This is a genomic window from Streptomyces sp. NPDC098789 (assembly GCF_044759975.1).
Taxonomy (GTDB): Bacteria; Actinomycetota; Actinomycetes; order Streptomycetales; family Streptomycetaceae; genus Streptomyces.
This window is the reverse complement of sequence record NZ_JBIWAJ010000003.1, coordinates 520,537-576,477: the sequence shown is the minus strand read 5'-3', so window position 1 is coordinate 576,477 and position 55,941 is coordinate 520,537. Positions and strand designations below refer to the sequence as shown.

The 55,941-nt window shown below is 74.4% G+C and carries 46 protein-coding genes and 2 pseudogenes; 25 read left to right on the top strand and 23 right to left on the bottom strand.

Annotated elements, in window-relative coordinates:
* Positions 1-138: 138 nt before the first annotated feature.
* From ACIQWR_RS09835 to ACIQWR_RS09815, 5 genes are all read left to right on the top strand, one after another.
* Entirely contained in the window at positions 139-501 is a 363-nt protein-coding gene (locus tag ACIQWR_RS09835) for a TlpA family protein disulfide reductase (protein WP_404006436.1), read from the top strand.
* Between the two features lie 418 nt (positions 502-919).
* Positions 920-1,381, top strand: coding sequence for a flavin reductase family protein (locus ACIQWR_RS09830; protein WP_404006434.1), 462 nt, complete (start codon positions 920-922; stop codon positions 1,379-1,381).
* Positions 1,382-1,583: 202 nt separating this feature from the next.
* Positions 1,584-2,369, top strand: a complete 786-nt coding sequence (locus tag ACIQWR_RS09825) for an electron transfer flavoprotein subunit beta/FixA family protein (RefSeq protein ID WP_404006292.1) — start codon at positions 1,584-1,586, stop codon at positions 2,367-2,369.
* Between the two features lie 68 nt (positions 2,370-2,437).
* Positions 2,438-3,400, top strand: coding sequence for an electron transfer flavoprotein subunit alpha/FixB family protein (locus tag ACIQWR_RS09820; protein ID WP_354379411.1), 963 nt, complete (start codon positions 2,438-2,440; stop codon positions 3,398-3,400).
* Positions 3,401-3,582: 182 nt separating this feature from the next.
* Positions 3,583-4,875, top strand: a complete 1,293-nt coding sequence (locus ACIQWR_RS09815; protein WP_404006290.1) for a DUF6986 family protein — start codon at positions 3,583-3,585, stop codon at positions 4,873-4,875.
* A gap of 52 nt (positions 4,876-4,927) precedes the next feature.
* On the opposite strand, the gene ACIQWR_RS09810 is transcribed toward ACIQWR_RS09815, so the two are convergent.
* Positions 4,928-7,387: a WD40 repeat domain-containing protein gene (locus tag ACIQWR_RS09810; protein ID WP_404006288.1), complete on the bottom strand. Its 2,460-nt coding sequence runs from the start codon at positions 7,385-7,387 to the stop codon at positions 4,928-4,930.
* Positions 7,388-7,546: 159 nt separating this feature from the next.
* Between ACIQWR_RS09810 and ACIQWR_RS09805 the strand changes: the two genes are divergently transcribed.
* Entirely contained in the window at positions 7,547-7,738 is a 192-nt protein-coding gene (locus tag ACIQWR_RS09805; protein ID WP_404006286.1) for a hypothetical protein, read from the top strand.
* A gap of 6 nt (positions 7,739-7,744) precedes the next feature.
* On the opposite strand, the gene ACIQWR_RS09800 is transcribed toward ACIQWR_RS09805, so the two are convergent.
* Positions 7,745-8,737 (bottom strand): LacI family DNA-binding transcriptional regulator, encoded by a 993-nt coding sequence (locus tag ACIQWR_RS09800; RefSeq protein ID WP_404006432.1) that lies wholly within the window; start codon positions 8,735-8,737, stop codon positions 7,745-7,747.
* A 220-nt stretch (positions 8,738-8,957) separates the two neighbouring features.
* On the opposite strand from ACIQWR_RS09800, the gene ACIQWR_RS09795 reads away from it, so the two are divergent.
* On the top strand, positions 8,958-10,058 hold the full coding sequence (locus ACIQWR_RS09795; protein ID WP_404006284.1) for an NUDIX domain-containing protein: 1,101 nt from the start codon (positions 8,958-8,960) through the stop codon (positions 10,056-10,058).
* A gap of 73 nt (positions 10,059-10,131) precedes the next feature.
* Here the strand turns inward: ACIQWR_RS09795 and ACIQWR_RS09790 are convergent, their stop codons facing one another.
* Together ACIQWR_RS09790 and ACIQWR_RS09785 are read right to left on the bottom strand one after the other, a co-directional pair.
* Positions 10,132-10,827, bottom strand: coding sequence for an MBL fold metallo-hydrolase (locus ACIQWR_RS09790; RefSeq protein WP_404006282.1), 696 nt, complete (start codon positions 10,825-10,827; stop codon positions 10,132-10,134).
* 89 nt (positions 10,828-10,916) lie between these two features.
* Complete coding sequence (locus tag ACIQWR_RS09785) at positions 10,917-12,281, bottom strand: dipeptidase (protein WP_404006281.1); 1,365 nt, start codon at positions 12,279-12,281, stop codon at positions 10,917-10,919.
* A 447-nt stretch (positions 12,282-12,728) separates the two neighbouring features.
* On the opposite strand from ACIQWR_RS09785, the gene ACIQWR_RS09780 reads away from it, so the two are divergent.
* Positions 12,729-13,973 (top strand): geranylgeranyl reductase family protein, encoded by a 1,245-nt coding sequence (locus ACIQWR_RS09780; RefSeq protein WP_404006430.1) that lies wholly within the window; start codon positions 12,729-12,731, stop codon positions 13,971-13,973.
* Between the two features lie 449 nt (positions 13,974-14,422).
* Positions 14,423-15,406, top strand: a complete 984-nt coding sequence (locus tag ACIQWR_RS09775) for a spherulation-specific family 4 protein (RefSeq protein WP_404006279.1) — start codon at positions 14,423-14,425, stop codon at positions 15,404-15,406.
* 17 nt (positions 15,407-15,423) lie between these two features.
* On the opposite strand, the gene ACIQWR_RS09770 is transcribed toward ACIQWR_RS09775, so the two are convergent.
* Positions 15,424-16,071 (bottom strand): MerR family transcriptional regulator, encoded by a 648-nt coding sequence (locus ACIQWR_RS09770; RefSeq protein WP_404006278.1) that lies wholly within the window; start codon positions 16,069-16,071, stop codon positions 15,424-15,426.
* Positions 16,072-16,212: 141 nt separating this feature from the next.
* Here ACIQWR_RS09770 and ACIQWR_RS09765 point away from each other — a divergent pair, with 141 nt between their 5' ends.
* Positions 16,213-16,707, top strand: coding sequence for a DUF4188 domain-containing protein (locus ACIQWR_RS09765; RefSeq protein ID WP_404006276.1), 495 nt, complete (start codon positions 16,213-16,215; stop codon positions 16,705-16,707).
* A 143-nt stretch (positions 16,708-16,850) separates the two neighbouring features.
* On the opposite strand, the gene ACIQWR_RS09760 is transcribed toward ACIQWR_RS09765, so the two are convergent.
* On the bottom strand, positions 16,851-17,591 hold the full coding sequence (locus tag ACIQWR_RS09760) for a maleylpyruvate isomerase family mycothiol-dependent enzyme (RefSeq protein ID WP_404006275.1): 741 nt from the start codon (positions 17,589-17,591) through the stop codon (positions 16,851-16,853).
* A gap of 36 nt (positions 17,592-17,627) precedes the next feature.
* Between ACIQWR_RS09760 and ACIQWR_RS09755 the strand changes: the two genes are divergently transcribed.
* Both ACIQWR_RS09755 and ACIQWR_RS09750 read left to right on the top strand, forming a co-directional pair.
* Entirely contained in the window at positions 17,628-18,413 is a 786-nt protein-coding gene (locus tag ACIQWR_RS09755; RefSeq protein WP_404006273.1) for an alpha-ketoglutarate-dependent dioxygenase AlkB family protein, read from the top strand.
* A gap of 43 nt (positions 18,414-18,456) precedes the next feature.
* Positions 18,457-19,740: an ROK family protein gene (locus ACIQWR_RS09750; protein ID WP_404006272.1), complete on the top strand. Its 1,284-nt coding sequence runs from the start codon at positions 18,457-18,459 to the stop codon at positions 19,738-19,740.
* Between the two features lie 339 nt (positions 19,741-20,079).
* Here ACIQWR_RS09750 and ACIQWR_RS09745 read toward each other — a convergent pair.
* Positions 20,080-20,595, bottom strand: a pseudogene (locus ACIQWR_RS09745) (ATP-binding protein); the annotation flags it as partial.
* A gap of 206 nt (positions 20,596-20,801) precedes the next feature.
* Here ACIQWR_RS09745 and ACIQWR_RS09740 point away from each other — a divergent pair.
* Positions 20,802-21,929: a PLP-dependent cysteine synthase family protein gene (locus tag ACIQWR_RS09740; RefSeq protein WP_404006270.1), complete on the top strand. Its 1,128-nt coding sequence runs from the start codon at positions 20,802-20,804 to the stop codon at positions 21,927-21,929.
* A gap of 296 nt (positions 21,930-22,225) precedes the next feature.
* Complete coding sequence (locus tag ACIQWR_RS09735; RefSeq protein WP_404006269.1) at positions 22,226-22,813, top strand: hypothetical protein; 588 nt, start codon at positions 22,226-22,228, stop codon at positions 22,811-22,813.
* Between the two features lie 52 nt (positions 22,814-22,865).
* Here the strand turns inward: ACIQWR_RS09735 and ACIQWR_RS09730 are convergent, their stop codons facing one another.
* The gene (locus tag ACIQWR_RS09730) at positions 22,866-23,357 is read right to left on the bottom strand and encodes an SRPBCC family protein (RefSeq protein WP_404006267.1); all 492 of its coding nucleotides are present in this window, start codon (positions 23,355-23,357) and stop codon (positions 22,866-22,868) included.
* 156 nt (positions 23,358-23,513) lie between these two features.
* On the opposite strand from ACIQWR_RS09730, the gene ACIQWR_RS09725 reads away from it, so the two are divergent.
* A complete protein-coding gene (locus ACIQWR_RS09725) occupies positions 23,514-26,084 on the top strand; it encodes a hypothetical protein (protein WP_404006265.1) in 2,571 nt (856 codons plus the stop codon).
* Here the strand turns inward: ACIQWR_RS09725 and ACIQWR_RS09720 are convergent.
* From ACIQWR_RS09720 to ACIQWR_RS09700, 5 genes are all read right to left on the bottom strand, one after another.
* Positions 26,035-28,527 carry a right-handed parallel beta-helix repeat-containing protein gene (locus ACIQWR_RS09720; protein ID WP_404006264.1) on the bottom strand — a complete coding sequence of 831 codons (2,493 nt, stop codon included), beginning with the start codon at positions 28,525-28,527 and terminating at the stop codon, positions 26,035-26,037. The genes ACIQWR_RS09725 and ACIQWR_RS09720 overlap by 50 nt on opposite strands.
* Before the next feature lie 129 nt (positions 28,528-28,656).
* On the bottom strand, positions 28,657-29,256 hold the full coding sequence (locus ACIQWR_RS09715) for a hypothetical protein (protein ID WP_404006263.1): 600 nt from the start codon (positions 29,254-29,256) through the stop codon (positions 28,657-28,659).
* Between the two features lie 376 nt (positions 29,257-29,632).
* The gene (locus ACIQWR_RS09710) at positions 29,633-30,457 is read right to left on the bottom strand and encodes an MOSC domain-containing protein (protein ID WP_404006261.1); all 825 of its coding nucleotides are present in this window, start codon (positions 30,455-30,457) and stop codon (positions 29,633-29,635) included.
* Between the two features lie 59 nt (positions 30,458-30,516).
* Positions 30,517-31,059 (bottom strand): DUF6643 family protein, encoded by a 543-nt coding sequence (locus ACIQWR_RS09705; RefSeq protein WP_404006260.1) that lies wholly within the window; start codon positions 31,057-31,059, stop codon positions 30,517-30,519.
* Between the two features lie 237 nt (positions 31,060-31,296).
* On the bottom strand, positions 31,297-32,469 hold the full coding sequence (locus ACIQWR_RS09700) for a glycosyltransferase (protein WP_404006258.1): 1,173 nt from the start codon (positions 32,467-32,469) through the stop codon (positions 31,297-31,299).
* A 142-nt stretch (positions 32,470-32,611) separates the two neighbouring features.
* Between ACIQWR_RS09700 and ACIQWR_RS09695 the strand changes: the two genes are divergently transcribed.
* On the top strand, positions 32,612-33,409 hold the full coding sequence (locus tag ACIQWR_RS09695) for a glutamate racemase (protein ID WP_404006256.1): 798 nt from the start codon (positions 32,612-32,614) through the stop codon (positions 33,407-33,409).
* Positions 33,410-33,421: 12 nt separating this feature from the next.
* Here ACIQWR_RS09695 and ACIQWR_RS09690 read toward each other — a convergent pair whose 3' ends face one another.
* Together ACIQWR_RS09690 and ACIQWR_RS09685 are read right to left on the bottom strand one after the other, a co-directional pair.
* Positions 33,422-34,378, bottom strand: a complete 957-nt coding sequence (locus ACIQWR_RS09690; RefSeq protein ID WP_404006254.1) for an ADP-ribosylglycohydrolase family protein — start codon at positions 34,376-34,378, stop codon at positions 33,422-33,424.
* Positions 34,375-34,971 carry a TetR/AcrR family transcriptional regulator gene (locus ACIQWR_RS09685; RefSeq protein ID WP_404006252.1) on the bottom strand — a complete coding sequence of 199 codons (597 nt, stop codon included), beginning with the start codon at positions 34,969-34,971 and terminating at the stop codon, positions 34,375-34,377. The genes ACIQWR_RS09690 and ACIQWR_RS09685 overlap by 4 nt, the downstream gene beginning before the upstream one ends.
* 207 nt (positions 34,972-35,178) lie before the next feature.
* Between ACIQWR_RS09685 and ACIQWR_RS09680 the strand changes: the two genes are divergently transcribed.
* The 3 genes from ACIQWR_RS09680 (at position 35,179) to ACIQWR_RS09670 (ending at position 37,996) form a co-directional block, all read left to right on the top strand.
* On the top strand, positions 35,179-35,694 hold the full coding sequence (locus tag ACIQWR_RS09680) for a hypothetical protein (protein WP_404006251.1): 516 nt from the start codon (positions 35,179-35,181) through the stop codon (positions 35,692-35,694).
* Positions 35,695-35,758: 64 nt separating this feature from the next.
* Complete coding sequence (gene lnt / locus ACIQWR_RS09675; protein ID WP_404006250.1) at positions 35,759-37,486, top strand: apolipoprotein N-acyltransferase; 1,728 nt, start codon at positions 35,759-35,761, stop codon at positions 37,484-37,486.
* Positions 37,487-37,495: 9 nt separating this feature from the next.
* Complete coding sequence (locus tag ACIQWR_RS09670) at positions 37,496-37,996, top strand: NUDIX hydrolase (RefSeq protein WP_404006248.1); 501 nt, start codon at positions 37,496-37,498, stop codon at positions 37,994-37,996.
* Between the two features lie 36 nt (positions 37,997-38,032).
* On the opposite strand, the gene ACIQWR_RS09665 is transcribed toward ACIQWR_RS09670, so the two are convergent.
* Together ACIQWR_RS09665 and ACIQWR_RS09660 are read right to left on the bottom strand one after the other, a co-directional pair.
* On the bottom strand, positions 38,033-38,839 hold the full coding sequence (locus ACIQWR_RS09665; RefSeq protein ID WP_404006246.1) for a trypsin-like serine peptidase: 807 nt from the start codon (positions 38,837-38,839) through the stop codon (positions 38,033-38,035).
* A gap of 93 nt (positions 38,840-38,932) precedes the next feature.
* Positions 38,933-40,507 (bottom strand): hypothetical protein, encoded by a 1,575-nt coding sequence (locus ACIQWR_RS09660; RefSeq protein WP_404006244.1) that lies wholly within the window; start codon positions 40,505-40,507, stop codon positions 38,933-38,935.
* Positions 40,508-40,682: 175 nt separating this feature from the next.
* Between ACIQWR_RS09660 and ACIQWR_RS09655 the strand changes: the two genes are divergently transcribed.
* Positions 40,683-41,972 (top strand): ATP-binding protein, encoded by a 1,290-nt coding sequence (locus ACIQWR_RS09655; protein ID WP_404006242.1) that lies wholly within the window; start codon positions 40,683-40,685, stop codon positions 41,970-41,972.
* A gap of 429 nt (positions 41,973-42,401) precedes the next feature.
* Complete coding sequence (locus ACIQWR_RS09650; protein ID WP_404006241.1) at positions 42,402-42,758, top strand: DUF6191 domain-containing protein; 357 nt, start codon at positions 42,402-42,404, stop codon at positions 42,756-42,758.
* Here the strand turns inward: ACIQWR_RS09650 and ACIQWR_RS09645 are convergent.
* From ACIQWR_RS09645 to ACIQWR_RS09625, 5 genes are all read right to left on the bottom strand, one after another.
* Positions 42,736-43,377, bottom strand: coding sequence for a hypothetical protein (locus ACIQWR_RS09645; RefSeq protein WP_404006239.1), 642 nt, complete (start codon positions 43,375-43,377; stop codon positions 42,736-42,738). The genes ACIQWR_RS09650 and ACIQWR_RS09645 overlap by 23 nt on opposite strands.
* A complete protein-coding gene (locus ACIQWR_RS09640; RefSeq protein WP_404006237.1) occupies positions 43,374-44,972 on the bottom strand; it encodes a serine/threonine-protein kinase in 1,599 nt (532 codons plus the stop codon). The genes ACIQWR_RS09645 and ACIQWR_RS09640 overlap by 4 nt, the downstream gene beginning before the upstream one ends.
* Positions 44,973-45,176: 204 nt before the next feature.
* Entirely contained in the window at positions 45,177-46,430 is a 1,254-nt protein-coding gene (locus tag ACIQWR_RS09635) for a Tm-1-like ATP-binding domain-containing protein (RefSeq protein WP_404006235.1), read from the bottom strand.
* Positions 46,431-46,478: 48 nt separating this feature from the next.
* Complete coding sequence (locus tag ACIQWR_RS09630; RefSeq protein WP_404006233.1) at positions 46,479-46,964, bottom strand: NUDIX domain-containing protein; 486 nt, start codon at positions 46,962-46,964, stop codon at positions 46,479-46,481.
* A 102-nt stretch (positions 46,965-47,066) separates the two neighbouring features.
* The gene (locus tag ACIQWR_RS09625) at positions 47,067-48,125 is read right to left on the bottom strand and encodes a cation diffusion facilitator family transporter (protein WP_404006232.1); all 1,059 of its coding nucleotides are present in this window, start codon (positions 48,123-48,125) and stop codon (positions 47,067-47,069) included.
* Positions 48,126-48,379: 254 nt separating this feature from the next.
* Between ACIQWR_RS09625 and ACIQWR_RS09620 the strand changes: the two genes are divergently transcribed.
* From ACIQWR_RS09620 to ACIQWR_RS09610, 3 genes are read left to right on the top strand one after another with little or no spacing between them, the layout of a single operon-like run.
* Positions 48,380-50,788, top strand: a complete 2,409-nt coding sequence (locus tag ACIQWR_RS09620) for an FHA domain-containing protein (protein ID WP_404006230.1) — start codon at positions 48,380-48,382, stop codon at positions 50,786-50,788.
* 14 nt (positions 50,789-50,802) lie between these two features.
* A complete protein-coding gene (locus tag ACIQWR_RS09615) occupies positions 50,803-51,501 on the top strand; it encodes a hypothetical protein (protein ID WP_404006227.1) in 699 nt (232 codons plus the stop codon).
* Complete coding sequence (locus tag ACIQWR_RS09610) at positions 51,498-52,571, top strand: serine/threonine-protein kinase (RefSeq protein WP_404006225.1); 1,074 nt, start codon at positions 51,498-51,500, stop codon at positions 52,569-52,571. Before ACIQWR_RS09615 ends, ACIQWR_RS09610 begins: the two co-directional genes overlap by 4 nt.
* Positions 52,572-52,606: 35 nt before the next feature.
* Here ACIQWR_RS09610 and ACIQWR_RS09605 read toward each other — a convergent pair whose 3' ends face one another.
* Positions 52,607-53,869, bottom strand: a complete 1,263-nt coding sequence (locus tag ACIQWR_RS09605) for a streptophobe family protein (protein ID WP_404006223.1) — start codon at positions 53,867-53,869, stop codon at positions 52,607-52,609.
* Between the two features lie 196 nt (positions 53,870-54,065).
* Here ACIQWR_RS09605 and ACIQWR_RS09600 point away from each other — a divergent pair.
* Positions 54,066-55,364 (top strand): annotated as a pseudogene (locus tag ACIQWR_RS09600) (DUF6777 domain-containing protein); the annotation flags it as partial.
* Positions 55,365-55,941 lie beyond the last annotated feature (577 nt).

Sequence of the window (55,941 nt, the reverse complement as noted above, 5' to 3'; positions counted from 1 at the left end):
ATCGTGCCCCATACCTGCCCCGGTGGCCAGTCCAGATGCCCCGACCAGGAGAGATTCTTGTCACGCCGGGAATGCGGCGCGTCGGACGGGCGCTCGGATGACCGTACGGACGGACGGGCCGCGACGACGGGAGAGCACGTGCGGGACCAGGGCGGGGAGTCGGCGGGGGAGCCGGCGCGGGAGCACCGAGGTGCGCGGCGGCTGGGGCGGGCGGAGCTGGGCGCCGAACCGGGGGAGCGGGCCACCCTGGTCCAGTTCTCCAGCGCGTTCTGCCAGCCCTGCCGGGCCACCCGCCGGATCCTGGCCGAGGTGGCGGCCATGGTCGAGGGCGTCGCGCACATCGAGATCGACGCCGAGGAGCACCTCGCGCTGGTCCGCGAGCTGGGGGTGCAGAAGACCCCGACGGTGCTGGTCCTGGACGCGACGGGCCGGATCGTGCGCCGGGCGGCCGGGATGCCCCGCACGGCGGACGTGATCGCAGCCCTCGGCGCGGCCGTCTGAACCGGTGCTCGCTCCACGGAGCGTGACGCACCTGACAATGTGCAGGCTGCCGCTTGACTGTGCGCGCCGGTGATCGCCAGTCTTTCGGCATGCGGTACGAACTCCTGCTTTACGGACGGGTCCACCTCGACCTGGTCCGGTACGCGAGCGCGCGCTGTCGGGGTCACTGATCGCCCCCACCTCCTCCGGCGACCCGGCCGGGACAGACGACGCTGCAGAAGGAAGAGACATTTCGATGACGGCGCTGACCGCCACCACCGCCCCGGCCACCACCGCCCCGGCCGCCACCCGCGCGGACGCCGGCTCCCCGGAGCCCCGCTCCACGGGCGCCGCCCCTGCCGATGCCCGCCCCGCCGACGCCGGCTCCGCGGACGCCCGCCCCACGAGCCCCGAGCCCGTCCTCCCCGGTTCGCCCGACCTGCTGCGTTCCGTCTTCCGGCAGCACGCCGCCGGGGTCGCGGTGATCACCTCCGCGAGCGGCGGCCGACCGGTGGGCTTCACGGCCACCTCGCTCAACTCCGTCTCCGCCGACCCTCCGTTGCTCTCCTTCACCATCGGCACCGGGTCCTCCAGCTGGCCCGCGATACGCGACTCCGAACACCTCGGGGTCCACATACTCGGCGAGCACCAGCGGGAGCTGGCCGGACTGTTCGCCCGGAGCGGGGCCGACCGCTTCGGTCCGGCCACCGACTGGACCGCGGGCCCGCACGGGGTCCCGCTGCTGGACGGCGTGCTGGCCTGGCTGGTCTGCCGGATCGTGGCCCGCGTTCCGGCGGGTGCGCACCGGGTGGTGATCGCGGAGGCGGTTGCCGGGGACCCCGTCGGGGAAGGTCGTCCCCTGCTGTACCACCAGGGGCGCTTCAACGCGTTGCGCGACTGAATCGTCCCTGCTGGGGCGGGTCCGTCCGGCGTTGGCAAGGTCACAGTTCGCCGGCCTTGCAACCGGAGGGGACCCGGGGTGTACTGGCGAGTAACATTCCCTTAGGAGCGCGGGCCGCCCCGATCGGGATCGGCCCCACATGGCGCCTATGCTGCCTGCATCAAGGCAGCACCAGTAAAGACGATGCAGTAGGAGAGCCGGCGTGAGCTTGAGGATCGTTGTCTGTGTGAAGTACGTGCCCGACGCCACCGGCGACCGGCACTTCGCCGATGACCTGACCGTCGACCGCGACGACGTCGACGGCCTGCTGTCGGAGCTCGACGAGTACGCCGTCGAGCAGGCGCTGCAGATCGCCGACGAGGCCGACGACGCGGAGATCACCGTCCTGACGGTGGGCCCCGAGGACGCCAAGGACGCGCTGCGCAAGGCGCTGTCCATGGGCGCCGACAAGGCGATCCACGTCGAGGACGACGACCTGCACGGCACCGACGTCATGGGCACCTCGCTGGTGCTCGCCAAGGCCATCGAGAAGGCCGGTTACGACCTGGTCATCACCGGCATGGCCTCGACCGACGGCACCATGGCCGTCCTCCCGGCGATCCTGGCCGAGCGCCTGGGCGTCCCGCAGGTCACCCTGCTCTCGGAGGTCAAGGTCGAGGACGGCACCGTCAAGGGCCGCCGTGACGGCGACACCGCCAGCGAGCAGCTGGAGGCCTCCCTGCCGGCCCTCGTGTCCGTGACGGACCAGTCGGGCGAAGCCCGCTACCCGTCCTTCAAGGGCATCATGGCCGCGAAGAAGAAGCCGGTCGAGGCGTGGGACCTGTCCGACCTGGAGATCGACGCGGACGAGGTCGGCCTCGAAGGCTCCTGGACCGCGGTCGACTCCGCGACGCAGCGCCCGGCCCGCACCGCCGGCACGATCGTCAAGGACGAGGGCGAGGGCGGCAAGCAGCTGGCCGAGTTCCTGGCCGGCCAGAAGTTCATCTAAGAGCTTCGGCCGCACATGCGGTCACGCCCCACCTCCCCTGACTACTTCGCTTTCGCAGGAGCATTCCCATGGCTGAAGTCCTCGTCTACGTCGACCACGTGGACGGCGCCGTCCGCAAGCCCACCCTTGAGCTGCTGACCCTCGCCCGCCGCATCGGCGAGCCCGTCGCCGTCGCCCTGGGCGCCGGCGCGGCCGACACCGCCGCCGTGCTCGCCGAGCACGGCGCGGTCAAGGTGCTCACCGCCGACGCCCCCGAGTTCACCGAGTACCTCGTCGTGCCGAAGGTGGACGCCCTCCAGGCCGCCTACGACGCCGTGTCCCCGGCAGCGGTCCTCGTCCCCTCCTCCGCCGAGGGCAAGGAGATCGCGGCCCGTCTGGCCGTCCGCATCGGCTCCGGCATCATCACGGACGCCGTCGACCTGGAGGCGGGTGACGAGGGTCCGGTCGCGACGCAGGCCGCCTTCGCCGCTTCGTTCACCACCAAGTCCCGCGTCTCCAAGGGCACTCCGGTCATCACCGTCAAGCCGAACTCGGCTCCGGTCGAGGCCGCCCCGGCCGCGGGCGCCGTCGAGGCGCTCGCCGTCACCTTCGGCGCGCTGGCCACCGGCACCAAGGTCGTCTCCCGCACCCCGCGCGAGTCGACCGGTCGCCCGGAGCTGACCGAGGCCGCGATCGTGGTCTCCGGCGGCCGCGGCGTCAACGGCGCCGAGAACTTCCACATCATCGAGTCGCTCGCCGACTCGCTCGGTGCGGCCGTCGGCGCTTCCCGCGCCGCCGTGGACGCCGGCTGGTACCCGCACTCCAACCAGGTCGGCCAGACCGGCAAGTCGGTCTCCCCGCAGCTCTACATCGCCTCGGGCATCTCCGGTGCGATCCAGCACCGCGCGGGCATGCAGACCTCGAAGACCATCGTGGCCATCAACAAGGACTCCGAGGCCCCGATCTTCGACCTGGTCGACTACGGCGTGGTCGGCGACCTCTTCGCGGTCGTCCCGCAGCTGACCGAAGAGATCCAGGCCCGCAAGGGCTGAACTCGGGTTCCGGTCGTCGACCGGACCTGACCTGCGTAGACGCTGTGCCCCGGGGCCGCGTGGTGACTCTCGCCACGCGGCCCCGTGCTGTTTCCGGCAACCATTGACGGAGCGGAATGCGCTGACTAAATTCTGCTATGCGGATCAATGCTTCCGTGTAGCGGAAAAGAGGAGAGTGCACGATGGGTCAGCAGGAGAAGGTGGCGACAAGCCTCGCAGGCGCGGTCAGCGAGGGCATCAGCGCCTCCCTCGCACCGGTGGACGCGGAACTCGCGCGCCACTACCCCGGCGACCCCGGCACCCGCCAGCCCATCCACACGGTCTACGTCCCCGGTGACGTCTTCGCCGCGGACACCATCCGCTCCTGGGGCGACCAGGCGCTGGCCGCCCTCGACGAGCACGCCCCGGACGCGGCCACCTTCGCCAAGGTACTCGGCATCAGCGACGAACTGGCGGTACCGGTCTACGACCGCGTGCGCGCCAAGCTCATCAGCGAGCCCGTCGAGGACCTCCGCGTCGACTTCGAGGACGGCTTCGGCGTCCGCTCCGACGAGGAGGAGGACCAGGCCGCGGCCCGCGCCGCCCGCCTCGTCTCGGAGGCCTTCTCCAACGGCACCAACGCCCCGTACATGGGCATCCGGATGAAGTGCATGGAGTCCAACGTCCGCGACCGCGGCATCCGCACCACGGACGTCTTCCTCTCCGGCCTGCTGGAGCACGGCGGCCTGCCCGAGGGCCTCGTCCTGACCCTGCCCAAGGTGACCTACGCCGAGCAGGTCAGCGCCTTCGTCGAGCTGCTGGAGGCCTTCGAGACCCGCCGCGGCCTGCGCCCGGGCCGGATCGGCTTCGAGATCCAGATCGAGACCAGCCAGTCCATCGTGGCCTCCGACGGCACCGCCACCGTGGCCCGGATGATCGAGGCCGCCAAGGGCCGCGCCACCGGTCTGCACTACGGCACCTTCGACTACAGCGCCTGCGTCGGCGTCTCGGCCGCCTACCAGTCCAGCGACCACCCGGCCGCCGACCACGCCAAGGCGATCATGCAGGTCGCGGCCGCGGGCACCGGAGTACGCGTCTCCGACGGCTCGACCAACGTCAAGCCCGTCGGCACCACCGAGCAGGTCCACGAGGCGTGGAAGCTGCACTACGGCCTCACCCGCCGCGCCCTGGCCCGCGCCTACTACCAGGGCTGGGACATGCACCCGGCGCACCTGCCGACCCGTTACGCGGCCGTCTTCGTCTTCTACCGCGAGGGCCTGGAAGCCGCCGCCGCGCGCCTGAAGGCCTACGTCGCCAAGATCGAGGGCGACGTCATGGACGAGCCCGCCACCGCCAAGGCACTGGCCGGGTACCTGGTCCGCGGCCTGGACTGCGGCGCGGTCGGCGCCGACGAGGTCACCGCGCTCACCGGGCTGACCCGCGCCGAGCTGGACTCCTTCGCGATCCCGCGCCGCTCGGCCACCCTGCACGCCTGAGCCGGCCCGGCGGGGCCCGGCCGGAGAGGACTCCGGCCGGGCCCCGCCGCGTTCACCCGGATCCGACGATCCAGCGGCGCAGGGTGCCGTCCCGGCCCGCCGTGGCCAGCAGGGTGCCGTCGGGGGAGAAGGCGAGGCCGTTGACGGCGCCGGTGTGCCCGGTGAGGGGGTGGCCGACCCGCTCGCCCGACGTGACGTCCCAGAGCAGCACCCTGCCGTCCTCGCCGGCGCTGGCCAGCAGCTCCCCGTCCGGCGAGAAGGCCAGGTCGTAGACGGCGCCGGTGTGCCCGGCCCCGAAGCCGGCGGAGCCGACCGGTAGGCCGGTCAGCGGCTCCCAGAACCGCACGCCGCCGTCCGCCAGGGCCGCGGCGAGCCGGCCGCCGTCGGGGGAGAAGCCGACCGCCCAGGCCGTGCCCCCGCCGAGCCGGCCGAAGCGGCCCACGAGGGCCCGCAGGTGTTTGTCCCACAGCAGGACCTGTCCGTCCGCGCCCGAGCTGGCCAGGTGCAGGCCGTAGGGCGAGTAGGCCAGCCCGACCACCTCGTTGGTGTGCTCGGTCAAGGACGCGGTGAGCTGCCCGGTGGCCCGGTCCCAGAGCCGGACGGTGGCGTCCGCACCGCCCGTCGCCATCTGCCGTCCGTCCGGCGAGAAGGCGATCTTCTTCACGGCGCCGGTGTGTCCGGTCTCGACGGCGCGCCCCGACCACGGCTCGTCCGGATCGCGCAGGCACACGGACCGTCCTACGGAGGCGGTCGCCAGCAGGCCGCCGTCCGAGGTGAAGGCGAGGGCCCAGGGCAGGGTCGGCGGGTCGACGAGCGCTTCGCCGAGGGCCCGTCCGGTGACGGGATCGTGCAGCAGCACCGACCGCTCGCCGGTGGTCGTGGCCAGCACCTGGCCGGAGGGCGCGAAGGCGACCCGGACGAGGGCGCTGCCGACCTTCACGGGCGGCAGCTGCACGGGCCGGCGGGCCCGCACCGCCGTGGCCAGCGCGCGGGTCGCGACCGTGGGCGCCGGGGCGGGGGCCGCCCGTTCGTACAGGACCACCGTCCCGTCGGCGCCGGCGGTGGCCAGCAGCCGCCCGTCGGGGGAGAAGGCCACTCCGTTGATGGCTGGGTCGGCTGGGTCGGCTGGGTCGGCTCGGTCGGCTCGGTCGGCTCCGTCGGCTCCTTCGGCTCCGTCGTGCGGGGTGAGGGGCGGGGCCGCCGGGAGCCCGGTGCGGGGGTCCCAGAGCCGGACCGTCCCGTCGGCGGAGGTGCTGGCGAGCAGCCGGCCGTCGGCGCGGAAGGCCAGGGCGTGGATCGCGCCCCGATGGCCGGCGAGCGGGACGAGCGGGAGGCCGGGCCGGGTGCCGAGCACGCCCGCGGTGCCGTCGGCACGGCCGAAGGCGACCAACCGGCCGTCCGGGGAGAGGGCCAGCACCCCCGGGGCGTCCACCCGCGGGCCGATCGGCTCCCCCGTCCCCGGGTGCGGGTGCAGCAGGTCCCACACCCGGGCGCCGTACCCGGCGCCGAGCAGGCGCCCGTCGGGGACCTGGACGAGCGTGCGCAGCTCCTGCGGGTCCTGCACCTCGGAGTCGATCAGGGCCGCGCCGTCGCCGGAGGCCGGGTTCCACAGCCGTACGTCCCCCTCGAAGTCGAGCACGGCCAGCAGGGCCGGTTCGGGGGCGGCGGCCATCATGCGGATCGGCGCGCCGGTGCCGACCAGTGGGGGTCCCGCCGGGGAGAGGGTCCCGGTCGAGAACTGGTGCACGGTGGTGCGGTTCCCGGCGTCCGTCACCAGGATCCGTCCCTCGGGGGTGAACAGCACGGGAAAGGTGCCGGGGAGCGAGGCGGCGAATTGCTTCCCCGTCGCGGTGTGCCAGATCCGAACCCGATCGTCCTCGCAGGTGGTGGCGAGCAGCCGGCCGTCCGTGGAGAAGGCCACGCTCCAGACCGCACCGGCATGGCGCGACAGGCGGTGGCGGGGGGTGAACAGGACCGGGGGCGGGGGAGGAGCCGCGGAGGCTCCCGATTCCTCGGCGTTCCCACGGCCCGCCGGGGCGCGGGCCGGCTGGGGCTCGGGGCAGGGCAGCGGCTCGGACGCGGGCACCGGCGGGGGTGCGGGTGCGGCTCCGCGCGCGGGCGCACGCCCGGCCGCCGGTACGGGCTCGGGCGCGGGTCCGGGCGCCGCCGCCCGTCGGCCCGTCGGCGCGGGTCGCAGCGCGGCGAGGGCGCGCCAGTCGCGGCGCCACCGCTCCAACTCGGGTGCGGAGTGCGGGGGCACCGCGATCTCCTGGCCGAAGGCGTCGTAGGCGTAGAGGATCCGTACGAGCCCCATCAGCGTGTCGAAGCCGAGCAGCCGCTTGCCGCTGAAGGCGTCGCTCTGGGTCGCGACCGGCAGCCGGATGCCGCTGTCGGACCGGCCCGCGCGACCCGCGAGTTCCCGGTACGAGCGGTGCCCGCGCTCGTCCCGTAGGGCGCGCAACTCCGCCGCGAAGGCCCGTAGTTCCTCGTCGAAGCTGTTCGGTGGCTCCATCGCCCACCAGGTTAGAACGGCTGCGGCCGGTCGGTCCCGGACTTCGTCGAACGGAACGGAACACCCCCGCCGTTCACGGGGGTTCGGGGTCGATCGGAAAGCGTCCGGCTTCGTTCGGTACCGGTGCTCGGGGGCCGTCCGGGCTGCTGACATCGGGGCATGACGAACCAGCCGCTCCCCGAGCCCTTCCTGACCCTGCACACCGCCTTCGTCCTTGTGACGGCCGTGCTCATCGGCTGCGCGGTGGGCGCGCTCAGCCACCTGGGAGGCGCCCATCCCGCCCTGTCCGTCCTCGCCGGGCTGACCGCGGGGGGCGGCGCGGTGCCCGTCCTGCGCAGCCTCGTCCGGTGACACCCCCTACGGGCGGACCTCGCCCGAGCCGCGGGCGATCAGGCGGGTCGGCAGCTCGATCCGCGCCGGCGGCAGGTCCGCCCCGGCCAGCCGCTGGAAGAGGCGCTCGGTCGCGACCCGGCCCAGGGCCGCCGCGTCCTGGGCGACCACGGAGACCGCGGGACGGATCAGGTCCGCCAGCTCGAAGTCGTCGAAGCCCACCAGCGCCACGGGCCGCGCCCCGGAGGCGGCCGCCGCGGCCAGGACCCGCACCGCCGTCACCGTCACCCGGTTGTTGCCCGCGAAGACGGCGGTGACCGGGTCCGGGCCCGCGAGCATGGCGGTGACCGCCGAGGTGACCCGCTCCGGGGAGGTCGGGCCGAGGGCCTCCCACGCCCCGTCCACCGCGAGCCCGGCGGCGGCCATGGCCGTGCGGTAGCCGCGCAGCCGCTCCGTGGCCGTGTGGATGTGGGGATGGTCGCCGATGAATCCGATCCGGCGGTGGCCGTGGGCGATCAGGTGGGCCACCCCGTCGCGGGCGCCGCCGAAGCTGTCCGAGAGCACCACGTCCGCGTCGATCAGGCCGGCCGGGCGGTCCACGAACACCGTGGCCACCCCGGCCCGGATCTCCGGCTCCAGGTAGCGGTGGTCGGCACCGGCCGGGATGACGATCAGGCCGTCCACCCGGCGCGCGCACAGCGCGAGCGCCAACTCCTTCTCCCGGTCCGGGTCCTCCGCACTGGAGCCGTTGATCAGCAGGGCGCCGTTGGCCCGCGCGACCTCCTCCACGGCCCGGTTGAGCGGCCCGTAGAACGGGTCGGCGAGGTCCTCCAGGACCAGTCCGATCGTCGCGGTGCGGCCCTTGCGCAGGACCCGGGCGCTGTCGTTGCGCCGGAAGCCCAGCTCGTCGATGGCGTCGTGGACCCGCTTCTCGGTGTCGGGGGTGACGCCGGGCTCGTCGTTGACGACCCGGGACACGGTCTTCAGGCCGACCCCCGCCCGGGCCGCCACGTCCTTCATCGTCGGCCGCCGGCCGTAGCGGGGCTCGGGCGAACGGCGGGAGTGCGGCACGGTGGGGAACCTCCGGTGAGGGTGGGCGCGGCGGTCGCGCGTCCGGTCGCAACGCGCTGACCTTGAGGATAAGCACCTCGGCCGATTACCGGGTTTCCGCGACGGGCTGGTGCGGGCAAGCCACTGGGGGTTCGGACGGGCCGCGGGAGTATCGGGAAGAGGGGTAATCGTGATTGTCTGGATCAACGGTGCTTTCGGGGCCGGGAAGACCAGCACGGCCCGTGAACTGACCGGGCTCCTGCCGGACGCCACTCTGTACGACCCCGAAACCGTCGGTGACGCCCTCCGGCTCCTGCTGCCGCGCGAACGGCTCGACGGGGTGGCCGACTACCAGGACCTGCCGAGCTGGCGGCGCCTGGTCGTGGACGCCGCCGCCGCGCTGCTCGCCGAGGTGGGCGGGGTGCTCGTGGTGCCGATGACCCTGCTGCGCCAGGAGTACCGGGACGAGATCTTCGGGGCCCTCGCAGCGCGCCGGATCCCGGTGCGGCACGTGCTGCTCGCTCCTGAGGAAACGATCCTGCGGGCCCGGACCGCGACCGTCGGGGGTGACGACGGCGAGGCGGGTGACGGGAGCGGTGGGCGTGACGGGAGCGACGGGGGCACCAAGGGCGACGGGGCCGGCAGAGCCGACAGGGGCCGGTCGTGGTCGCAGGCGCACTTCGCCTCCTACCGGGAGGCGCTCGGCTGGCTCACCTCGGACGCGCACGTCATCGACAACGGCGCCCTGACGGCCCGGGAGACCGCACGGTGCATCGCCGAAGCGCTGCGCTCCGACAAGGTCGCCCTCTGCGACATCGTGCAGACCCCGGAACCCACCGCGGAGACCGTCGCCGCCGGGGTGCTGCTCTTCGACGACCACGACCGGGTGCTCCTGGTGGATCCGACGTACAAGCCCGGCTGGGAGTTCCCCGGTGGCGTGGTCGAGGCGGGAGAGGCGCCCGCGCGTGCGGGGGTGCGCGAGGTCGCCGAGGAGCTGGGCGTCGTACTCGACCAGCCGCCCGGGCTGCTGGTCATCGACTGGGAACCGCCCTGCTCCCCGGCCTACGGCGGGCTGCGGCTGATCTTCGACGGAGGGCGGCTCTCCCCGGAGGCGGCGGCCCGGGTCCGGCTGCCGGGGCCCGAGCTGCGGGCCTGGCGGTTCGTCACCGAGGCCGAGGCCGCCGGGCTGCTCCCGCGACATCGGTTCGAACGTTTGCGCTGGGCCCTGCGCGCGCGGGAGCGGGCGACCGTGCTCAACCTGGAGGCCGGCGTCCCGGTCGGGGCGGGCTGAGGGCGCGCCGGCCGGGCGCCGCGATCCGGCCGCCCGCCGCCCGTCACTCGATCGGGGACCGGTCGTGCGCCGCTCAGCCGGAGGCCTCGTCCGCGGCCGCCTTCAGGGTGGCCGCGGTGTCCTCGGTGACCGGATCGCCGTGCCCGAAGCAGGCCACCGACGGGGCGAGGGAGGCGAACCGGCGCATGGACCCCAGGGCGCGACCGCGGTCCACGTTGAACACCCCGAGCATCACCTGCCCCACCGAGGCCACCGCGTCACCGGTGAACAGCACGCCGTGGTCCGGCAGATGGACTCCGATGCTGCCGTCGGTGTGCCCGGGCGCGTGCACGACGTACGCCCCGTCCCCGAAGCCCAGCGCGTCGCCGTCCCCGAACTCGCGGTCCACCGGGGTCGGCGGCGCGTCGGGCAGGGTGAGCCCGCGCTCGTAGTACGGGACCTCCCAGTCGAGGAGCACCGGCTCCGGTACCGGCAGCTCGCCGCGGATCACCGGAGCGTCGAGGCGGTGCGCCACCACCGTCGCGCCCCAGCGGGCCGCGAGCTCGCCCGCGGAGCCGATGTGGTCCCGGTGGCAGTGGGTCAGGACGATCCGCTCCAGCCCCTCGGGGCTCAGCCCGAGCGAGCGGATCGCCTCCTCGATCCCGGCGGCGGAGCCGACCGGGCCGGAGTCGATCAGGGTCAGCGCCCCACCGTCGCGCCACAGGTAGGCCTGACCGATCGGATAACGGAGCATGTGCAGCCGCTGCGGTATGACGTCCACGAGGTCCATGGGGTGAACGTACTTCTCGATGCCCCTGGTCGCGGGCCTACTTCACCCGCAGCGGAGTCCGCTCAGAGCGGACCCCGCCGCGTACGGCGTCAGCCGCGCTTGGAATCCGCGTAGTTGACCAGGAACAGCGCCTCGGCGACCGAGAGCCGCTCCAGCTCCTCGGGCGACACGCTCTCGTTGACCGCGTGGATCTGCGCTTCCGGCTCGCTCAGCCCGATCAGCAGCATCTCGGCCTCGGGGTACAGCGAGGTCAGCGTGTTGCACAGCGGAATCGATCCGCCCATGCCGCTGATCTGCATCTCCTCGCCGGGGTACGCCACTTCCATGGCCGCACGCATCGACGCGTACGCCGGGCTGTCGGTGTTCGCCTGGAACGGCTGGCCCTGGCCGACGACTTCGAGTTCGAGGCGCGCCTTCCACGGGGTGTGCGCCACCAGGTGCGCCTCCAGCAGCTTGATCGCCTCGGCGACGTCCACGCCCGGCGGCACGCGCAGGCTGATGAGCGCGCCCGCACCGGCGTGCACCGACGGGGTCGCGCCGACCACCGGCGGGCAGTCGATGCCCAGCACGGTCACGGCCGGACGGGCCCACAGCCGGTCCGCGACCGTGCCGTTGCCGATGAGCTCGACGCCGTCGAGCACCCGGGCGTCGCCGCGGAAGTCCGCCTCCGGGTACTGCAGGCCCTCCCACACGGCGTCCGAGGCGAGCCCGTCCACGGTGGTCGAACCGTCGGCCGCGCGCAGCGAGTCCAGCACCCGGATCAGCGCGGCGAGCGCGTCCGGCGCGGCCCCGCCGAACATCCCGGAGTGCAGGTTCCCGCCCAGGGTGTCCACCTTGACCTTGAGCAGGGTCATCCCGCGCAGGGTCGCGGTCACCGTCGGCAGCCCGAGCCGGAAGTTGCCCGCGTCACCGATGACGATGGTGTCGGCGGTCAGCAGCTCCGGGTTGGCCTCGGCGTACTGCTGGAGGCCGCCGGTGCCCTGCTCCTCGGACCCCTCGACGATCACCTTGACGTTGACCGGCACACCGCCATTGGCCTTGAGCGCGCGCAGGGCGAGCAGGTGCATGATGAACCCGCCCTTGCAGTCGGCCGCGCCGCGCCCGTACCAACGGCCGTCGCGCTCGGTCAGCTCGAAGGCGGGGGAGATCCACGCGGCGTCGTCGAGCGGCGGCTGGACGTCGTAGTGCGCGTAGAGCAGCACGGTCGGGGCGTCCGTCGGGCCCGGCAGGAAGCCGTACACCGACTGCGTGCCGTCCGGGGTGTCGAGCAGTGCCACGTCCTGGAAGCCCTCGGCCCGCAGCGCGTCGGCGACCCAGTTCGCGGCGCCCTCGCTCTCGCTCTTGGGGAACTGGGCCCAGTCCGCAACCGACTGGAAGGCCACCAGCTCGGCCAGCTCCTGCTTGGCGCGGGGCATCAGCGAGGCGACGGTCTCGACGATCGGATCGGTCGGCATGGGCACGCTCCTTTTGGGTGCGACGTTGGTCTGCGTAAGAGTGTGGACAGGGGCGGGGTGCGTACACCGGGTTACGGCGTATGACGGTCCGATCCTCCCACAGCGGGGTGAGCCGGACTCGCGCCGTAGGATTTCCCCGGCATCGGGACCCCGGGACCGTCGGGGCCGTCGGGACCATCGGGACCAACGCGTGATCAGGAGCAGCAGCACATCGTGAGCAGCGACGACGTACACGGCGCGGGCAATGCGGGCGACGCAGGCCAGGCGGGCGGGGCGGGGCAGGACGCGCAGGGGGCGGGCGAAGTGGCGGAGGTGACCGGTACGGCGGCCGGGCGGCCGGAAGGGGCCCGGGAGCAGCAGGAGTCGGGAGGGGAGCAGCGGCCGAACGTTCCGCAGGAGTCGGGCGGGCAGGAGCCGTCGGGCGAGCAGGAGGGGGCGGAGGAGCCCCTGATCGCGGAGGCGCTCCGGAGCACGCAGGAGGATTCCGGCGAGGTCTGGGACGTGATCGTGGTCGGCGCCGGGCCGGCCGGAGCATCGGCCGCGCACGCCGCGGCCGCCGCGGGCCGGCGGGTGCTGCTGCTGGAGAAGGCCGAACTGCCGCGCTACAAGACCTGCGGCGGCGGCATCATCGGGCCTTCGCGGGACGCGCTGCCGCCGGGCTTCGTGCTGCCGTTCAAGGACCGCATCCACGCGGTGACCTTCTCGCTCAACGGCAAGCTGACCCGTACCCGGCGCTCCAAGAGCATGCTGTTCGGGCTCATCGACCGGGCCGAGTTCGACGCCGCTCTGGTCGCCGAGGCCGAGAAGGCGGGCGCGACCGTGCGCACCGGTACGGCCGTGACCCGCGTCGAGCAGCACGGTCCGGCGGTGCCCGACCGGCGCACCGTCGCGGTGGTGCTGGGCAGCGGGGAGACCGTGCTGGGGCGTGCCGTGATCGGCGCGGACGGCAGCGCGAGCCGGATCGGCGCCCACGTCGGGGTCGAGATGGACCAGGTCGACCTGGGTCTCGAAGCGGAGATCCCGGTCCCGCCGACCGTGGCCGAGGACTGGAAGGGGCGGGTCCTCATCGACTGGGGCCCCCTGCCCGGCAGTTACGGCTGGGTCTTCCCCAAGGGCGATGTCCTCACCGTCGGCGTGATCTCGGCGAAGGGTGACGGCGCCGCGACCAAACGCTACCTGGAGGACTTCATCGCCCGACTCGGGCTGGCCGGTTTCGAGCCCGCCGTCTCCTCGGGGCACCTGACCCGCTGCCGCACGCCGCAGTCGCCGCTCTCGCGCGGCCGGGTGCTCGTCGCGGGCGACGCGGCCGGGCTGCTGGAGCCGTGGACCCGGGAGGGCATCTCCTTCGCGCTGCGCTCCGGGCGGCTCGCGGGGGAGTGGGCCGTGAAGATCTCCGAGGCGCCGGACGCGGTGGACGCCCGCCGCCAGGCCCTCAACTACGCCTTCGCGGTCAAGGCCGGGCTCGGCGTCGAGATGGGCGTGGGCAAGCGCATGATGGGCGTCTTCGTGTCCCGGCCGGGTGTGCTGCACGCCGCGCTCATCGGCTTCGGGCCGGCCTGGCGGGCCTTCGCCCGGATCACCCGGGGCTCGACGAACCTGGCCGACCTGGTGCGTACGTACCCGCTGGCCCGCAAGGCGCTGCACGCGCTCGACCGCCGGCAGGAGCAGGGGCAGGGGCAGGGGCGGGCGTAGGCCTAGGGGGTGCGGGTGCGAGCGCGCGCGTGGGTGCTCGCCCGTACCTCCTGCGCGCGGGTGCCCGTACGCCTACGGGCACACCTACGGGTGGGGCCGGCGGGGTCGGTCGGCTCGACCACCGTGAAGCCGCGGACCGTGCGGCCCACCCGGAGCCCGCCGCCCTGCCCCGCTCGCTCCGGCGCCGCGTCCCGGGGCGGAGCGGAGGGTCGCGGACTTCGTCAGGTGACGGACGATCACATGACCCGCTCACCCGCTCACCCGGTCACCCGCAGACCCGCTGACGCACCGAGACGCCCGGTGCACTGACAAGCCGACAAGGTGACAAGTCGCTTGTCTGTTCCTCGCATCGAGAGAACCGGTTCTCCAGCCCCCGGTCCCCGGCCCCCTCTAGTCTTCCTCGCGGCGGCGACCCGTCGCCCAGACGCCTGCCGGAGGAAGGGATCACCATGGCCACGACCCGCGCATCGAGGGTCCTCTACGCGGTCCTGACGGTTGCCGTCCTCGCGGCGCCGGCGCCCGCGATCTGTTCGGCCGCGGAGGGTTCGGCGGGCGCCTCCAAGCGGGCCCCGGCCGCGTCCGGACCGGCGCCCGCCCCCAGGCCGAGCGAGCCGGTCCGGGCCCGGATACCCGGGGTGCGGGGCATGGACGTCGCGGTTCCGGCGTACGTGTGGGCCGACGACCCGATGCTGGACGAGCTGACCGCCACCGGCCCGGCCGCCTCCGTGGTCGTCCTCAATCCCGGCAACGGCGACGCCCCCTTCGACGCACCGTGGCGGGCCCGCGCCGACGTCCTGCGCGGCGGCACCACCGCCAACGGCGAGCGTACCAAGGTGCTCGGCTACGTCCACACCGACCACGGCAAGCGGCCGCCGGCCGAGGTCAAGGCGTCCGTGGACAACTACCTCAGGACCGCGGACGGCCGACTGCACGTCGACGGCATCTTCTTCGACGTCGTCAGCCGTGACTGCGGCCCGGCCAATGCCACGCGCGACCTCTACGCGGACTACCGCCGCTACGTCCAGGAAGCGATGCGGGCGGTCGACCCGGCCGCCCCCGACCTGGTGGTCGACAACCCCGGCACCGCCATCGCCGACTGCTACCTCGAACCCGGCCACCGCACCGCCGACGTCTTCGTGACCTTCGAGGACACCTACGCCGCCTACACCGGCAGCGGTTGGCTCGGCGGGAACGTCTTCGACGAACGGACCGGTTACCGGGCGGGCGCCGAATTCGATCCGAGCGGGACCGCCTTCTGGCACCTGGTGCACGACGTCCCGGACGCCGCCGCGATGCGCACGACCCTGCGCACGGCCTTCGACCGCGGCGCGGGCTACGCGTACGCGACGAGCACGGCCATGCCCAACCCCTGGAACGCCAGCCCGGATTGGGAGTTCCGCCCGCAGACCACCTACGCGGCCACCCTCGGCTGACCCGGGCTGGGCTGCGGTCAGTCCTCCAGCCCGAACCGGCGCGCGGCCTGCTGTTCCTGGGCCAGCCGGCGCAGGCTCAGCAGCACGGGTTCGAAGAGCACGGCCGAAGCCACCGCGGATTCCACCTGCTCCACCGGGCCGTGCAGCCGCTCCAACCGGTCCAGGTCGTGGATCGCGGTCTGTTCCATCTGGAGTGCGTACGGGGCCAGGTCGGCCGCGTCGAGCGGGTAGCCGAGCCGGTGCAGCGAGGCCACCGAGGCGACCAACTCCCGGTAGACCGGCGAGAGCCAGCCGATCTGCGCCGCGTCGCTCCAGCCGAGTTCCGCGAGCATCCGGTCGACCTCCTCGCGGGCCGCGGCCACGTCCGGGTCGTCGGGCTCGGGCTCGGCGGCCCGGGGCAGGGCCCAGAGCGCGGCCCCGAGGCGGGTGGTCCGGCCGAGCGAGGCGTCGTCGACCTGTGCCAGTACCTCGCGCACGGTGGCCACGGGCATCCGTCCCACCTGGATCATGGCCCGCACCAGCCGCAGCCGCCGCAGGTGCGACGCGTCGTACTCGGCCTGTGTGGCGTTGATCCGCCGGCCAGGAGCCAACAGGCCTTCGCGCAGGTAGTACTTGATGGTCGCGAGCGAGACCTGGCTCTGCTCGCTCAGGTCCGCGAGGCGCATCGGTGATCCTTCCCCTGGTTCTCCGCTGTGGGCTTGTGGGCGTCATTGAATAGTGTAACTATCCCATCCGAAAGGATAGTTGGACTATCCAAAGCAGGGCGGTGGGCCCCGGCCCCGTCCGTCCCGTCACCAGGGGGTGGCATGTCCGCGAGACCGATTCCCGGCCGCACGACGGCCGCTGCCGAAGGGGAGATCGTCGTCTTCCTGATCGGCATGCGGATCAATCACTTCCGGGCGCCGCACCAGTGGGTTCCCGTGTTCGTCGGAATGCTCCGGATGCTGCGCGAGCTGAAGGGGATCCCGGGCAGTGGACTGCTGGGCCACCAACTCCTCAGCGGTTCCCCGCGCACCTACTACGTGGTCCAGTACTGGGAGTCCAAGGAGAAGCTGCTGGACTACGCGGCCGCCCCGGACCGGCTGCACCGCAAGGCCTGGGCGATGATCAACCGCTTCGAGCGCGGGTCCCGCCAGCACGTGGGGATCTGGCACGAGACCTACGTGGTCCCCGCCGGGTCGTACGAGTCGATCTACGGGGACATGCCGCCCTACGGCCTGGCCGCCGCCACCGGGTCCCTTCCCGTCGAACGACGCGGGGTCACCGCCCGCGAGCGCTTCGCCAGCGGGGCACAGGACTGACCGGCACAGGACTGACCGGCGCGGGGCTGATCGGCACGGGGCGGCGGCCCGCTCCGCGCCGCCGATCGGCCTTGCGCGCGGCGATCATCCCTGTGCACGCCGGTCGGCCCGCGCGGGCCGTCCGGCGGGGCGTGGCGGCGACGTCAGATGCCCGCCGTCTCCTGCCAGAGCTTGACCAGCGAGGCGTCGCCGCTCACCGCGGCGCCGTCCAGCGGAGCGCGGTTCCAGAGGGCCGCGTACAGCCACGCCGCCCCGCCCTTCACCTCGCAGTCCGCGGGACCCGCGTCACCGCGGACCGTGACCGCGGGCTCGGACGACAGGCGTACGGTCCAGGCGTCGCCGGTGTCGGAGGCGCGCAGCCGCAGCACCCGCGGCTCCGGGGTGCGCACCCGGCTGCGCGGCCGCGCGTGGAATCCGGTGAGCACCTCGTCCACCCCGTCCGCGGCGAACCGCGCCTCCACCGGCGAGGGTGCGGCGCCGAGCGCGCCCTGCGCGTCCATCCGGTGCACCGTCGTCTCGTGCGCCTGACGCCGTGCCCAGAAGGCCAGCGGGGAGGGTGGGTCCGTCGGCAGGAAGGTCCAGCACCGCACGTCGGCGGGCGCCTCCGTCAGGGTCCGCACCAGCGCGGCGTGCCCCTCGCGGAACCAGGCCACCAGCGGAGCGCCGGTCAGCTCCGGGGCCTCCGGGAAGGGCACGGGCTCGGTCAGGGCGCCCGCGACCATCCCCGCCGCCCACCGGTGCACCGACCCCGTGTGCCGCAGCAGGTCGGCCACGCGCCAATCGGGACAGAACGGCACCAGGGCCTCCGGGCCCGCCTCTTCGGCCGCGTCGGCCATCAACCGGCCTTCACGGTCAAGCGTGTTCACGTAATCGATGATCTCCATGCGGCGAGTGTGCCAGGGGGCGCCGACAATGGGTCCATGGAGCGGCCCCCCTCTCGCGACCTCCCCCCGGACCCGGACCCGCGCCCTGCCCCGAGCCCTGCCCCGAGCCCGGCCCCGCACCCGGCCCCGCACCCGGACCTGCCGCCGGGGCGGCCGGCGGAGCTCTTCCCGCGCGAGCGGACCGAGATCGCGCCCGGCGCGGTCCACGTGCCCGACTGGCTCGAACCGGAGCGCCAGCTCGCCCTGCTGACCGCCTGCCGCGCGTGGGCGCGCCCGCCCGCCGGACTGCGCACGGTCCGCCTCCCCGGCGGCGCCGCGATGACCGCCCGCCAGGTCTGCCTGGGGCTGCACTGGTACCCGTACGGCTACGCCCGGACCGTCGTGGACGGGGACGGGGAACCGGTCAAGCCGATGCCCGACTGGCTCGCCGAGCTGGGCCGGGAGGCCGTGGCCGCGGCCGGAGCCGGAGCCGGGGCGGCTCCCCCCGAACCGGGCGACCCGGCGGCGTACGACATCGCGCTGATCAACTTCTACGACGCCGACGCCCGGATGGGCATGCACCGCGACGCCGAGGAGCGCTCCCCGGCGCCGGTGGTCTCGCTCAGCCTCGGCGACAGCTGCGTGTTCCGCTTCGGCAACACCGTCTCGCGCGCTCGCCCGTACCGGGACGTGGAGCTGCGCAGCGGCGACCTGTTCGTCTTCGGCGGTCCGGCCCGAAGGGCCTTTCATTCGGTGCCCAAAGTCCTGCCGGGGACGGCTCCGCCCGCCCTGGGCCTGACCGGGCGCCTCAACATCACGCTGCGCGTCAGCGGGCTGGGCTGAAGGTCGGCGCCCGGGCCCGGCCGATCATGCGAGGATCGCTGTCATGAACGGCAACACGACCCCGCGGCGGGCGGGGGATGTGACCACGGACGTGACGGACGTGACGGACGTGACGGGCACGTCCACGCGGACCAAACTGGAGCGGGGTCGCGGCGCGCTCGGCCCGGCGCTGGAACTGGTGCACACCGGCCGGGCCCCGACCCGCGCCGTCCTCACGGCCGAGCTGGGCGTGACCCGGGCCACCGCCGGAGCCGTCGCCGCCGAGCTGGAGGCGCTCGGTCTGATCCGCGTCGATTCCCGCCCCGGCGGTGCCGGCGGCGCCCAGGGCCGCCCGTCGCACCGGCTGTCGGTGGACGAGAACGGGCCGGTCGTCCTGGCCGCGCAGGTCCACCCGGACGGGTTCCGGGCCGCGCTGGTCGGGCTCGGTGGGCACATCGTGGCCACCGCCCCCGGCAAGGTGGAGGTCACCGCCGACCCGGCCCAGGTGCTGGGCGCGGTCGTCGAAGCGGGCGCCGCGCTGCTGGCCAGCAGCGGGCGCCGGTGCGTGGGCGCCGGCCTCGCCGTGCCGTCCGCGGTCGCGGAGCCCGACGGCACGGCGCTCAACCCGCTGCACCTGGCCTGGCCCGCCGGCTCGCCGGTACGGTCCATCTTCGCGCGGTGCGTCCGCGCGGCCGGGATCGAGGGACCGGCCCTGACCGGCAACGACGTCAACCTCGCCGCGCTGGCCGAACACCGCCACGGCGCCGGGCGCAGCGCCCAGCACCTGCTCTGCGTGGCCACCGGACACCGCGGCGTCGGCGGCGCACTCGTCCTCGACGGGCGCCTGCACAGCGGGAGTTCGGGCCTGGCGCTGGAGGTCGGCCACCTCACGGTGAACCCGGAGGGCCGGGCCTGTCACTGCGGCAGCCGCGGTTGCCTGGACGTGGAGGCCGACCCGCTGGCCTTCCTGACGGCGGCGGGCCGCGTCCCCGGCCCCGAGGTCTCGCTGCTCCAGCAGGCCCGCGACCTGCTGCGCGCGGAGTACGCCGACCCCTCCGTGCGGGGGGCGGCGGAGGAGCTCATCGACCGGCTCGGGCTCGGGCTCGCCGGCCTGGTGAACATCCTGAACCCGGACCGGATCATCCTGGGCGGCCTGCACCGCGAGCTGCTCCAGGCGGACCCGGACCGGCTGCGCGCGGTGGTCGCGGACCGCAGCCTGTGGGGCCGCAGCGGCGGGGTGCCGATCCTGCCGTGCACCCTGGACCACAACAGCCTGGTCGGCGCGGCCGAGCTGGCCTGGCAGCCCGTCCTGGACGACCCGCTCGGCGCTCTGGGGGCAGCGGCCTGATCCGGCCGCGCCCGCCGGGCCGACGGGCGCGACGGACGCCGCGGGGCGCTCTCATCCCGGGGCGGGGCCCAGGGCGCCCAAGGGCGCGGTTCCGGCCACCGGGCCCGCCGCCGTGACGGCCACGGCGTGGCCGGTCGCCGTGCCGCCCACCGCGCGGCCCGTCGCCGTGCCGCCCGCCGGGTGCCCCGCCGCCACGGCGACCGAGACCGGCACCGGCACCGCCACCGGATGCGGCAGCGGTTCCACGGACGGCTCGACGACCGGATCCGCGGGCGGCCCGGCCGGTGGCCGCGACGGCGGCCGGGCCGGGTGCCGTGCGGGCTGCTGGGCGGGCTCGTGGGCCGGCTGCTGGGCGGGCGGTGCGGTGACGCCGGTCGCGAGGGTGACCGGCGGCGCCGTCGGCCGTCGTAGCGGCACGGGACGGATCCGCACCGGAGCGGCGGGTGCGGCGGCCGCCGGTTCCGCGCGGAGCGAGAACCAGACCACCTTGCCCCGGCTGTCCGGCTGCGGCCGGGAGCCCCAGGACTCGCTGACCGCCGCTATGAGCGCGAGGCCGCGGCCACAGGTCTCCAGCGGGTCCGCGTCCCGGGCCACGGGCAGTCTGGGATCGCTGTCGTGGACCGAGACCGTGAGTCTGCCGAGCCGCAGCTCGATCTCGACCCGGCACGCCTTGTCCGGCTGCGCGTGGCGGTGGACGTTGCTGAGCAGCTCCGTCACGCCGAGCGCAGCCCGGTCTATGAGCGGATCGAGCTGCCAGTGGCGCAGTTGTGCAGAAACGATTCGGCGGACCTGGCCGATCCGCTGTGGCATGGCCTGCAATGCGACGACGCAGTGCCTGCGTGGAGGACTGATCACGGCTGCGACTCCCCGACATGAGTGTTACGGGTGCTGCACCCTCTGTGACGCCCCACCAGAGTCACCCACCGTGCGCCGGCATGCAACCGAAGGCAACCAAAAGGCATTCGCATGGAACCCCAAAGTGACTGTTTGTGCAGGTGAGGGGGGTACATTGCGAAAGCGGGGGGAGGCAGAGACACGGCACGCACAGAGGAGCAAGGCGCATGAGCACCACCGGTACGACGAGCACCACCGTCGACGTCGACCGAAGCGACGCCGACTACCGGGCCTGGCTGAAAGAAGCCGTCCGCAAGGTCCAGGCGGACGCCAACCGCTCCGCCGACACGCACCTGCTGCGCTTCCCCCTCCCGGAGGAGTGGGGCATCGACCTCTACCTCAAGGACGAGTCCACCCACCCGACGGGCTCGCTCAAGCACCGCCTCGCCCGGTCGCTGTTCCTCTACGCCCTGTGCAACGGCTGGATCAGGCCCGGCCGTCCGGTGATCGAGGCGTCCTCGGGCTCCACCGCGGTCTCCGAGGCGTACTTCGCCAAGCTGATCGGGGTCCCGTTCATCGCCGTGATGCCGCGCACGACCAGCCCGGAGAAGTGTCGGCTGATCGAGTTCCACGGCGGCGAATGCCACTTCGTCGACGACTCGATGAAGATGTACGAGGAGTCGGCGCTCCTCGCCGCGCAGACCGGCGGCCACTACATGGACCAGTTCACCTACGCCGAGCGCGCCACCGACTGGCGGGGCAACAACAACATTGCAGAATCGATCTATCAGCAGCTGCGCCTGGAGCGGTACCCCGAGCCCACCTGGATCGTGGCCACGGCCGGCACCGGCGGCACCTCGGCGACGATCGCCCGCTACGTGCACTACATGCAGCACGACACCCGCATCTGCGTACCGGACCCGGAGAACTCCTGCTTCTTCGACGGCTGGACGCACCACGACCCGGACGCGAGCAGCGACTGCGGCTCGCGCATCGAGGGCATCGGCCGCCCGCGCATGGAGCCGAGCTTCGTGCCCGGCGCGATCGACCGCATGATGAAGGTGCCGGACGCGGCGAGCGTGGCGGCCTGCCGCGCGCTGGAGCAGGCCATCGGCCGCAAGGCCGGCGGTTCCACGGGCACCGGCCTGTGGAGCGCGCTGAAGATCATCGCGGAGATGGTGGCCGAGGGGCGCACGGGCAGCGTCGTCACCCTGCTCTGCGACCCGGGCGACCGCTACCTCGACAAGTACTACTCGGACGAGTGGGTGGCCGCCCAGGGCCTGGACCTGGCCCCCTACGCCAGGACCATCGAGGCCCTGCTGGCCTCGGGCGGCTGGTACGAGCCCGTGGCCTGACCGTACCGAGACCCTGACGAACGGGCCCTGGGCGGGGCCGCGTCGGCTGAATACGCTGGGCCGACGCGTGATCACGAACGAGCCCCGGGGGCGCCATGACGGGCAGGGACTGTGCGGGCGGTACGCACGGTGCGGGCGGTACGCATGATGCGGGCAGTACGCATGGTGCGGCCGGTACGAGCGGTGCGGCCGGTGCGGCCGGTGCGGGCAGTGTGGCCGGTACGGGCGGTGCGGATGATGCGGCCGTTTCGGGCGGCGGACCGCTGTGTTGCCCGCGGTGCGGGCGCGACGGCGAGGTGACGGGCGTCGCCGCCGCCTACCTGGCGGCGAAGGCCAGCACCCGCGACGAGTGGACCGACGGCGACGGCACCCGCAAGACGTCCGTCCGCGAAGGGAATTCGGCGCTGGCGAAGGGTCTGGCCCCGGTGCCGCCGGACCCGGCCACCGACTCCGTCGGGTGCCTGGGCGGCACCCTCGTCCTGGTGTCGCTCGGCACGTTCCTGTGGGGTGCGATCGCGGGCGGCTGGTTCGGTCGCGAGTCCGGCGGCTGGTGGGTCGCACAGGACCACGGCGAAAGGCGGTTCGTGACCGAACTCCCCATGGCCCACCTCGCCTGGATCTCGGGGATCGCGCTCCTCGCGGCCGCGGCCCTGTTCTTCGCCGTCGGCCGGGTGGAGGCGGCCCGTCGCCGGCGCACCGCCCGGGGTCGGTCCGCCGCCGAAGCCCTCTGGTCCGAGGGGTGGTTCTGCGCCCGGTGTGCGGGCGTGTACTTCGCCCGCGCCGGCGAGGACCGCGGACCGTCCCTGAACCTGCGGGAGTTCCGCACCCGCGTCTGGGGAGCGGGCGGGTACGCGGACCTGGTCGACCGGTACCCGACGACCTGAGGACGCGCGGGCCCGTACGCGGCCCCGCGGAGGCCTGCCGCCCCGCGGAGGCCTACTGGCCCGCGGACCGCTGCGCCGCGGCCAGCCGGGCGTCCAGGGTCCGGACGGCCGTGCGGAACGAGTGCCCCAGGCCCGGCCGGGCGGCGGCCAGGCCCAGCCGGAAGGGCGTGGAGCCGTCCGCGGCGAAGGTCCACCGGATCTGCGTGCCGGAGCCGGACGCGGTCAGCAGCCATTCCTCCAACAGGGCGCGCATGCCGGGGACGTTGGTCTGGTCGACCCGGTAGGCGTACCGCCGCTCGGCGTCCGCCGCCATGATCGTCTCCTGGAAGCGCACTCCTCCCAGCAGCTTGATCTCCCGACCCGCGCCGCCGTGCGTCGGCCGGGCGAGGGTCACCGCCCGGAACCAGGACGGCCACCCCGTCACCTCCTCCGCCAGCGCCCGGTACACCGATTCCGGCGGAGCGGCCGCTCGGGCGGTGTACACCAGGCGTACGGGCGCGGTCTCGATGAAGTCCAGCCCCACGGGGCGCAGTCGGCGGGCCATGACGGAACTCCCTTGTGGTGAGAGGGGAACACGCGTGCGCGTCACCATATCTGTCCCACCGTCAGATGTCTGCGTCAGCCCTCCGGGTACTGGGCAGGGGGCTCCGCGCGCGGGATGCTGGCTCCGTGGCGCCGCGCCCCGAGAGTGGAGGCCATCGTGCCGGACATCCCCACGCCCCGTCCCCGCCCCGCTCCTTCGGCCACCCCGGACCTCCTTCCTCCCGACCAGGTCGCCGGCGCCGACCCCGGTCCTGGCCCCGATCCCGATCCCGGCCCCGGCCCCGGTCCTGGCCCCGGCCCCGGTCCCGCCCTCGCCGCCGCCCCGCTCGCCGGGCCGCTCGCGCTCGAACTGCTCGTCCACGGGGTCGCGGGCGCCGCGCCCGAGGAACTGCTCGGCGATCCGCGCACCGTCCGCGTCACCGGGGACTCCACCGCCGCCGTCTTCCGGCGCAGCGACGACGCCGACGCCGAGGCCCACCCCGAGCGCTACACCGGCCGCCCGGTGCCCGAGGTCTACTGCTGGTCCCGGCTCACCTCGGGCAACGGCGCCCGGGCGCTGTGGCTGCTCCTCCTGCCGTTCATGGTGGCCAACCTCGCCCACTGGGCCCGGCCGCCCGCGCCCGCCGGGTCCGCCCGCGCGGTGCGCGCCTACGGGGTCCTCGTCCGGGTCGTCGCGCTGAGCCTCACCGTGCTGCTGATCGCCGCGGCCTGCGAGGTCTCCCTCGACCTCTTCGCCTGGCAGTGCGCGGGCTCGCCGCACTGCGCCGCGTCCCGCTCCTGGCTCGCGGTCCTCTCGCCCGAGCGCGGCGGCTGGTGGTCGCAGCCGGGGCGGCGCCTGGCCCTGGGCGCCCTGGTCCCGGCCGGGCTGACCTGGCTGCTCTGGTACCTCTCGAACCGCACGTGGAGCGCCTATGAAGCCCAGCCGCCGCCCCCGACCGCCCCCGACCCCGACGAGGCGGAGGAGGACGCGGAGGGCGGCGCCCCCGCGCTCGGCCGGCCCGGATTCTGGTACGGGCGACGGATCGTGGCCCGGCTGCGGGCCGCCCACACCGCCGCGGGGTTGCTGACGGTCGCGGCGGCCGTCGCCGTGCCGACCCTGCGCCACGACGCCCACGCGGCCGGAGCCGGCCTTCCGGCCGGACCGGGCCGGATCGCGCAGGCCCTGCTCGTGGCCGGGGGCGCCGTGGTGCTCTGGGTCGTCTGCCGGCGCGGTCGCTCCGAATCGCGGGCCGACCAGCGGGTGGACCGCGCGGTGGTCACCTGGCTGCCGGGGTGCGCGCTGGCCGTGCTGGCCGCCGTGCTCTGCTACGCCTGCTGGTCCCGGCCGGGGTGGACCTCCACGGGCCGGCTCCCGGGGGACCTCGTCTTCGGATGGCTCGCGCTCGCCCAGGGCGGCTGCGTCCTGGCCCTCTCGGCCGTCGCCCTGCACCTGCACCGCCGGGGCGCGGGAGGCGTGCTGCACGGGCTGGGCGGCCCGGCCGTGGCGATGCTCGCGTGCGCGCTGGGCGGGGTGATGTCGGCCGGGGTCGCGCAGCGGGTGGGCGACTGGCTGGGGGAGACCGGAACCCCGGCCCCCGGTGCGGAGGCGGGCACGGGGGCGGCGGTGGGCGCTTCCGCGGGGGTCGGCGCGTTGGCCGGACCGCCCGTGCTGCTGTCCTGGCAGGCCGCCGTCCTGCCACCGCTGCTCCTGGTGTTGCTCCTGGCCGCGAGCTGGTTCGCGGTGCGCGGCGCCCGGGCCCGGCGCGCGACGGCCGTGACGGTCGCCGCCGAGTACCCGGGCGCCCGGCCGGACCGGGCGCGCAGCCGCCGGATCGCGGGGGCCCGGGCCGCCGCGGCGCTCACCGACTCGGCGCCGTGGTTCATCGGCGCGGTCTCCACCGTCACGCTGGTCCTCGGCGCGGGCGCCGTCGCCGGTGCCTGGCTCAGCGGGCGGGTCCCGGGCGAGGCCGCCCGGCACGCCACGCCCGTCCTGGAGGACGCCGCCCGGGGCGCGCAGGACGCCGGCTCCTGGCTGGTCGGCTTCGGCTTCGTCCTGTTCGTCACCCTGGGCCGCCGCGCCTACAAGGACGCCTCGGCCCGCCGGACCATCGGCATCCTCTGGGACGTGGGCACCTTCTGGCCCCGCGCGGCGCACCCCTTCGCCCCGCCCTGCTACGCCGAGCGCGCCGTGCCCGACCTGACCTGGAGGATGACCACCTGGACCGGGCGGACCGGCGGCCGACTGGTCCTCTCCGGTCACTCCCAAGGCAGCGTGCTCGCGGCCGCCGCCGTCTGGCAGCTGCCGCCGCAGGTGCGCCGCCGGGTCGCGCTGCTGACGTACGGCTCACCGCTGGCCCGGCTCTACGGGCGTTGGTTCCCCGCGTACTTCGGGCCCGGCCCGCTCGCCGCCCTGCACCGCGAGGTGGAGTGCTGGCGCAACCTCTGGCGCGCCACCGACCCGATCGGCGGGCCGGTCCTGGAGGCGGGGGAGCGGGACGTGGACCGGGGGCCGCTGGCCGATCCGGTCGCCTACGGACGTACCGCCCTGCACCCCTTGCCCGCACCCGTCCTCGGGCACTCCGATTACCAGGCGGACCCGGCCTTCGCCGCCGAACGGGCCGCGCTGCTGGCCCGCCTCCTCCTCGCGGACCGCCCGGTGGACGCCGAGGAGCGCGTCGACGAGGGGCTCAGCGAGGGGCTCAGCAAGGCGAGGGGAGCAGCGGAAGGTCCGCCACGAACAGCAGGGTGAGGTCGTCGGTGGTCGGCTCCGACAGCTGGGCCACCCGCCCCGCGTGCCGCTCGACCATCGACTCGAAGGTCTGGCGGGCGGTGCGGCCGTTGCCGAAGGCCGCACCCTTCGGCAGCTCGGTGAAATAGGTCAGCAGGGCCTCGACGGTGCCCTCGCCGAGGCGGTACTCGTGCTCCTCCGCCTGCTGTTCCACGATCCGCAGCAGCTCGTGCGGGCCGTAGTCGCCGAAGGTGATGGTCCGGGAGAACCGCGAGGCCACCCCGGGGTTGACCGTCAGGAAGCGGTCCATCTCCGCCGTGTAGCCGGCGACGATGACCACCACCGCGTCCCGGTGGTCCTCCATCAGCTTCACCAGCGTGTCGATCGCCTCGCGCCCGAAGTCCCGGCCCGAGTCCTCGGGGGCCAGCGCGTACGCCTCGTCGATGAAGAGGACGCCGCCCCTCGCCCGGTCGAAGGCCTCCTGGGTACGGATGGCCGTGGACCCGATGTGCTCGCCGACCAGGTCCACCCGGGACACCTCGACCAGGTGCCCCCGCTCCAGCACCCCGAGCGAGGCCAGGATCTCCCCGTAGAGGCGGGCGACGGTGGTCTTGCCGGTACCGGGGGAGCCGGTGAAGACCAGGTGGCGGCGGACGGAGGCGGCTTTGAGGCCGGCCCGCTGCCGGCGGCGGCCGACCTCGATCATGTCCGTCAGGGCGCGTACCTCGCGCTTGACGCTGTCCAGGCCCACCAGGGCGTCGAGCTGCCCGAGCACCTCGCCGGAGCCGCGGGCCGCCGCACCGGACTGCCCCTCGCCGTCGGTGGCCCGCTGTTCCGGAACCGGGGTCTGCGGGTGCGCGGCGCCGGCGCCGCTGCTCCCCGCACCGGCCGGAGCCGTCGCAACCGTCAGCGGTACGCCGCCCCGCGCACCCGCGCCCGCGCCGGTACCGGCCCCCGCGCCCGCCGCGGACGCCGTGCCCAGGACCCCGGCGCGCACGGCGGCCTCGTCGCTCGTGCAGTCCTCGGAGAGCGGGCCCTCCTCGGCGAACTCGTAGCCCCCGCGGGAGCAGCGCTCGGTGTGGCAGCGGGTCAGCGAGGTCCGGCAGCCGTCGATGACGTGGAAGCCGAAACCCGAGCTGCCGCTCACCCGGCAGGCGTGGAAGGTGCCCCGGCCGCCCGCCGAGACGTAGAACCCGGCCTCGGCGGCCGAGCTGACGGTGCAGCGCTCCAGCGCGGGATCGGCGCCCTTGGTGACGATCACGCCCGTCTGCACCGAGTCGATGGTGCAGTTGGCCAGGGTGCCGCCGCTCCCGTGGTCGCGGAACCAGGCCCCGGTCGCGGCCTCGCGGATCCGGCAGTCGTCGAGTTGGGCGGTGGCGCCGTCGCTGACGGAGACGGCGGTGTTGCGCACCTGGGACAGGTCGCTGTCGACCACGTCGACGCGCGAACCCCGGTCCAGGACGAAGAGCGCGTCCGGTACGTCGTGCACCCGGCACGAGTCGAGGGACGCCGTCGCCCCGTCGCTGATCCACACCGCCGGGTAGTCGCCCGTACTGTCGTGGATCTCGCAGGACTCGGCGTCCACCCGGGTGCCCGGGTCCCACACCGACAGGCCATTGCGGCCGAAGCGGCGCACGGTGGTGCGGCTGAGGGTCAGCACCGAACGGGAACGCAGGTCCACCGCGTTCTCGGGGATGTCGTGGATGTCGCAGCCCGCAAGCGTCAGCACCGCGTCGGTGTCGAGGGTGACCCCGTCCGCGGAGGTGCGGTGCACGGAGCAGTCGGTGAGCCGGGCCGTGGCCCGGGCGGCGATCTGCACCCCGGTGCCCTTGATCTCGTAGACCTCGCAGCCCAGCGCGTCCAGGCCCGAGCCCTCGCCCGTGACGCCGATGCCCGCGCCGGTGCTGTGGTGGATCCGGCAGCGCTCCAGGCGCGGGTGGCCGCCGCCGCGCACCGAGACGCCCGTCTGCCCGGCCGCCACCACCTCGCACTCCTCGAAGACCCCGCCACCGCCGTCGAGCACGGAGATGCCGACGCCCGTCGGGTTCTCGACGGTGCACCGGCGCACCACCGGGCGGGCCCCGCCCCGCACCTCGATGCCGGCCGCGGACCGGGTGCTCACCCGCAGGTCGGTCAGCTCGGGGGAGCCGTCCTCGACGAGCAGGGCGGGCGCGGCCCGGTCCTGTCCCTCCAGGTGCAGGTCCTGCACGATCGCCGAGGCCCGGACGGTGAGCGCCACCCCGTCGGGCGGGGCGATGCGCACCGATCCCAGCCCGCCCTCGGGCCCGCGCAGCGTGACGGCATGGTGCAGCACCAGGTTCTCGCGATAGGTCCCGGGGGCGATGGACAGGACGTCCCCGTCACCCGCGGCCGCCAGCGCGGCGGTCAGTGTCGGATACTCACCGGAGCGGCGCCGCCATCGCGAAGGTCCGCCGTGCGTCACCTGGACCGTGCCCTGTGCCATCGTGCTGCCGTGCCCCCACCCTCGTGCTCGTGCCGAAGCGACTTCACCGGCGGTCGGCGGCCCGCGTTCGCGACCGTGTCCGCACCGGCCGGTCCACCGTAGCGCGCGCGGGCCCGGTGAGTTGCCAGGTCAGCTGCCCGCACCCGCTCTGCCCCAGTCGGGCCCGGCCGCTGCCCAGGCCCTGTCCAGCCGCAAGTACCGCCGATGCATGAGACGGCGTACGACCATGCGTCGGAGCGTCTCCACGAGCGCGGCCGCGCCGATCGCGGCGGCCAGGCCCGCCAGAGCGGCGTGCACGGCGGCGGTGGAGGGATCCAGTGGGTGGCCCACGAGCCGGCCGTGGTCGTCGGTCCATATCCGGAAGTGATCGCCCTGGCGCGGTGGTTCCTGCGCCGCCGGGACCGTTCCCTGATGGTTGGTGCCGTCGGGCGCGGTCCACGCGGCGACGACCTGCGTCCGCTGCGGCGACTGCCGTTGCGCGGTGGGATCGGCGGCCGATCCGCCGAGCGAATCACCGGCGGGCCGCACCACGACCGCCGGGATCAGGTACCGCTCCTGCCGCTGCTCGCGCGCGGCGCGCTGCAACGTCACGTCCACGCGCAGACCGGCCGTCCAGCCGACGGCCGGCACCACCACCAACACGCACACCAGGGCGGCGAAGGCCACCCACGCCTCGATCAGATCCGTCTGCCGGCGCAGCGGGTTGCGCCGCCAACGCCAGACTCCCATTGCCGTCCACACGGTCGGGCACCCCCTTGCCTCCGTCTGCCTGCACGTCCAAGCCTCGCCCATGTCCCGAGGACGCGCATTCCGGGACTCGCGAGAGGTGTGTCACCCGATCCGGTGGTCAGTCGGACGATGGGTCGCCGCACGTCTCATTCGGCACAACGGCACCGTGGGGCCGCCCGGTTCCCGTTCCTGTGGGGAGCCGCCCGAAGGTGTCAGTCCGGATGCGGTCAGATGGGCTCGGACCGGATCCGGGCGGGTCGGCACAGTCTCGTGGCGCCCGCTAGGGCCTGTCGTCAAAGTCGGGTCGTCGCCGGGGCAGACTCGACTTTGACGACAGGCCCTAGGGCCGCCCTCGGGCGCCGCTCGCGCCGGGTGGTCAGTCGAGGATCCGGACCTCGTCGCCGACCCGGACGGTGCCGAGCCGCACCGGGACCAGCATCCGTCCGAAGGCCAGCGACTTGCCGATCCGCCGGTGCGCGGCCAGGGTCTTGAGCGGTTCCTTGCCTCGCTCGCCGGTCCGCTGGTCGGTGGTGGTGATCACGCACCGGCCGCACTCGCGGACCCCGCGGAAGACGGCGTCCCCGATCGCGACGCGCTTCCAGCCGTCCTCGGCCCACGCCTCGGCGCCGGACACCACCAGGTTGGGGCGGAAACGATTCATCGGCAGCGGACCCTCATCGGCGTGGTCCCCCTGCGCGATCAGCGCGTTGAGCGCGTCCAGCGAGGCGAGGGTGGCCACCAGCAGCGGGTAGGCGTCGGCCAGGCTCACCGTCTCGCCCGGCAGCGCGTAGTCCGGGTCCACGGGCCGTCGTACGGCCGGGTCGTCGAGGTGCACCAGCCGGGCCGGGAAACCGAGGTACTCGGTGAACCAGGCGTGGCCGACCGTGTGCGCGACGACGGTGTCGATCTTCTTGCCGAACAGCGCGACGGGCTCCAGCGGGCCCGGCGCGGGCGGTTCCACCACCACGGACGCCAGCCCGGGAGCCGACAGCGCGACCCCGCCGCTCCCCAGCGGGCGGGCCGAGGCCAACGCGAGGCGCGGCTGCTGGCGTTGGGTGATGACGTTGCCCTCGGTGTCGATCACCGCCCAGCGCCGGTCCCCGGCGAGGCCCCAGGGCTCCACGGCCACCTCATCGGGAGAGGTCCCCGCTACCGATTTGACGGGATGGACGTGGAGTTCCTGGACGCGCATGTTCGTCATGGGGGCATCATTCCAGCCGCCCCCGGAGGCTTACCAGCGGGTATGTGCCGCGGGCGCCGTCAGTAGCCGCGTCCCTGGTACGGGCGGCCGTACTGGTCCTCGTAACCGGACGGCATGCCGGAGGGAACCGGAGCCGCGGCCTGCATCGGCCGCGGCGCGGCCGGGCGCATGGCCTCGTAACCGGAAGCCGCGGCCACCGGCCGTGGCTGCTGCGGCTGGGGCGCGTATCCGGAACGGGCGCCGGCCGGCTGCTGCTGCGGGATGTACGGCGCGGGCGCGTGCTGCAACGGCATGGGCTGCGGAGCGCCCTGCTGCTGGTACGGGTACCCGTAGGCGGGCTGCTGCTGCTGCGAGGGGGCCGCGGGCAGCGCGGGCAGGGCCGACGGCAGGGCGGGCAGGTAGCCGCCCGCATAGCCGTTGTTGCCCTGGGGGGCGCTCTGCCCCTGGTAGCCGCCGCCCATGGAGTCGTAGGCGGCCGGCACGCGGATGGGCGCGATCTGAGGGGTGCCGCGTTCGGCGACGAGGGAGTCGTAGATGGGGGTGTCCGAGAAGGAGGGCGCGGAGTAGTAACCGCCGCCATAAGTGGAGCGGGGGGAGGTCATGGCACATAAGTTAAGCCCACGACTTCACGGGGTCCATAGCGAGGTCCCGTCAACACCGCGCTGACCTGCATATTCGCAGGTCAGCGCCACGGCTTTCACTTGACGTTCACGTGCACGATTCGTCGCTTTAAGCCGCTCTTGTTCCTACTCGTGCCTCCCTGGAGGGGAGTTGGGTGAACGCCCCGCGCACCGCTGTGACCTCGCATGACGCGTGTTCAGGCCAGACGGCGACGTGTTTCAGGCATCGCTGGGGCGGGCATAGGTGCGTCCCTTCCACGCCGCGCCGCGCCCGCGGTAGTGCTGGACGGCCGAGTCGACCGTCATCAGCAGGTAGAGCAGCGCGGTCAGCGGCAACAGCGGGGCGAGCACCGCCGACTGCCGGTAGTAGCGCAGCATCGGCAGGTACGTACCGGCCATCAGCAGCCAGGCCGCGGCGCCCGCCCACGCGGCCACGGGCCGCCCGGTCAGCAGGCCCGCGCAGCAGGTCACCGGCGGGGCCAGGTAGACGAGCGCCAGCCCCGCCACCGTCCCGACCAGCAGCAACGGCTGGTGCCGCAGCTGCGCGTAGGCGCTGCGCGAGACCATCCGCCACAGGTCACCGAGCCCCGAGTACGGGCGCACGCTGTCCACCCGCTCCGCCAGTCCCAGCCAGATCCGGCCGCCGCTGCGCCGCACCGCGCGGGCGAGGGACACGTCGTCGATCACCGCCTGACGGATCGACTCCGGTACGCCCGCCCGTACGGCCGTCTCCGTGCGCAGCAGCACGCACCCGCCCGCCGCGGCGGCGGTCCGTCCCGCCGGACGGTTGATCCAGCGGAAGGGGTAGAGCTGGGCGAAGAAGTACACGAAGGCCGGTACGACCAGGCGCTCCCAGACGGTGACCACCCGCAGCCGGGCCATCAACGACACGAGGTCGAGGTCGGCCGAGACCGCGGCCGCGACCAGCTCGCGCAGGCTGTCCGGCTCGTGCGCGATGTCGGCGTCGGTGAGCAGCAGGTACTCCGGCTCCCCGGCGTCCGCGGCCCGCGCGAGGCCGATGCCGTGCCGCACCGCCCACAGCTTTCCCGTCCACCCGGCCTCCGGCTCGCCCGGGGAGCAGACGGTGAGCGGCAGCCCGGGGTGCTCCCTGGCGAGGGCCAGCGCGAGCGCGCCCGTGCCGTCGCTGCTCCCGTCGTCGACGAGGAACACCTCCGCCTCGCCGGGATAGTCCTGGGCGAGCAGCGAGGGAAGGCTCAGGGGCAGCACCCCGGCCTCGTCCCGGGCGGGCACGACGACGGCGACGGAGGGCCACCGTGCGGGCGGTGTGCGCGGCGGGAGCCGGACGTCGGTGCGCCAGAACATCCCCTGGCCGAAGGTGAGCCAGAGCCAGACGGCGAGCGACACGCAGGCGGCGATGCTGAGGGGGCCCATCCCCGCAGTGTGCCGAAACCGGCCGCGCGTGTCGCGCACCGACGCAGGCCCGCTTCGACCCGGCTCCGGCGCGCGGGCGCTCCGGCGTCCGGAAAGCAGTGTGGCGGGCCGGTCGGGGGCGGGGGTCGATTAAGGTGACCAAGTGAAGATCGCGCTCATGGACTCCGGCATCGGCCTCCTCGCGGCGGCCGCCGCGATGCGACGGCTGCGGCCGGACGCCGACCTGGTCATCTCCTCCGACCCCGACGGCATGCCCTGGGGACCGCGTACCCCCGACGACCTCACGGGGCGGGCGCTGGAGGTCGCGCGCGCCGCGGCCGGGCTGCGACCGCAGGCCCTGATCGTCGCCTGCAACACCGCCTCCGTGCACTCCCTGCCCACCCTGCGGGCCGAGCTGGAGCCGGGGATCCCCGTCGTCGGCACGGTCCCCGCGATCAAGCCCGCCGCGGCCCGCGGCGGCCGGGTCGCCATCTGGGCCACCCCCGCCACCACCGGCAGTCCCTACCAGCGCGGGCTGATCCGCGACTTCGCCGCGGGCGTCCCGGTCACCGAGGTCCCCTGCCCCGGACTGGCCGACGCCGTGGAGTACGGGGACGCGGAAGCCGTCGTGCGAGCCGTCGCCGCGGCCGCCGCACTGACCCCGCCGGACGTCACCGACGTGGTCCTCGGCTGCACGCACTACGAACTCGTCGAGGCCCCCATCCGGGCCGCGCTGGCCGAACGCACCGGCGGCGCCGCGCTCGTCTACCACGGCTCGGCGGAGGCCGTCGCCACCCAGGCGCTGCGCCGCATCGGCGCCCGCCCCGAGCCGGGCCTGCCGCGCACCGGCACCCTGACCGTGCTGCACAGCGGCCGCCCCGGCCACCTACCGGCCGCCGCCCTCGGCTACGCCGAAGGCCGCCTCCTCACCGCCACCCAGGACGCCCCGGCGGGGCGTTAGCACCAGAGCTTTCTAATCCGGCTGCCGCCGGGGTGCGTGGACGAGGGACTCGGCCATCACTCGCAGTGCACCGGCGTCCAGGACCTGGTCGCCGAAGCCGGGCAGCGGGACGTGCAGGGGGTCGGTCCACCGCTGCGGGATCGCCCCGGACCCGTACGTCGCGCCGGCCAGGATGCCCGTCACCGCGGCCACCGTGTCCGTGTCGCCGCCGACGTCCACGGCCGCCCGCAGCGCCTCCTCGAAGCCGGTCGTCGTCCGCAGCGCCCACACCGCCGTGCCCAGGCACGGCCACACCGCGCCGTTGAACTCGGTCGCCAGCCCGGGATGCCAGTCCGGCGCGAGCACCCGGGCGTAGCGCTCCCGCTGCTGGGGACGCACCTCGGCGAGCGCCCCGGGCAGGGCGGCGAGCGGGTCCTCGCCCTCCAGGGCGGTCCGCACCAGCTCGTGCAGCACCGCCGTGCCCTCCCAGGCCGCCGGATCGCCGTGCGTGAGCGCCGCGATCCGCCGGGCGGCGTCCATCGTCGCGGCCCGCCCGTCCGCGGCGAAGTACACCGCGGACGTCGACGCCCGCATCAGGGAACCATTGCCCGCGGCCCGGGCGTTGATCTGGAAGTGCAGCGCCGCGGCGAGTTCCCAGGACGCGCCGTTCGTCAGCACGTCCTCGGTCTGTAGCCCGATGTCCTTCGGTTCGCCCGCCGCCCACCGTTGGAACCGGGCGAAGACGTCCGGCAGTCGGAGTCCGCCGTGCTCCAGCAGCGATGCGCCGACGAGGACGGCCATCTGGGTGTCGTCGGTCGCCTCGCCCGGCTCCCAGCCGCCGCCCCCGCACATCTCGCCGCCCCCGCCCGGCGTCGGGAAGCGCGCGGAGAAGGCGCCCGCGGGGCCGAACTCGAAGGGGGCGCCCAGCGCGTCCCCGACCGCCGATCCGAGGACGGCTCCCACGGCGCGGTCGGTGCGGTCCGGGCTCACAGGGCGTGCTCCGTCGTCGCGCCCGGGCACACGACGTCCAGCACGCCCCGGGCGAAAGCGTCCAGGTCGTCCAGCCCGGCCGCGGCCAGCGTCCCCGGCGCCCCGGTCAGCAGGTGCGGGAGGGCCCCGTGCAGGACGAGGGTCAGCGCGCGGGCCCGTTCCGTGCTGCCGCCCGCCCCCAGCGCGCGCAACAGGTGGGCGTGGGCCGCGAAGTCGGCGGCGGCGATCGGGTCCAGCAGCGCGGCCAGCCAGGGCCGCCGGGCGCCCTCGGCCAGCAGCTCCAGGTAGGCCAGTACGCGCGGGCGCCCCGGCCCCGCGACCTCGCGCAGCAGTCCGGCGAGCAGCGCGGCCACCCCGGCCCGGTCGGTCGGCCCGGCTCCCGCCAGCGCGTCCGCCCGCTCCCGGTAGCGCTCCAGGCACCGTTCGGCCACGGCGCGCAGCAGGGCGTCCCGGGTGGGGAAGTAGTTCTTGGCCGTGCCGAGCGGCACCCCGGCGACCGCGTCGACGGCCCGGTGGGTCAGCCCGCGGCCACCCGCCTCCGCCAGTACGTCGACGGCCGCGTCCCGCAGCAGTTCTCTGCGCTCCCGATTCACCGGGGCAGCCTAACGACACCGCCCCGGCGGCGCCCGGCCCCTTCCGGCGGGCTCCCGTCCCGCGTTTGCCCCCGCGGCGCGGCGGGCAGGCGCGGACAGCGGAGGCTGAGGGCGGCGGCGCAGAGCGGACGCGGACCGCCGCGCGCCCAGTCCGCCAAAGGGCGAGAGGCGGTGGCGCACGTGCGGAACGTGAGTACGCTGCTACACATGACGGACCACCCTCCGGGCCCGCTGTGGACCGGCCGGGCCTCCAACCGCGTGCAGTGGCTGATCGCCGCCGCCGGCGCGGCCTGCCTGGCGCTCGGCATCGAACTCGCCGTCGACTCCGCATGGACGGCCGGGATCATCCCGCTGGTGATGTCGGTCGTCGGCTGCCTCGCGGTCGGGCTGCTGATCCTCTACGGCACCCTCGCCTTCGTCCACGTCGCCGTCACCGTCGACGCCGAGAACATGGAAGTGCGCTGCGGGCACATAGGGCTGCCGCGCCGCCGGATCCGGCTCTCCGAGGTCACCGCGGCCGAGTTCGTCCCCCGCATCACCCCGCAGCAGTGGGGCGGCTGGGGCTACCGCTGGCGGCCCGACAAGGGCACGGCCGTCGTCGTCCGGCGCGGCGAGGGCGTCGAGCTGAGGCTCGGCGACGGCAAGCTCTTCACCGTCACGGTCGACGACGCCGAGAACGCGGTGCGCGTCATCCGTACGCACCTGCGCGCCCTGACGCGTTGACGACAGGCCCTGGGCGCGCGCCCTCACGGGCCGGGGCCCAGGTCGGCGACGTACACTCCGCCAGATGAGCAGCAGCGCCACCCGTGCGGTCGAGAACGAGCCCCCCGTCGTGCCCTCCGGCGAACCGGTGTCCCCACGGGCGCGCCGGATCGCCTGGCTGCTGCGCGCGGGCGGCTCGGTGGCGGCCGGGGTGCTGCTGTACCTGAGCTTCCCGCCCCGGCCCCTGTGGTGGCTCGCCCCCGTCGCCTTCGCGCTGCTCGGCTGGTGCCTCCAGGTGCGCCGGGCGCGCGCCGGATTCGGCTTCGGGCTGCTGGCCGGGCTCGGCTTCATGCTGCCGTTGCTCTTCTGGACCGGCGAGGAGGTCGGCCCGGTGCCGTGGCTGGCCCTCGCGGTGCTGGAGGCGCTCTTCGTCGGGCTGACCGGGCTCGGGATCACGCTGGTCCGGCGGTTGCCGGGCTGGCCCTTGTGGGCCGCGGCCGTCTGGGTGGCGGGCGAGGCGGTCCGGGCCCGGATCCCCTTCGGCGGCTTCCCCTGGGGCAAGATCGCCTTCGGTCAGGCCGACGGGTTCTTCCTGCCGCTGGCCGCGCTCGGCGGCACCCCGCTGGTGGGCTTCGCCGTGGCCCTGTTCGGATTCGGGCTCTACGAAGCCCTGAGCGTGGCCCTCGCCCGCCGCACCCTCGGCAGGGCGAACCCCGACGACTCCGGGACCGAGAGCCCCGCGGGCACCACGGCCGGCGCCGGCGCCGGCACCGACGTCACAGGAGCACCCGGCGCCACGCGGCCCCCTGGCGCCACGCGGGCCACCGCCCTCGCGGCCGCCGTCGCCGCGCTCAGCGTCGTCGTACCGCTCGTCGCCGCCCTCGCCGCCCGCCCGCTGGTCTCCGACGCGGCCGAGGACGGCACGGCCGTGGCGGCCGTCATCCAGGGCAACGTCCCGACCATAGGGCTCGACTTCAACTCCCAGCGCCGCGCGGTCCTCGACAACCACGCCAAGCGCACGCTCCAGCTCGCCGCCGATGTGAGGGCGGGCCGTGCGCCGCAGCCCGACTTCGTGGTCTGGCCGGAGAACTCCTCCGACCTCGACCCCTTCGCCGAGCCCGACGCCTACGCGGTGATCGACCGGGCCGTGAAGGCGATCGGAGTGCCCGTGGCCATCGGCTCGGTGATCGCCCCGGAGACCGGCCCGCTGCGCAACACCATGATCCTCTGGGATCCGGTCAAGGGGCCCACGTCCACCTACGACAAGCGCAAGATCCAGCCGTTCGGCGAACGCATGCCGATGCGCTCCTTCGTACGGATCTTCAGCTCGGACGTGGACCGGGTCCGGCGCGACTTCGGTCCCGGCAAGGAGCCGGGGGTCTTCGACATGGCGGGCAGCCACGTCGGCATGGTCACCTGCTACGAGGCCGCCTTCGACGACGCCGTGCTCTCCACCGTCCGGGCCGGCGCGCAGGTGATCGCCGTTCCCAGCAACAACGCCACCTTCGGCCGCAGCGAGATGACCTACCAGCAGCTCGCCATGGACCGGGTGCGCGCCGTCGAGCACAGCCGGACCGTCCTCGTCCCCGTCACCAGCGGGGTGAGCGCCGTCATCCACCCCGACGGCAAGGTCGTCCAGCAGACGAAGATGTTCACCCCGGACGCGCTCGTCGCCACCATCCCGCTGCGTTCCTCGCAGACCCCGGCCACCCGGTTCGGTCCGCTTCCCGAGTACGCCCTGCTCGCGCTCGCGGCGGGCGGTTTCGGCTGGGTCCTGCTGCGCCGGGCCGGGGCCCGCGACAAGGCGTCGTAGGGTCGGGGGATGAGCACCCCCGAGTTCATCCGCAGGATCCGTGAGCACGCCGGGCACCAGCTGCTCCTGCTGCCCGGCGTGACCGCCATCGTCGTCGACGACCTGGGGCGGGTGCTGCTCGGGCGGCGCACCGACACCGGCGAGTGGTCCGTGATCGGGGGCATCTGCGAGCCGGGGGAGCAGCCCGCGCTGACCGCGGTGCGCGAGGTGTACGAGGAGACGGCGGTGCGCTGCGTGCCGGAGCGGGTCGTCCTGGTCCAGCAGCTGTCGCGGATCGTCTACCCCAACGGGGACGAGTGCCAGTTCACCGACATCACCTTCCGCTGCCGCGCGATCGGCGGCGAGGCCCGGGTGAACGACGCGGAATCGCTGGAGGTGGCCTGGTTCGCCGTCGACGCCCTGCCGCCGCTGGAGCCCTTCGCCCTCGACCGCATCCACCGGGCGCTCTCGGACGAGGAACGGGCCTGGTTCGAGGCCCCGGACGAGGCGGAAGCGTTCCCCGCGCCGTAGGGGATGCCTGAGGCACCGACCATGGCGCCGGGAGCCTCAGGACCACCAGGTGTCCCGCGTCCAGTGGTGCACCCCCGGGTCGGCGGCGCGGCCCGCGGCCTCCCGGTACAGCTCCTGCGCGCCGTCGCCCATGACCGCGCTGTAGGAGACCTCCGGGACCTCGCCGCCGCCCTGGTACCCGCCCAGTACGCCCACCAGCGCACCGTCCGCCAGCCACGGGCTGCCGCTGGTGCCGCCCGTCAGGTCGGGGCAGCCGATCCGGCGCTGGGTGTCGCTCTGCATCGTGGTGTCGTTGGAGCAGACCAGCGGGGTCTCCTCGCTCGCCGGGTAACCGACGATCGTCACCGTCACGTCGTCGGGCTGCTCGGCGATCACCGGGTAGCCGCCGACCACGTCCTCGATGCGGCGGCCGTCCAGCGGGGCGACGGTCGCGAAGGAGATGTCCGCGTCCGGGTCCTGTCCGCTCTGCCAGCCGGGATCGACGTACTGGCCGGTGAGCTGCCACACGCCGTACGGCGCGGTGCCGTCGCGGTAGCCCGGCACGAACACGGCGTCGCGCACGTCGCCCAGACAGTGCGCGGCGGTCGCGATCACGTCGTGCCCGTCGCTGCGGACCACGGAGGCGGTGCAGTAGTGCCCGCCGTCCAGTCCGCCCGCGAAGAGTGCGCCCACCCGCTGCGCCGAGCCGTCCGCCGGAGCCAGGACGGTCACCCCCAGGGGCGGCGCCGCCGAAGCGTCCGGGATGTTCACCGTGAGCAGTGCGGACATCGCGCCGATGGCCAGCACGGCACGGGCCGCGCGGCGGGCGCGGTGGGCCTGTCGGGGAAGCATGCGCTGGATCATGCTCAGAGCTTGTAACGCGAACCTTTGCCCGGAGCCTCGGATTCCATAAGAATCAGCTGTGAATTCGTGACCTGGAGGTGGAACCTCGACGGCCTAACGCGCATCCGCCCTCTGCTCGTACACCGTCACCCTGCGCCCCCGCACCTGCCGGTCGGCCACCGCCACGAAGTGCTCCCGGAGCACCGCGGCCTTCACCCGGTCCCGCTCCGCTCCTGACGGCTTCGCGTTCTTCGCCGCGTCCGTGACCAGCAGGATCCGGCGGTGCGCGAGCATCGCGGCCCGCAGCCGGGCCGGGTCCTCGCCCTCGACGCCCTTCAGGGTCCCGGACGCCGCCGGGGACCGGACGAGCGCTATGTCGGCCAGCCCCGCGAAATCCCTGGGGGAGACGAGCGCGGTGTCCCGGCGAGCGGCCGGCACGTAGAGCACGGCGTCCCCCGCGCCCTTCAGCCGGGCCACCGCGTCGGCCACGGCGAGCACGTCGTCCACCCGGCTGGCGGGGGCCCGCTTGCCCAGCTCCAGGGGCAGCATCGCGAGCAGCGCCCCCGTGATCGCCACGGGTACGACCAGGGCGGCGGCCAGGGAGGACCGGCGGGCGGCGGCCCGTACGCCCGCGCCCAGGGCGGCGCCGATCAGCAGGGCCAGCCCCAGCATCGAGAAGAGCACGTACCGGTCGAGGAAGAGGGGCTGCACCAGCGACAGCCCGGCCAGCGCCACGAAGGGCACCACCAGCAGCGGCAGCCCGACGGCGGCCACCGACGGCCTCCGGTCGCGCGGCCGGTCGTGCGGCCTGCCGTGCGAGCCGGCGCGCGGCCGGTCCAGCAGGGCCCCGACGGCGCCGATGGCCAGCAGGATCGCCGGGCCGATCAGCATCGACCAGGTCAGCGGCGGTATCCAGGACACCTGACCGGACTGGGTCCGGCTGAACAGGACCAGCGGGAGCGCCCCCAGCACCGCCCCCGCCGAGGCCAGCGCCCACCGCAGCAGGACCGGCCGCCCGGCCCGCACCCACCACAGGGTGGCCGCGTGGGCGGGCAGGACCAGCAGCGAGAGCCAGTTCAGCAGGGCGCACACCAGCACGATGACGCCGTACGCCCACCAGCGCGCCCGGCCGCGCCGCCCGTCCGGCCCGGTCTCCAGCCGCCCCACCAGCAGCAGGGTCGAGAGCCCGGCCCCGGCCGCGACGAGGGCGTACGGCCGCCCCTCCTGGAGCTGGAACTGCACGGCCGGGAGCAGCCCGAGGGCCGTGCCGGCGCCGATCCCCGCCCAGGCGCCGGCCCGCCCCGGGGTCAGCCGCCGTGCGATGGCCGCCACACAGCCCGCCGCGACCGCGACCGCCAGCACCGAGGGCAGCCGCAGGGTGGTCGTGCCGGCCCCGAAGACCTCGAAGAGGCCGTGCATCAGCAGGTAGTACAGGCCGTGCACGGCGTCGACGTTGCCGAGCATGTGCCAGATCTCGCCGGTGGAGCGCAGGGCCACCTGCCAGGTCGCGGCCTCGTCGCGCCAGACGCTGTCCTGCCGGGAGAGGCCCCACGCGCCGAGCCCCAGGGTCCACAGGACGGGGACCAGCACGACCAGCCGCGCGGCGTACCGGTGCCCCTCCTGCGGGACCTCGGCCGGAGTGCTCCCGGCCCGGGAGGCGCGGGCGGGGCGGGACGTGCCGGAAGTCATGGGAGTGCTCGGGTTCTCGGTCGATTGTTCGGGAGGTGTGCGCCCAGTCTATGGACGTGGCGGAGGGTTCCCGACCGCTTGTTGTGCACCGCGGTACGTGATCGCCCGTGGTCCCCGCCCCTAGCCTCGCCGCAAGGAGCACGCAGGAGCAGTACGTACGAGGGGCGGCAACCCGGTGAACTGGCTCATCCACGACTACCGCGAGAACGATCTCGCCGCGGTCGTCCACCTGATCGACACCACCGCGGAGCTGGGCCAGGAGTCCGTCTTCTCCCTCGCCGAGTGCATCAGCGCCCTCACCGGGCGCCAGCCCGCCGTGGTCGCCGTCCACCAGGGGGTGCCGATCGGCGCGGCCCTGGCCTGCGTCGCGGGGGAGCGGGCCTGGGTGATGCGGATCGCGATCTCGGCGGGGTGGCGGGGCCGCGGCCTGGCCAGTGCGCTGCTCGTGGAGCTGGAGCGGCGGCTGATCGCGGCCCGGGTCGGGCGGATCGCCTACGTCCTGCCCGAGGAGGACCTGCTCGGCGAGGGGCTCCTGAACGCCGGGTACACGCGCCAGCCCGCCGTCGCCTACTTCGAGAAGACCGAGCCGCTGCACGGACCGGCGGCCGGGCTCCTCGACGAGCTGGGCGGCCGCTTCCTGCCGTCGGACCTCTGGGACGCCGTCGCCGGGATGGAGACGGAGAAGGACCTGATCGAGCGGCGCGTGGTGCTGCCGCTCGCCGAACCGGAACGGGCCGCCCAGCACGGGGTGCGACCGCCGCGCGCCATCACGCTCTTCGGACCGCCCGGCACCGGTAAGACCACCTTCGCCCGCGCGATCGCCTCCCGCCTCGGCTGGCCCTTCGTGGAACTCCTGCCCTCCCGGCTCGCCGACGAGGGAAATCTGGCCACCGCCCTGCGCGGGGCCTTCGCGCGCATCGCCGAACTGGAACGGGTCCTGGTCTTCATCGACGAGGTCGAGGAGATCGCGCCCGTGCGCACCGAGCCCGCGCAGCCCGGCGGGATCCACGGGGTCACCAACGAGCTGCTCAAGCTGATACCCGGTTTCCGCGAGGGCGGGGAGCGGCTGCTGGTCTGCGCGACCAATTCGATCCGCTCGCTGGACCCGGCCTTCCTCAGGCCCGGCCGCTTCGACTACCTCATCCCCATCGGAACGCCGGACTCCGGCGCGCGCGCCGCGATCTGGGCCCGCTACACGGCGGGCCGCGCGGACGTCGACGTGGCGGCGCTGGTCGGGGCGAGCGAGCTGTTCACCCCCGCGGACATCGAGCACGCGGCGCGGCTCGCGGCCCAGGTGTCCTTCGAGCGGGACCTGGAGGGGACGGGGATCCGCGGCGCGTCGGCCGGGCCGCCCGGCGCGAGCACCGAGGACTACCTGGCCGCCGTCGCCCAGTGCCGGCCGACCGTGACCCCGGCGCTGACGGGACAGTTCGAGGCGGACATCACGGCGCACGCCCGGTTCTGAAGGATTCCGCGGCCCCGGTGCCCGGAGGCCGAAGCCCGGTGCTCGGTGCTCGGTGCCGGAAGACGAAGCGGCCCGCAGCTGCTCCCCAAAGCAGCTACGGGCCTCCCCGCGCGGACTTGGCATCCGTGCGGGACGGCCACGTTCCGGTTGGGGTGTACGCCGGCTGGAACGTGGCACGCAGGGGTGCCGGGAGGCGTCCTGCACACCTCCGTCAACGTCTACGAGTCAACCAGCGGGCACACGGCCCGGGCTTCGGCCGGACGGCCACGGCGGGATGGGCCGAACGGGGGAAGGGCGGGGGACGGGCGGGGAACGGACGGAGGACGGGCGAGGGGACGTCGAGAGGGGTCGGGCGGGCCACCGGTTGGGTTAATGTCACACCGTCCGACCGGGACGCGATCCGATCCGCTGCGAACGCCGGAGGTTGCCATGGGCTTCGTGATCTTCATGACCCTGCCCGGGCTCGCCCTGCTGCTCACGGCCATGGCGTTCCTCGACCTCGCGCTCGAACGGGCGGGCCGCGCCGGGGTGCTGCCCTGGCGCTGGAGCGGCCGCCAGGGCCAGATCTCCTCCACGGGCTTCGAGCAGCTCCACGCGAGCTTCTCCCCGGGCAAGCAGAACGAACTGAAGGAGCGGCAGAGCGCCCTCGTCATGCGGGACGACGAGGAGGACGGCGCCCCGCCGCGCACCCGCGTCGACCTCGACGGCGGGCGCGCGGTGATCCGGCTCCCCGCGGTCCCGCCCGCCTCCGGCGCCGCCCCGATCAGCGGGGACAGCGGTAGCTGAACTCCACGGCCGCCGTGTGCCGGCTCGGCTCCTCGATCCGGACCTCGGCCCGTGCCGGGTAACCGCCCGTGCCGTGGAAGGTCCACAACAGGTGCAGCCGCGCCTCGTGCTGACCGCGCGGCACCCGCTCGGTCAGCAGGTCCGAGCCGCTGCCGTCGCTGCGCACCCACCGGTAGCTGATCGTGCCCGGCCGCCCGTCGGTCCGTACGACGGCCACCACGTCGGCGGCCGAGTCGCAGGCCGGCCCCTGCGCGTCGGTGCTCACGGTGACGTCCCGCACCGCCAGCGCCGGCCCGTACCGCTGCCAGGCCAGGTACGCGACCACGGCCGCCAGCACCACCAGCGCCAGCGCGTAGCGGCGCAGCCCCGCGCCCCGGCGCCCCCGCCGCGGTGCGGCGGGCCCCGCGGCGGTCACCGGGAAGGGCGCGGCCAGCGCGGCCGTCACCCCGGGCCCGAAGCGCAGCACGGAGCCCTCGACCCGGTCGGGCACCGCCTCGGGACCGTCGAACCGGCGGGTCGCCGCGAGGTCGTCGGGCCGCTCCGGCGGGCCGCTGATCCAGTGGCTGCCGAGCACGGTCGCGCTGTAGTCGTCGTCCTGGGGCGCGCGGGGATCGCTCATCGCGGCACCTCCACGACCGAGCACCGCGGGATGGCGGCCGTGGCGGTCGCCGACTTGTTCCCCGCGGCAGGCACCGTGGTGACGCGCACGCTCAGGTAGCAGCCGCGGCCCTGGGTGAAGACGTGCGTCTGCGGAGGCAGCGCGCCGCCCTGGGTCCTGGCACTCGTCGAACCGTCCGCCACGCGCAGGTCGCCCTCGTAGGTGCCGAGGAACCACTCCAGGACCACGGTCGCCTCGCCGCCCTTGACGCCGACGGAGACGGTCGCCTGCCCGGACCGGGTCCCGGCGCGCAGCGTGACCGACACGGAGCCGACGACCACGGTCGGCTTGGGGGACGGGGTCGGGGTCGGCGTGGGGGTCGGCGGCGGGGTCACCGAGGTGCTCGGGCTCGGGCTCGTACCCGCGCTCGTGCTCGGGCTGGGGCTCGGCGAGACGGACGCCGAGGGGGACGCGGAGGCCGAAGGGGAGGCGGACACGGAGGCCGAGGGGGACGCGGAGGTCGAAGGCGAGGCGGACCCGGGCGGGCCCGCGCTGGTCGTCGCGAAGGCGCTCACCGCGGAAGTGGAGTCCGGGGAGGCCCCGACCGCCTCCGTCGCGAACAGCAGCACGGTTCCCAGCACCAGGGCCGTCCCGGCCGCCACCCAGCCCCGCCTGCCCGGCAGCCAGGAGGCGGGCGGCGGCGGGAGCACGGTGGTGGCCAGCGCGGTCGTCCCGGCGCCCGGCGCACCCGCCGACGGGAACAGCAGCGGCAGCAGCGCGGCCAGCGCCGCCAGCTTGCGCTGCCCGCGCTCCTCCCAGTCGGGCCCGTACGCCGCGCGGGCCACGTCCTCCAGCTCCACGACGAAGGCGTCCGCGTTCTCCGGGCGCTGCTCCGGCTGCTTCGCCATGCCGCGGCGGATCAGCGGCCGTACCGGCTCGGGGGCCTCGGACTCGGGTACCGGCGCCTCGATGTGCTGCACCGCCAGCTCGGCGAAGTTCTCCCCGGCGAAGGGCTTGCGCCCGGTCAGGCACTCGAAGAAGGTCGCCGTCGCCGCGTACACGTCGGCGGCCGGGGAGGCGGGCTCGCCCTGCCACTGCTCGGGGGCCATGTAGGCGGGGGTGCCGGCCACTCCCGGCTTGGTGCCGCGCCCCGTCGCGATCCCGAAGTCCACGAGCTTGGACGAACCGTCCTGGGCGACCAGGACGTTCTCCGGCTTGTAGTCGCGGTGCACGACCCCGGCGCGGTGCGCCTCCGCCAGCCCGAGCAGCGATCCCTTGAGCACCACCAGCGCGGCCTCCGCGTCGGTGGCGCCCGAGCGCTTGAGGACCGCGCGCAGGGATATCCCGTCCACCAGCTCCATCACGATGGCGGCGCCGCCGGGCGCCTCCACGTACTCGTACAGCCCCACCACGTAGGGAGAGTGCAGGCCGCCCAGCAGCCGTGCCTCCGCCCGGAACTCCCTGATGAAGGCCGGGTCGTGGCGCAGCCGGTCGGCGAGGTACTTGATCGCGACCGCCGTACCCGTCGTGTCGTGCACGGCGAGCACCACGCGCCCGCTGCCGCCCGAACCGAGCTCCCTGCTCTGCGTGTAACCGGGGACGGTCCACGTGTTCATCCTTCGCCCCCTGCCATGGCGTCGCCGCGTCCTGCGCTGTCGTCCGACGGCCCGGCGGTGCCGGGCCATCTCCTGGGACACGGATTGTGCCGTGGCCGGTTCCCGGTCGTACACCCGTCTCACCCACTGGTTTCCGGCCGGTCCTTCCCGGCCGGGTCGGCGGGGCGGTGGGTGGGGCGGGTGGCGGGGTCCGGTCGGGGCCCCCTAAGCCGCGGCCTGCCGCACCGCGATCATGTCGTGCAGCCGCTCGGCGGCCGCCCGCCCGAAGGCCGGGTCGTTGATGTGGGTGTCGTAGTCGTAGAGCCGGGTGGCACTGCCCCGCAGCCCCTCGCGCAGGGCCGTGAACAGTGCCCGGTCCGCGACCGCGTCGTGGTACGGACCCCCCGGCTCGCCCAGGGTGGAGAGCCCGCGCAGCGGCAGGCACACGGCGGTCGGCCCGGTCGCCACCCGCAGTTTGGCCGCGACCCTGCGGCCCAGCTCCGTGCACTCGGCCTGGGTCGTGCGGATCACCGTGATCGACGGGTTGTGCACCCGGACCCGCCGGTAGCGGGCGTGCTCGGGCAGGCTCTCCAGCGGCCCGAACTTGACCATGTCCAGCGCGCCCAGGCTCACCACCTGCGGGATCCCGGCCCGCCCGGCCGCGCTGAGCCGGTCCGGGCCGGCGGTGAGGATCCCGCCGCACAGGTCGTCGGCGAGTTCGCTGAGGGTGAGGTCGAGCACGCCCGCGAAGAGCCCCTGGCCCGCGAGGGTCTCCAAGGTGCGGCCGCCCGCGCCGCTGGTGTGGAAGACGAGGACCTCGTAGCCCAGTTCGGTCAGCCGCTCGCGGGCCGCGTCCACGCCGGGCGTGGTCACCCCCGCCATGCTGGCGGCTATCAGCGGCCGCCCGCCCGCGCCGAGCCGGGTCGCACGTGCCTCGTGTGAGGTCCGTGCGTAGGCCTTCGCCATCGCGGCGACGGCCTCGGCGGCGTTCGCCAGGACGGGCGCGGAGACGCTGTTGATCCCCGCGATGTCCACCACGCTGTACATCATCGTGATGTCCGACGATCCGACGTACGGGGCCACGTCGCCGGACGCCATGGAGGACACCATCAGTTTCGGCACCCCGAGGGGCAGGGCCCGCATCGCCCGGGTGGCGATGGAGGTGCCCCCGCTGCCGCCTATCGCCAGCACGCCGTCGAGCCGCCCCTCGGCGTGCAGCCGTAAGAGGGTCGCCTCGGCGCCCCTGGCCATCGTGGTCACGGCCGCACCCCGGTCGGCGGCCGCGCGCAGTTCCGTCAGTTCCGTTCCCGCTGCCCGGGCCACCGCTTCCCGCGGTACATCGGCGGGCACCCGGGGATCGCCCATGATTCCTGTGTCGACCAGGACCACCTCGACGCCGGCGCGCACGATCCGCTCGCGCAGCCAGCCGTACTCGACACCCTTGGTGTCCAGGGTTCCCACCAGCACGACGCTCGTCATGAGTTGTAATGTCCACGCAGTCGAGCCCGCTGGCAAGTCAAGGTCGAGTCAATCGTTCAATAGCATCAATAGCCTTTCGAGGAAAGGGACTTGGGACACGACCATGCTGTTGCGGGCCAGCGGGGGAGCGAACCAGGCCACGCGGTCCAGCTCGGGGAAGTCCTGAACCCTCCCGGACCCCGGTGGCCACTCCATCGAGAAGGTCCCGGGCCGCATGAGTGTCGGATCGAGGTCCGCTTCGACCGCCCAGACGACGACCAGCTTCCCGTTCGACTGGCGGACCTCGCCCAGGGGGAGGTAGGCGCCCTCCGGCGGCGGCAGCCCGATCTCCTCGGTGAACTCCCGGCGGGCCGCGTCCCGAGGGGCCTCGTCCGCCAGGTACTCGCCCTTGGGGATCGACCAGGCACCGGCGTCGCGCCGCTCCCAGAACGGACCGCCCATGTGTCCGAGCAGCACCTCGACCCCGGCCGCCGCGGCTCCGTCCCCGGCGGCGCGGCGGAAGAGGAAGAGGCCCGCACTGCGCTTCTGCGTCATGGCCCATCCATGCCCCGTGCGGGCACCGATCAGTGCTGGGGCCCGCACGGGGCTTGTACCGCTCGGTGCCGGTGCCGGTGCCGGTGCCGGTGCCGGTACGGCTCAGTGCTGGTGCGGTCCCTCGCGGTGCACCGGACCGTGGGCGTCCGCGCAGTGCCCGTCCGTGTCCTGCGGCTGCTCGCCCGCCCGGCCGACCGACAGCAGGGCGTCCTGCACGTGGTCCACCTGCAAGGTGGTGTGGGTGATCCCGTAGTCCGCGCGCAACATCTTCTCCAGGTCGCGGCGCACGGCGTGGCAGTCGCCCGCCGGTTCCACCAGGACGTGCGCCGAGAGCGCCGCCTGGCCGGATGTGATCGTCCAGATGTGCAGGTCGTGCACCTCGGTCACCGGGCCGTGCGCCACCAGCCGGTCGCCGACCGCGTCCGGGTCCACGTGGGCGGGAGCGGCCTCCAGCAGGATCCGTCCGGACTCGCGGATCAGTCCGTACCCCGCCTTGACCATCAGCACCACCACGATCAGCGTGGCGATCGCGTCCGCCTGGACGAAGCCGGTGGTGAGCACGATGAGACCGGCCACCGCCGTCCCGATGAAGGCGAACAAGTCGTTGAGGATGTGCTGGTAGGCGCCCTCGACGGCCAGCGAGGACCGGTTGGCCTTGGAGATGCACCACGCGCAGACCACGTTGACCACGATGCCCGCCAGCGCGGTGACCAGGACCAGCCCGCCGTGGACCTCCGGCGGATCGATCAGCCGGCGGACCGCCTCGTACGCCAACCAGAGCGCCAGCAGCAGCAGGGTGAGGCCGTTGGCCTGCGCGGAGAGGATCTCCGCGCGCTTGAGCCCGTAGGTGAACCCGCCGCGCGCGGGCCGGGCGGCCAGCCGCATGGCTATGAGCGCGAGGACGATCGAGACGGCGTCGGTCAGCATGTGGGCGGCGTCGGAGATCAGGGCCAGCGATCGGGCCACGACACCGATGACGACCTCGACCGCCATGAACGCGCCGATCAGGCCGAGCGCGATCCCCAGCCAGCGGCGGTCGGCGTTCTCCACGACCCCGTGCGAGTGCCCGCCGTGCCCGCCGTGCGCACCGTGGCCGTCGTGCCCGCCCGCCCCCTCGGTCCCGCCCGGCGCGTGGTCGTGTGCGTGGTCGTGCGCACTCATCCCTGGTCCCCCGTCCCTTTCGATTCCGTCGGCCCGCCCGGATCCGTCCGTCGGCCCCACCGGATCCGCCCGTCGGTCCGCTCGGATCCGACGGTCTGTTCGGATCCGACGCGTGAAGTGAAGCGCACCCGCGGAGGATCGGCAAAGGCTGCAACGGGGACCGTTGTCATTACCCATAAGACCGCTCTGACCTGCGGCGATGTCAGGCAGTGGCCGAACGGGCCCGATCGGCCGTCCCGTGGGAAAATCGCCTCATGGTCCAGCGCCACGGTGTGCCGACCGCCCCCGAACTGGTCATGGAGACCGACCGGGGGTCCACCGTGATGAGCCCCGGCCGGACCTACCACGTCGGCCGCGACCCCCGCTGCGAGATCTGCTTCGACGACGCCCGGGTCTCCTGGCACCACGCCGTACTGCGCCCCGACGGCGACCACTGGACCGTCGAGGACGAGGGCAGTACGAACGGCACCTGGGCCGAGGGCCACCGGGTCCGGGCGTGGAGCGTCGGCCCCGGCAGCGAGCTGCGCTTCGGCCACTCCCTCAACGGCCCGCGGGCCGTCTTCGCCGCCCCCGGCCGCCCTCCGCCCGCCCCGCCGGGCCGCCCCGCCGCGTCCCCGCGTCCCTCCTCCGTCACCAACCCGGCCTTCACCGGCACCTTCCGGCGGCCCACCTCGGTCCGCGCGCTCCCGGCCCGCGGCGCGGGCGCACCGCGCACCGCACTGGCCATCGGCCGCGACCCCGACAACGACCTCGTCCTCGACGACCTCGTGGTCTCGCGGCGCCACGCCGAACTGCGCGCGCTGCCCGACGGCGGCTACGAGATCGCCGACCTCGGCAGCCACAACGGCACCTACCTCAACGGCTACCCCGTGGACCGGGCCGCCCGCCTCGGCGAGGGCGACATCGTCGGCATCGGCCACCGCGCCTTCTGCCTCGTCTCCGGGCAGCTCCAGGAGTACGTCGACACGGGCGAGGTGTCCCTGGAGGTCCAGGACCTCACCGTCGCCGTCGACCACGGCCGCAAGGTCCTCCTCGACCACGTCTCCTTCCCGGTCGGCGCCAAATGCCTGCTCGCCGTCGTCGGCCCCAGCGGCGCGGGCAAGTCCACCCTGCTCGGCGCCCTCACCGGGCTGCGCCCCGCCGACCACGGCACCGTCCTCTACGACGGCCGTGACCTCTACCGCGACTACGCCGAACTCCGCAGCCGCATCGGCCTCGTCCCGCAGGACGACATCCTGCACGCGCAGCTCACCGTCCGCCGGGCCCTCGGCTACGCCGCCGAACTCCGCTTCCCGCAGGACACCGCGAAGGCGGAACGCGAGGCCCGGGTCACCGAGGTGATCCGCGAACTAGGCCTCGACCAACGGGCGGACCAGCCGATCCACAGCCTCTCCGGCGGCCAGCGCAAACGCGTCTCGGTGGCCCTGGAGCTGCTCACCAAACCCTCCCTGCTCTTCCTCGACGAGCCGACCTCCGGCCTCGACCCCGGGATGGACCGCTCCGTGATGCACATGCTGCGCGGGCTCGCCGATGACGGACGCACCGTGATCGTCGTCACCCACAGCGTGCTCAGCCTCGACGTCTGCGACCGGCTGCTCGTCCTCGCCCCCGGCGGCCGGATCGCGTACTACGGCCCCCCGGACAAGACCCTCGGCTTCTTCGGCTACGACCAGTGGCCCGAGGCCTTCGAAGCCTTCGAGAACGACCAGGGCCGCGACTGGGCCGGGGAGTACCGGGCCTCGCCCTTCCAGCGCCGCTACGCCACCAGCGCCGCCTCGCCCGTGCGCGCCCGCACCGACGGCGCCCCCTCCGCCTCCGCCGCGGGCCTGCGGGTGCCACCGCCCAAGCCGCAGAGCTGGGGAGCGCAGCTGGGGACCCTGATCCGGCGCTACGCCGCCGCCCTCGGCGCCGACCGCACGTTCCTGGCCATCATGGTCGCGCTGCCCTTCGTCATGGGTGCGATGGCCCGCGCCCTGGCCGGCAGCGAGCTGACCCCCGAGACCGCCATCAACGCCCTGCTCATCCTGAACGTGGGCGGGGTGCTGACCGGCGCCGCCAACGCCGTGCGCGAACTCGTCAAGGAACGCGTCATCTACCAGCGGGAACGCGCCGTCGGGCTGTCCCGGTCCGCCTACCTGATGTCCAAGGTGGTGGTCCTGGGCGCCATCACCGTCGCCCAGGCCGTGGTCCTCACCCTCGTCGGCCTCTTCGGCGTGAAGCACAACGCACCGGACGGCAAGGGCGTCCTCCTGCCGCCGCTGATCGAGATCACCCTCGCCGTGGCGCTGCTGTCCTTCACCGCGATGATGCTCGGCCTGCTGGTCTCCGCCCTGGTCAAGAAGGAGGAGGTCACCATGCCGCTGCTGGTCCTCCTCGCCATCGTCCAGGTCGTCTTCTGCGGCGCCCTGCTCCAGCTGAACGGCGTACCGGTGATCGAGCAGCTGGCGTGGTTCGTGCCCTCGCGGTGGGCGCTCGGAGCCATGGCCAGCACGATCGACCTCGGTGCGCTCGTCCCCGGGAAGATCACCGACGATCCGCTCTTCGCCCACTCCGCCCGGATCTGGCTGCTCGACCTCGGCATGCTGGTCGCCCTGTCCCTGCTGTTCGGGCTGCTGGTCAGCCGCCTGCTGCGGCGCCACGAGCCCGCGATCATGCGGAAGTAGGGGGAGCGGACCCGATGACGCTGCCGACGGGAGGCCCGGACGGGATCGCGGACTTCCGGCCCACGCATGTCGTCCCGGAGGAGGGGCTGCCCGCCTGGGAGGCCCCGGACCTCTCGCTGGCCACCACCCCGCTGGACCCGTTCCTCCCCGTACAACTGCTGTCCCGGCGCGGGGAGTGGGGCGAGATCCTCTGCGCCAACGGGTGGTCCGCCTGGGTGGACGGGCGGCTGCTGGTCGCGGTCCCGCAGCCGCCGCCCACCGCGGGCCGGCCGCTGAGCCGTACGGAGGACCCGCGCCCGCTGCTGGCACGCTCGGGCGACGCGCTGGAACGCTACCGGCGGGCCGTGGAGGACCTCGCCGCCGGGCGCGCGGACACCGAGGCGTTCCGGCGGGGGACCCGCGGGCTGCGCGCCGGGGTGGTCGTGGACGGCGAGTCCGTCTGGATCTACGACGAGAGCGACGGCCGCTGGATGTACGGCGACGGCACCCGGCTGACGACGTACGCGGTCCCGGCCGCGCCGGGCGCCCGTCCGGGCGCCGGCGGGGCGCAGGACGACGCGACGGGATCCGGCGCGCGGCAAGCGCCGCGGGAGCCCGTACGGGAGGCCGACGGACCCGGCGGCGGATCGCCCTCCCACGCGGCGACCAGGCTCGTGGGCCTCCCGGACGAGGACCAGGAACCGGGCGCGGGCCCGGGCCCGCAGGCGCGATGACCGCCGGGGAGACGCCCGGACCGGGCGCGCGGGAGGCGTCCGCGGCCGGCGGCGGGGAGGCGTCCGGGTCCGCTGGCGCGCCCGGTCCCGGTCCCGGAGCCGACGCGGAGCCGGTCCGCGGGCGGCCCTCCGACCTCCGGGGCAAACGCATCGCGGGCTACCAGGTCGAGGACGAACTCGGCCGCGGCGGGATGGCCGTGGTCTACCGCGCCCTCGACCTGCGCCTGGACCGCACGGTGGCGTTGAAGCTGCTGGCCCCCGAACTCGCGCGCAACGACACCTTCCGGCGCCGCTTCGCCCACGAGTCGAAGGTCGCGGCCGCCATCGACCACCCGCACATCGTGCCCGTCTTCGAGGCGGGCGAGACCGACGGGCTGCTGTACATCGCCATGCGCTACGTCGCCGGGCAGGACCTGCGGGCGATGCTGGACCGCACCGGCCCGCTCCCGGTGGAGGCCGTCGCCCGGATCGCGGCCCAGGTCGCCTCGGCCCTGGACGCCGCCCACGACCACGACCTGGTCCACCGCGACGTGAAGCCCGGCAACATCCTGGTCGCGGGGGGCACCGACAGCGAGCACCCCGAGCACGTCTACCTGACCGACTTCGGCCTGACGAAGAAGTCCCTGTCGCTGACCGGCTTCACCAGCGTCGGCCAGTTCGTCGGCACCCTCGACTACGTCGCCCCCGAGCAGATCTCCGGCAAACCGGTGGACGGCCGCTGCGACGTCTACAGCCTGGGCTGCGTGGTCCACGAGATGCTGACGGGCGGCCCGCCCTTCCAGCGCGACGACGACATGGCCCTGCTCTGGGCCCACCAGTACGATCCCCCGCCCCCACCGTCCTCCCTGCGTCCGGAACTCCCGCCCGCCGTGGACGACGTGCTCGCCCGCGCCCTGGCGAAGTCACCGGAGGAGCGCTGGCCCAGCTGCCTGGCCTTCACCTCGGCGCTGCGGAGCGCGGGCGCCGGGAAGGCCGCCCCGCGCGTCCCGACCCTGCCCCCGTCCCCCACCGCCCCGGCCCCGCCCCCGCCGGGCTGGGCCCTTCCCGTCTTCCGGCGGCGGGCGGACTGAGCGCATGGGGGAGGGGGCAGGGGGCGGGAGGGAGTTCAGGGAGGCGGGCCCGCTTCGACCCGGCCGCGGCGGCGGACCGGGGTGGCCAGGAGGGCGCCGAGGAACCCGGCGACCGCACCGCACACCAGGGCGAGGGCGACCGTGCGCCACAGGACGGGGAGCAGCTGCACCTTCCCGCCGAGGCCGTCCACGTCACCGATGCCGAGCAGCGACAGGCCGAACCGGGCCTCGACCCCGGCCAGGAGGCAGACCACGAGGGTGCCCACGGCCAGGGCGACGCCCAGGTGCAGGGCGTGCTGCCAGGGGCGGACCCGCGCGGAGGAGCGCGCCGCCATCACGAAGCCCGCGCCGAGCAGCAACACCGCGGCGACGGCCACCAGCCACCAGGCCCTGGAGTCCTGCCGGGCCAGCGAACCGACGTCCACGGTGGAGAGGTCGGGCGTGCGCAGCACCTCGTCCAGGACCTTGGGCATCGGCAGCCCGAAGGGACCCTCGACGCGCCCCTGCCAGGCACCGCCGAACCCCAGGGTGAGCGCGAGCCAGGCGAGGTTCGGCAGCCCGAGGAGGACCACGGCCAGGGTCTCCCGACCGTGCCCGCCGGTGGCGGCGACCACGACGCCGACGACCACGCCGAGCGCGACGTACGAAAGGAGCAGCGCGACGACGGCGGACGCGGCCGGACGCACGGCCCCGTGGAAGCGGACCAGCCGGGCCGGCAGCGGCGCGCGCCGCGAGACCAGCAACGAGATCAGCAACAGCCCCAGGATCCACAGCAGTCCGAAGAAGAGGGTGCTGGGCAGGGCGCTCCGGAATCCCACCGTCGGTGCGGAATCGAGGAGTTCGCTGATCTCCCCGATCGGTGAACTTCCGGTGGAGAGGCCGAAGGTGTGCCGGGCGTAGAGCGCGAAGGCCGTCAGGGCGAGCAGCCAGAGCAGCACCAACGGCGCGGCCCGGGCCAGGAGTTCGCGTGGTCGGGCGACCGCGTGGTGGCGCATCGGGCGCAGGAAGCAGAAGGCCGCGGTCAGCGCCCCGGCCAGGCTGACGGACAGCGGCATGACCGAGAGCCCGCCCTGGGCCCCGGCGAGGAACCCGGCCCCGCCCGTCACGTCCACCGTGCCGCCCGCGGCCATCACGACCACGGCGGCCACCACGTGCGGGAAGGCCCCACCGGGCAGCTCGTCCGCGCCCGCGCAGAGCAGGCCCGCCGCCGCGACGACGGTCATCGCGGCGAAGCCGGCCAGGACGGCGATCAGCGCGTCCAGCCACACCCGCTCGGAGCCCCGAGATGTACGGCTCACACGCAACGGTAGGCACCCTCCGCTTGCGGGCACCACCTGAACGGCGCACACAATGGTCGGCAGGAGTGCATGAAATCCACGGAATCCGGTGATTTCCGCAGGAACGAGCCTTTGGCGACATGCGGAACATCCACCCGGGTACCGGAACTCCTCCGCCTGGGAAGAAGAGCCCGTGACAACGCAACCTTCCGGCCAGTTGCCGCCCGAGCGCCCCTCGGGACCTCCTTCGGGATCTCCCTCCGGGGCGCCGTCAGGTCCGCCCTCCGGCCCGCTCTCGGGCGGACGGCACGGCCCGCCGCCGCCCCCGCCCGGCGCGCCCCCCGGGGAGGGCCCGCCCGGATCGGCCGGGCCGCCGCCCCAGGGCCCCTGGTGGAAGTCCGTACCGCGGCTCGTCACCGCCCTCGTCGCGGTGGCTGCCGCGATCGCGCTGACGGTCGTCCTCACCCGCCCCTCCGGCCCCTCGCACAACGAGGGGGAGGTCTTCCTCCAGACCACCTCCGCATCGGGGCCCGACCCCTTCACGGAGTCGACGGTCGCGCAGACCGCGGCGGAGGAGATCCAGCCGACGACCACGGCCACGGCCAAGCCGGAGCCGGGCAGGACGCCGACGGTCGCCCCGACGGGTCCCACGCAGGGAGCCACGGTCACCCGCAGCGTCAGCGGCTCGGCTCCCGGGCTGTACGGCGGCACGAAGGACATCGCCAGCTGTGACGTCGAGAAGCAGATCAAGGTGCTCTCCGCCGACCCGGTCAAGAACAGCGCCTTCGCCTCGGGCCTCGGCATCCAGCCGGTCGCGGTACCGGGCTTCCTGCGCTCGCTCACCCCCGTGCAACTGCGCGTGGACACCCGGGTCACCAACCACGGCTACCGGGACGGCAGGGTCACCAGTTACCAGGCGGTCCTCCAGGCGGGGACGGCCGTCCTCGTGGACGACCGCGGCGTGCCCCGGGTGCGCTGTGCCTGCGGCAATCCGCTGGGGCCGCCGGTGGCGCTGCAGGCGAACCCGAAGCGGTACGGGCAGCCGTGGTCCTCGTACCACCCGGCGAACGTCGTGGTCATCGCGCCGTCGGTGACGGTCGTCGACAAGTTCGTGATCTACGACCACCAGGACCGGCGCTGGTACGAGCGGGACCGCGGTGACAAGCCGAGGCATGACAAGCCGGTACCGCCGCCGGTGATCCCCACGCCGACGTTCACGCTGCTGCCGACCCCCACGGTGACGCCGACGCCGACCTTCACGGTCACGCCGACGCCGACGCCGACCCTCACGGTGACGCCGACGCCCACGCCCACGGATTCGCGGTCGTTCGCCCCGCTGGTGTCGCCGTCGCCCTCGCCCTCCGAGACCACCTCGCCGACGGTGTCGCCGTCCGACTCCGGCTCGTCGTCCCCGTCCGTGTCCCCGTCCGTGTCCCGGTCGTCATCGGAGTCACCCTCGGCAACGGAGTCGGAATCGGCGAAGACGTCCCCGTCCCCGTCCCCGTCCGAGTCGGTGTCGGTCTCGCCGTCGCGCGAGGAGTCCGCGTCCCCGAGCGAGAGCCGTTCACCGTCGCCCTCGCCTTCACCCTCGCACTCCCGCTCGCATTCGCCTTCGCCGTCCCATTCGGCGAAGCGTTCCACGGAGCCCCCGGCACCGGTGACCCCGGCGGAACCAACCCCTCCGGCGCGGCCGACCCCTTCCGCGCCGGAGCCCGCACCGGTGGTGACCCCCTCGGCAGTTGAGCCGCCCCCCGTGGTGTCCGTGCCGCCGGTACCCAACCGGACGTCGTTGCCGACGACGCCGACCGTCCGACCGGCCCCCTCCGTATCCGCTCCCCCGCTCCCGACGCCGAGCACCGGCGACGGCAACGGGAACGGGAACGGGAACGGCAACGTCAACGGGAACGGCAACGGCAACGGAGGAGCCGGGTAGCGCAGAAGCGCGCCGCCAGAGCACGCGACCGGACCGGCCTCCCCCACTCGGGGAGGCCGGTCCGGTCCGTGGCACGTCCGGCTTCGAACGAGCGGCCCCGTCGGCCTCCTACTTGAGAGGGAGGGGGCTACGGGTGGTTGCTCCGGCCCGGGCCCGATGG

Excerpts from the sequence above, each read along its gene's own strand:
- ACIQWR_RS09820 (WP_354379411.1), top strand. The coding sequence starts at position 2,438 with ATGGCTGAAGTCCTCGTCTACGTCGACCACGTGGACGGCGCCGTCCGC.
- ACIQWR_RS09815 (WP_404006290.1), top strand. The coding sequence starts at position 3,583 with ATGGGTCAGCAGGAGAAGGTGGCGACAAGCCTCGCAGGCGCGGTCAGC.
- ACIQWR_RS09810 (WP_404006288.1), bottom strand. The coding sequence starts at position 7,387 with ATGGAGCCACCGAACAGCTTCGACGAGGAACTACGGGCCTTCGCGGCG.
- ACIQWR_RS09805 (WP_404006286.1), top strand. The coding sequence starts at position 7,547 with ATGACGAACCAGCCGCTCCCCGAGCCCTTCCTGACCCTGCACACCGCC.
- ACIQWR_RS09800 (WP_404006432.1), bottom strand. The coding sequence starts at position 8,737 with ATGAAGGACGTGGCGGCCCGGGCGGGGGTCGGCCTGAAGACCGTGTCC.
- ACIQWR_RS09790 (WP_404006282.1), bottom strand. The coding sequence starts at position 10,827 with ATGGACCTCGTGGACGTCATACCGCAGCGGCTGCACATGCTCCGTTAT.
- ACIQWR_RS09785 (WP_404006281.1), bottom strand. The coding sequence starts at position 12,281 with ATGCCGACCGATCCGATCGTCGAGACCGTCGCCTCGCTGATGCCCCGC.
- ACIQWR_RS09775 (WP_404006279.1), top strand. The coding sequence starts at position 14,423 with ATGGCCACGACCCGCGCATCGAGGGTCCTCTACGCGGTCCTGACGGTT.
- ACIQWR_RS09770 (WP_404006278.1), bottom strand. The coding sequence starts at position 16,071 with ATGCGCCTCGCGGACCTGAGCGAGCAGAGCCAGGTCTCGCTCGCGACC.
- ACIQWR_RS09765 (WP_404006276.1), top strand. The coding sequence starts at position 16,213 with ATGTCCGCGAGACCGATTCCCGGCCGCACGACGGCCGCTGCCGAAGGG.
- ACIQWR_RS09760 (WP_404006275.1), bottom strand. The coding sequence starts at position 17,591 with ATGGAGATCATCGATTACGTGAACACGCTTGACCGTGAAGGCCGGTTG.
- ACIQWR_RS09755 (WP_404006273.1), top strand. The coding sequence starts at position 17,628 with ATGGAGCGGCCCCCCTCTCGCGACCTCCCCCCGGACCCGGACCCGCGC.
- ACIQWR_RS09750 (WP_404006272.1), top strand. The coding sequence starts at position 18,457 with ATGAACGGCAACACGACCCCGCGGCGGGCGGGGGATGTGACCACGGAC.
- ACIQWR_RS09740 (WP_404006270.1), top strand. The coding sequence starts at position 20,802 with ATGAGCACCACCGGTACGACGAGCACCACCGTCGACGTCGACCGAAGC.
- ACIQWR_RS09730 (WP_404006267.1), bottom strand. The coding sequence starts at position 23,357 with ATGGCCCGCCGACTGCGCCCCGTGGGGCTGGACTTCATCGAGACCGCG.
- ACIQWR_RS09720 (WP_404006264.1), bottom strand. The coding sequence starts at position 28,527 with ATGGCACAGGGCACGGTCCAGGTGACGCACGGCGGACCTTCGCGATGG.
- ACIQWR_RS09715 (WP_404006263.1), bottom strand. The coding sequence starts at position 29,256 with ATGGGAGTCTGGCGTTGGCGGCGCAACCCGCTGCGCCGGCAGACGGAT.
- ACIQWR_RS09710 (WP_404006261.1), bottom strand. The coding sequence starts at position 30,457 with ATGACGAACATGCGCGTCCAGGAACTCCACGTCCATCCCGTCAAATCG.
- ACIQWR_RS09705 (WP_404006260.1), bottom strand. The coding sequence starts at position 31,059 with ATGACCTCCCCCCGCTCCACTTATGGCGGCGGTTACTACTCCGCGCCC.
- ACIQWR_RS09700 (WP_404006258.1), bottom strand. The coding sequence starts at position 32,469 with ATGGGCCCCCTCAGCATCGCCGCCTGCGTGTCGCTCGCCGTCTGGCTC.
- ACIQWR_RS09680 (WP_404006251.1), top strand. The coding sequence starts at position 35,179 with ATGACGGACCACCCTCCGGGCCCGCTGTGGACCGGCCGGGCCTCCAAC.
- lnt (WP_404006250.1), top strand. The coding sequence starts at position 35,759 with ATGAGCAGCAGCGCCACCCGTGCGGTCGAGAACGAGCCCCCCGTCGTG.
- ACIQWR_RS09670 (WP_404006248.1), top strand. The coding sequence starts at position 37,496 with ATGAGCACCCCCGAGTTCATCCGCAGGATCCGTGAGCACGCCGGGCAC.
- ACIQWR_RS09665 (WP_404006246.1), bottom strand. The coding sequence starts at position 38,839 with ATGATCCAGCGCATGCTTCCCCGACAGGCCCACCGCGCCCGCCGCGCG.
- ACIQWR_RS09660 (WP_404006244.1), bottom strand. The coding sequence starts at position 40,507 with ATGACTTCCGGCACGTCCCGCCCCGCCCGCGCCTCCCGGGCCGGGAGC.
- ACIQWR_RS09650 (WP_404006241.1), top strand. The coding sequence starts at position 42,402 with ATGGGCTTCGTGATCTTCATGACCCTGCCCGGGCTCGCCCTGCTGCTC.
- ACIQWR_RS09645 (WP_404006239.1), bottom strand. The coding sequence starts at position 43,377 with ATGAGCGATCCCCGCGCGCCCCAGGACGACGACTACAGCGCGACCGTG.
- ACIQWR_RS09640 (WP_404006237.1), bottom strand. The coding sequence starts at position 44,972 with ATGAACACGTGGACCGTCCCCGGTTACACGCAGAGCAGGGAGCTCGGT.
- ACIQWR_RS09635 (WP_404006235.1), bottom strand. The coding sequence starts at position 46,430 with ATGACGAGCGTCGTGCTGGTGGGAACCCTGGACACCAAGGGTGTCGAG.
- ACIQWR_RS09630 (WP_404006233.1), bottom strand. The coding sequence starts at position 46,964 with ATGACGCAGAAGCGCAGTGCGGGCCTCTTCCTCTTCCGCCGCGCCGCC.
- ACIQWR_RS09625 (WP_404006232.1), bottom strand. The coding sequence starts at position 48,125 with ATGAGTGCGCACGACCACGCACACGACCACGCGCCGGGCGGGACCGAG.
- ACIQWR_RS09620 (WP_404006230.1), top strand. The coding sequence starts at position 48,380 with ATGGTCCAGCGCCACGGTGTGCCGACCGCCCCCGAACTGGTCATGGAG.
- ACIQWR_RS09615 (WP_404006227.1), top strand. The coding sequence starts at position 50,803 with ATGACGCTGCCGACGGGAGGCCCGGACGGGATCGCGGACTTCCGGCCC.
- ACIQWR_RS09610 (WP_404006225.1), top strand. The coding sequence starts at position 51,498 with ATGACCGCCGGGGAGACGCCCGGACCGGGCGCGCGGGAGGCGTCCGCG.